This is a genomic window from Streptomyces sp. NPDC002870, assembly GCF_042888505.1.
In the GTDB taxonomy this organism is placed as follows: domain Bacteria; phylum Actinomycetota; class Actinomycetes; order Streptomycetales; family Streptomycetaceae; genus Streptomyces.
Genome location: NZ_JBIAPW010000047.1, coordinates 1 through 57,671 on the forward strand (window position 1 = coordinate 1; position 57,671 = coordinate 57,671).

General features: G+C 69.6%; 35 protein-coding genes (1 of these 35 running past the window's edge). 24 read left to right on the forward strand and 11 right to left on the reverse strand.

Annotated features, from left to right (window positions below):
• Positions 1-273: 273 nt before the first annotated feature.
• From ACFYWY_RS34965 to ACFYWY_RS34980, 4 genes are read left to right on the forward strand one after another with little or no spacing between them, the layout of a single operon-like run.
• Positions 274-2,817 carry an ATP-binding protein gene (locus tag ACFYWY_RS34965; protein WP_389194485.1) on the forward strand — a complete coding sequence of 848 codons (2,544 nt, stop codon included), beginning with the start codon at positions 274-276 and terminating at the stop codon, positions 2,815-2,817.
• A gap of 47 nt (positions 2,818-2,864) precedes the next feature.
• Positions 2,865-3,551: a response regulator gene (locus ACFYWY_RS34970; RefSeq protein ID WP_389194488.1), complete on the forward strand. Its 687-nt coding sequence runs from the start codon at positions 2,865-2,867 to the stop codon at positions 3,549-3,551.
• A gap of 55 nt (positions 3,552-3,606) precedes the next feature.
• A complete protein-coding gene (locus ACFYWY_RS34975) occupies positions 3,607-4,023 on the forward strand; it encodes an OB-fold nucleic acid binding domain-containing protein (RefSeq protein WP_389194491.1) in 417 nt (138 codons plus the stop codon).
• A 3-nt stretch (positions 4,024-4,026) separates the two neighbouring features.
• A complete protein-coding gene (locus ACFYWY_RS34980; protein ID WP_389194494.1) occupies positions 4,027-4,770 on the forward strand; it encodes a DUF3159 domain-containing protein in 744 nt (247 codons plus the stop codon).
• 100 nt (positions 4,771-4,870) lie between these two features.
• Here the strand turns inward: ACFYWY_RS34980 and ACFYWY_RS34985 are convergent, their stop codons facing one another.
• Entirely contained in the window at positions 4,871-5,548 is a 678-nt protein-coding gene (locus ACFYWY_RS34985) for a potassium channel family protein (RefSeq protein ID WP_389194497.1), read from the reverse strand.
• Positions 5,548-6,216 carry a TrkA family potassium uptake protein gene (locus tag ACFYWY_RS34990; RefSeq protein WP_064071475.1) on the reverse strand — a complete coding sequence of 223 codons (669 nt, stop codon included), beginning with the start codon at positions 6,214-6,216 and terminating at the stop codon, positions 5,548-5,550. The genes ACFYWY_RS34985 and ACFYWY_RS34990 overlap by 1 nt, the downstream gene beginning before the upstream one ends.
• Positions 6,217-6,388: 172 nt before the next feature.
• On the opposite strand from ACFYWY_RS34990, the gene ACFYWY_RS34995 reads away from it, so the two are divergent.
• The 9 genes from ACFYWY_RS34995 to ACFYWY_RS35035 all read left to right on the forward strand — a co-directional run bounded on the left by ACFYWY_RS34995 (position 6,389) and on the right by ACFYWY_RS35035 (position 32,903).
• Positions 6,389-8,437, forward strand: a complete 2,049-nt coding sequence (locus ACFYWY_RS34995; protein ID WP_389194500.1) for an APC family permease — start codon at positions 6,389-6,391, stop codon at positions 8,435-8,437.
• 102 nt (positions 8,438-8,539) lie between these two features.
• Positions 8,540-9,868, forward strand: coding sequence for a class I SAM-dependent RNA methyltransferase (locus tag ACFYWY_RS35000; RefSeq protein ID WP_389194503.1), 1,329 nt, complete (start codon positions 8,540-8,542; stop codon positions 9,866-9,868).
• Positions 9,869-10,438: 570 nt separating this feature from the next.
• A complete protein-coding gene (locus tag ACFYWY_RS35005) occupies positions 10,439-12,265 on the forward strand; it encodes a DUF262 domain-containing protein (RefSeq protein WP_389194505.1) in 1,827 nt (608 codons plus the stop codon).
• The gene (locus ACFYWY_RS35010) at positions 12,265-13,308 is read left to right on the forward strand and encodes a CBS domain-containing protein (protein ID WP_389194507.1); all 1,044 of its coding nucleotides are present in this window, start codon (positions 12,265-12,267) and stop codon (positions 13,306-13,308) included. The genes ACFYWY_RS35005 and ACFYWY_RS35010 overlap by 1 nt, the downstream gene beginning before the upstream one ends.
• A 164-nt stretch (positions 13,309-13,472) precedes the next feature.
• Entirely contained in the window at positions 13,473-14,720 is a 1,248-nt protein-coding gene (locus ACFYWY_RS35015; RefSeq protein ID WP_389194510.1) for a serine/threonine protein kinase, read from the forward strand.
• 105 nt (positions 14,721-14,825) lie between these two features.
• Positions 14,826-18,071 carry an SNF2-related protein gene (locus ACFYWY_RS35020; RefSeq protein ID WP_389194513.1) on the forward strand — a complete coding sequence of 1,082 codons (3,246 nt, stop codon included), beginning with the start codon at positions 14,826-14,828 and terminating at the stop codon, positions 18,069-18,071.
• Positions 18,071-23,716 carry a hypothetical protein gene (locus ACFYWY_RS35025; protein WP_389194516.1) on the forward strand — a complete coding sequence of 1,882 codons (5,646 nt, stop codon included), beginning with the start codon at positions 18,071-18,073 and terminating at the stop codon, positions 23,714-23,716. The genes ACFYWY_RS35020 and ACFYWY_RS35025 overlap by 1 nt, the downstream gene beginning before the upstream one ends.
• Positions 23,713-30,567, forward strand: coding sequence for a DEAD/DEAH box helicase (locus ACFYWY_RS35030; RefSeq protein ID WP_389194518.1), 6,855 nt, complete (start codon positions 23,713-23,715; stop codon positions 30,565-30,567). The genes ACFYWY_RS35025 and ACFYWY_RS35030 overlap by 4 nt, the downstream gene beginning before the upstream one ends.
• Positions 30,564-32,903: a UvrD-helicase domain-containing protein gene (locus ACFYWY_RS35035; protein WP_389194521.1), complete on the forward strand. Its 2,340-nt coding sequence runs from the start codon at positions 30,564-30,566 to the stop codon at positions 32,901-32,903. Before ACFYWY_RS35030 ends, ACFYWY_RS35035 begins: the two co-directional genes overlap by 4 nt.
• Positions 32,904-32,968: 65 nt before the next feature.
• On the opposite strand, the gene ACFYWY_RS35040 is transcribed toward ACFYWY_RS35035, so the two are convergent.
• Positions 32,969-33,184 carry a DUF397 domain-containing protein gene (locus ACFYWY_RS35040; protein WP_389194524.1) on the reverse strand — a complete coding sequence of 72 codons (216 nt, stop codon included), beginning with the start codon at positions 33,182-33,184 and terminating at the stop codon, positions 32,969-32,971.
• Positions 33,181-34,098, reverse strand: coding sequence for a helix-turn-helix domain-containing protein (locus ACFYWY_RS35045; protein ID WP_389194527.1), 918 nt, complete (start codon positions 34,096-34,098; stop codon positions 33,181-33,183). The genes ACFYWY_RS35040 and ACFYWY_RS35045 overlap by 4 nt, the downstream gene beginning before the upstream one ends.
• A 145-nt stretch (positions 34,099-34,243) precedes the next feature.
• On the opposite strand from ACFYWY_RS35045, the gene ACFYWY_RS35050 reads away from it, so the two are divergent.
• The 5 genes from ACFYWY_RS35050 to ACFYWY_RS35070 all read left to right on the forward strand — a co-directional run bounded on the left by ACFYWY_RS35050 (position 34,244) and on the right by ACFYWY_RS35070 (position 43,381).
• Entirely contained in the window at positions 34,244-34,753 is a 510-nt protein-coding gene (locus ACFYWY_RS35050) for an ATP-binding protein (RefSeq protein WP_389194530.1), read from the forward strand.
• Between the two features lie 117 nt (positions 34,754-34,870).
• Entirely contained in the window at positions 34,871-36,568 is a 1,698-nt protein-coding gene (locus ACFYWY_RS35055; RefSeq protein WP_389194533.1) for a TIGR02677 family protein, read from the forward strand.
• Positions 36,565-37,812, forward strand: a complete 1,248-nt coding sequence (locus ACFYWY_RS35060; RefSeq protein ID WP_389194536.1) for a TIGR02678 family protein — start codon at positions 36,565-36,567, stop codon at positions 37,810-37,812. Before ACFYWY_RS35055 ends, ACFYWY_RS35060 begins: the two co-directional genes overlap by 4 nt.
• Complete coding sequence (locus ACFYWY_RS35065) at positions 37,809-42,029, forward strand: TIGR02680 family protein (RefSeq protein ID WP_389194539.1); 4,221 nt, start codon at positions 37,809-37,811, stop codon at positions 42,027-42,029. Before ACFYWY_RS35060 ends, ACFYWY_RS35065 begins: the two co-directional genes overlap by 4 nt.
• A 92-nt stretch (positions 42,030-42,121) precedes the next feature.
• Entirely contained in the window at positions 42,122-43,381 is a 1,260-nt protein-coding gene (locus ACFYWY_RS35070) for a TIGR02679 family protein (protein WP_389194541.1), read from the forward strand.
• Between the two features lie 459 nt (positions 43,382-43,840).
• On the opposite strand, the gene ACFYWY_RS35075 is transcribed toward ACFYWY_RS35070, so the two are convergent.
• Both ACFYWY_RS35075 and ACFYWY_RS35080 read right to left on the reverse strand, forming a co-directional pair.
• A complete protein-coding gene (locus tag ACFYWY_RS35075) occupies positions 43,841-43,996 on the reverse strand; it encodes a hypothetical protein (protein ID WP_389194544.1) in 156 nt (51 codons plus the stop codon).
• A 640-nt stretch (positions 43,997-44,636) separates the two neighbouring features.
• On the reverse strand, positions 44,637-45,611 hold the full coding sequence (locus tag ACFYWY_RS35080; RefSeq protein ID WP_389194546.1) for a LysR substrate-binding domain-containing protein: 975 nt from the start codon (positions 45,609-45,611) through the stop codon (positions 44,637-44,639).
• A gap of 100 nt (positions 45,612-45,711) precedes the next feature.
• Between ACFYWY_RS35080 and ACFYWY_RS35085 the strand changes: the two genes are divergently transcribed.
• A complete protein-coding gene (locus tag ACFYWY_RS35085) occupies positions 45,712-46,914 on the forward strand; it encodes a M6 family metalloprotease domain-containing protein (RefSeq protein WP_389194548.1) in 1,203 nt (400 codons plus the stop codon).
• Positions 46,915-46,992: 78 nt separating this feature from the next.
• On the opposite strand, the gene ACFYWY_RS35090 is transcribed toward ACFYWY_RS35085, so the two are convergent.
• From ACFYWY_RS35090 to ACFYWY_RS35110, 5 genes are read right to left on the reverse strand one after another with little or no spacing between them, the layout of a single operon-like run.
• Positions 46,993-47,967 (reverse strand): ABC transporter ATP-binding protein, encoded by a 975-nt coding sequence (locus ACFYWY_RS35090; protein ID WP_389194551.1) that lies wholly within the window; start codon positions 47,965-47,967, stop codon positions 46,993-46,995.
• Positions 47,964-48,968, reverse strand: coding sequence for an ABC transporter ATP-binding protein (locus ACFYWY_RS35095; protein ID WP_389194553.1), 1,005 nt, complete (start codon positions 48,966-48,968; stop codon positions 47,964-47,966). Before ACFYWY_RS35095 ends, ACFYWY_RS35090 begins: the two co-directional genes overlap by 4 nt.
• Positions 48,968-49,954 carry an ABC transporter permease gene (locus ACFYWY_RS35100; protein ID WP_389194556.1) on the reverse strand — a complete coding sequence of 329 codons (987 nt, stop codon included), beginning with the start codon at positions 49,952-49,954 and terminating at the stop codon, positions 48,968-48,970. The genes ACFYWY_RS35095 and ACFYWY_RS35100 overlap by 1 nt, the downstream gene beginning before the upstream one ends.
• On the reverse strand, positions 49,951-50,874 hold the full coding sequence (locus tag ACFYWY_RS35105) for an ABC transporter permease (RefSeq protein ID WP_389194559.1): 924 nt from the start codon (positions 50,872-50,874) through the stop codon (positions 49,951-49,953). Before ACFYWY_RS35105 ends, ACFYWY_RS35100 begins: the two co-directional genes overlap by 4 nt.
• A gap of 14 nt (positions 50,875-50,888) precedes the next feature.
• A complete protein-coding gene (locus tag ACFYWY_RS35110) occupies positions 50,889-52,637 on the reverse strand; it encodes an ABC transporter substrate-binding protein (RefSeq protein ID WP_389194562.1) in 1,749 nt (582 codons plus the stop codon).
• A gap of 171 nt (positions 52,638-52,808) precedes the next feature.
• Between ACFYWY_RS35110 and ACFYWY_RS35115 the strand changes: the two genes are divergently transcribed.
• The 5 genes from ACFYWY_RS35115 to ACFYWY_RS35135 all read left to right on the forward strand — a co-directional run.
• Positions 52,809-53,984, forward strand: coding sequence for an NAD(P)/FAD-dependent oxidoreductase (locus ACFYWY_RS35115; protein WP_389194565.1), 1,176 nt, complete (start codon positions 52,809-52,811; stop codon positions 53,982-53,984).
• A 43-nt stretch (positions 53,985-54,027) separates the two neighbouring features.
• Positions 54,028-54,342 carry a (2Fe-2S)-binding protein gene (locus tag ACFYWY_RS35120; RefSeq protein ID WP_389194568.1) on the forward strand — a complete coding sequence of 105 codons (315 nt, stop codon included), beginning with the start codon at positions 54,028-54,030 and terminating at the stop codon, positions 54,340-54,342.
• Complete coding sequence (locus tag ACFYWY_RS35125; protein ID WP_389194571.1) at positions 54,323-55,798, forward strand: FAD-dependent oxidoreductase; 1,476 nt, start codon at positions 54,323-54,325, stop codon at positions 55,796-55,798. The genes ACFYWY_RS35120 and ACFYWY_RS35125 overlap by 20 nt, the downstream gene beginning before the upstream one ends.
• A gap of 72 nt (positions 55,799-55,870) precedes the next feature.
• The gene (locus tag ACFYWY_RS35130; RefSeq protein ID WP_389194574.1) at positions 55,871-56,776 is read left to right on the forward strand and encodes a dihydrodipicolinate synthase family protein; all 906 of its coding nucleotides are present in this window, start codon (positions 55,871-55,873) and stop codon (positions 56,774-56,776) included.
• Between the two features lie 46 nt (positions 56,777-56,822).
• Positions 56,823-57,671, forward strand: the 5' portion of a protein-coding gene (locus ACFYWY_RS35135; protein ID WP_389194577.1) for a proline racemase family protein. Its footprint extends 156 nt past the window's final position; only the first 849 of its 1,005 coding nucleotides appear in the window; its start codon is at positions 56,823-56,825; its stop codon lies beyond the right edge, outside the window.

Genomic DNA, 57,671 nt, shown 5'->3' on the forward strand with positions numbered 1-57,671 from the left:
GGCGGCCCCGGGCTCGGCGGGGGGGTGGGGCCCGGGCCCGCGCCCCCCCCCCCGCCGGGGGGGGGGCCGCCCGGGGGGCCCCCCCCCCCCCCGGGGGGGGGCCCCCCCCCCCGGGGGGGGGGGCCCCCCACCGGTCTGTCCGGCCTCGCCGGGAACAGGCTGCATCAGAATCGCGTCAATACGCAGCTGAGGCCGCCCCCATGCCCGGAATGTCGGAAACTTTGGCCGTAGGGTCGAGGCGGTGTGAACAGCTGTCTGAAAGACAATGAGGCCATGGGGCGCGGCAAGCTACGGATCTATGTCGGCTCGGCGCCGGGCGTCGGCAAGACATACGCCATGCTGTCCGAGGCGCATCGCCGTGTGGAGCGAGGCACCGACTGTGTGGTCGCCTTCGTCGAGCACCACGGGCGATCGCGCACCGAGGTGATGCTCCATGGCCTGGAGCAGATCCAGCGCCGTGAGATCGAGTACCGCGGCACGGTCTTCACCGAGATGGACGTCGACGCGGTCCTCGAGCGCCATCCGGCCGTCGCGCTCGTGGACGAACTGGCTCACACGAATGTGCCGGGCTCGCGCAACGCCAAGCGATGGCAGGACGTCGAGGAACTGCTCGCGGCCGGCATCGACGTCATATCGACGGTCAACATCCAGCACTTCGAGTCCTTGGGCGACGTCGTCGAGTCGATCACGGGCGTACGGCAGAGGGAGACCGTCCCGGACGAGGTCGTCCGCCGGGCGGACCAGCTCGAACTTGTCGATATGTCGCCACAGGCGCTACGCCGTCGCATGGCCCACGGCAACATCTACAAGTCGGACAAGGTCGACGCGGCCCTCTCCAACTACTTCCGTCCCGGAAACCTCACCGCGCTGCGGGAGCTTGCCCTGCTCTGGGTCGCGGACCGGGTCGACGAATACCTCCAGCAGTACCGCGGCGAGCACAACATCCGCTCCACCTGGCAGGCGCGTGAGCGCATCGTCGTCGGCCTCACCGGCGGCCCCGAGGGCCGCACCCTGATCCGGCGCGCCGCCCGGCTCGCGGAGAAAGGCGCCGGCGGCGAGGTGCTGGCCGTCTACATCGCCCGCAGCGACGGGCTGACCTCGGCCTCGCCCAAGGAACTGGCCGTCCAGCGGACCCTCGTCGAGGACCTCGGCGGCACCTTCCATCACGTCATCGGCGACGATGTGCCGTCCGCGCTCCTGGAGTTCGCCCGCGGAGTCAACGCCACCCAGATCGTGCTCGGCGCCAGCCGTCGCCCGGCCTGGCAGTACATGTTCGGGCCCGGCGTCAGCGCGACGGTCGCCCGCGAATCCGGTCCCGACCTCGACGTACACATCGTCACGCACGACGAGGCGGGCAAGGGCCGGGGACTGCCGGTGGCCCGCGGCGCCCGGCTCGGCCGGTCCCGGATCGTCGCGGGCTGGCTGGTCGGCGTCGTCGGCCCCGTACTGCTCTCGCTGATGCTGACCAGCCTCGACGACAGCCTGGGGCTCGCCAACGACGTCCTGCTCTTCCTCTTCCTGACCGTGGTGTCCGCGCTGCTCGGCGGACTGCTGCCGGCGCTCGCCTCGGCCGCCGCCGGCTCGCTGCTGCTGAACTACTACTTCACGCCGCCCACCCACACCCTGACCATCTCGGATCCGAGGAACATCGTCGCCATCGTGATCTTCTTCGCGGTGGCCGTCGCCGTGGCCTCCGTGGTGGACCTGGCGGCCCGCCGCACTCATCAGGCGGCCCGGCTGCGTGCCGAGTCCGAGATCCTGTCCTTCCTGGCCGGCAGCGTGCTGCGGGGAGAGACCACCCTGGACGCGCTGCTGGAGCGGGTCCGCGAGACCTTCGGCATGGAGTCCGTGGCGCTCCTGGAGCGGGTCAGCGAGGTCGAGCCGTGGACCTGCGCGGGCAGTGTCGGCCCCAGCTCCGTCCAGCGCCCCGAGGACGCGGACGTGGACATGCCGGTCGGCGACGATATGGCGCTCGCCCTCTCCGGCCGCGTCCTGCCCGCCGAGGACCGTCGGGTGCTCGCCGCCTTCGCCGCCCAGGCCGCCGTCGTACTGGACCGCCAGCGGCTGGTCGGCCAGGCGGAGGAGGCCCGCAGGCTGGCCGAGGGCAACCGGATTCGTACGGCTCTGCTCGCCGCCGTCAGCCACGATCTGCGCACCCCGCTGGCCGCCATCAAGGCCGCCGTCTCCTCGCTCAGGTCCGACGACGTCGCCTGGTCCGACGAGGACGAGGCGGAACTGCTCGAAGGGATCGAGGCCGGCGCCGACCGCCTCGACCATCTCGTCGGCAACCTCCTCGACATGTCGCGTCTCCAGACCGGCACTGTCACCCCGCTCATCCGGGTGACCGATCTCGACGAGGTCGTCCCGATGGCGCTCGTCGCGGTGCCCGCGGAGAGTGTCGAGCTCGACATCCCCGAGACCCTGCCCATGGTGGCCGTCGACCGGGGACTGCTGGAACGTTCCGTCGCCAACATCGTCGAGAACGCCGTCAAGTACAGCCCCGACGCCACACCCGTCACCGTCTCCGCGAGCGCCCTCGGCGACCGCGTCGAGGTACGGGTCACGGACCGCGGCCCCGGTGTCCCGGATGACGCGAAAGACCGGATTTTCGAGCCGTTCCAGCGCTACGGTGACGCTCCACGCGGTGCCGGTGTGGGCCTCGGTCTCGCGGTCGCCCGCGGCTTCGTCGAAGCCATGGGCGGCACCCTTACCGCGGAGGACACCCCGGGCGGTGGCATGACCATGGTCCTCACCCTCAGGGCAGCACCCGGAGCCGCTCCGGTCAGCCCCGAACTCCCCGCCCGGGTCACTTCATGACCGGGACGACAGTGACGTCAGCGCAGAGCAGAAAGGCAGGCCCGCAAATGACCCGGGTGCTCGTGGTCGACGACGAGCCGCAGATCGTACGCGCCCTCGTGATCAATCTGAAGGCGCGCAAGTACGAGGTGGACGCGGCCCCCGACGGCGCGACGGCGCTCCAGCTGGCCGCGGCCCGCCATCCCGACGCCGTAGTGCTCGACCTCGGGCTGCCCGACATGGACAGCGTGGAGGTGATCAAGGGCCTGCGCGGCTGGACCCGCGTCCCGATCCTGGTCCTCTCCGCCCGCCAGACCTCCGACGAGAAGGTCGAGGCGCTCGACGCCGGGGCCGACGACTACGTCACCAAGCCCTTCGGCATGGACGAGCTGCTCGCCCGGCTGCGCGCCGCGGTCCGCAGGGCGGAGCCCGTCGGCGGCGGGGACGACGACGCCGTGATCGTCGAGACGGAGGGCTTCACCGTCGATCTCGCGGCCAAGAAGGTGCACCGCGACGGGCGCGATGTGCGGCTGACCCCGACCGAGTGGCATCTGCTGGAGGTCCTCGTACGCAACACCGGCCGGCTGGTCAGCCAGAAGCAGCTGCTCCAGGAGGTCTGGGGCCCGTCCTACGGCACCGAGACCAACTATCTGCGGGTCTACATGGCGCAGCTGCGGCGCAAGCTGGAGGCCGACCCCTCGCACCCCAAGCACTTCATCACAGAGCCGGGTATGGGATACCGATTCGAGCGCTGATCCGGATCCGGATCCGGCCGGATCCGGTGGCGGTGGCGGCCGGTACGCTTTCTGTATGAGTGCCGTACCCCGTTCCGAGAAGGCCGAGAGGCCGGCGAAGCCCGTCGGCCGGTTCCGCCGCATGCTCGACCGGCTTTCCACGTCCCAGCAGGACCTCGAGTCCGAGGAACTGCAGGAGGACGCGGAGGCATCGGGGTGTACCCGCATCGCCGAGTGCAACGACCGCCAGATAGTCCGGGTGACTGGTACCTTGCGCACGGTCACCCTGCGTCCGCGGGCCGGGGTGCCCGCGCTGGAGGCGGAACTCTTCGACGGTACGGCCCCGCTGGACGTCGTCTGGCTCGGCCGCCGGTCCATCGTGGGCATCGAACCGGGCCGCAGGCTCATAGCCTCGGGCCGGATCTCGATGAGCCACGGCCGCCGAGTGCTCTTCAACCCCAAATACGAACTCCGACCGCTCGGACAGGAGTAGCCGGTGACGTCTCTCGACAAGCCGACCCCCACCCAGACAACACCGCACGACCACCAGCAGCAGGAGAGCGACGCCAAAGCAGTCACGGAGGCGGCGCTGTTCGAGGCCTTCGGCGGCGTGCGCGGAATGGTGGAGACGGTCCTTCCCGGACTGCTGTTCGTCACGATCTTCACCATCAACAAGGACCTGCACATCGCGGCCATCGCGGCCCTGGCGCTCTCGCTGCTGCTCGTCGCGGTCCGGCTGATCCGCAAGGACACCGTCAAGCACGCGTTCAGCGGGGTCTTCGGGGTGGCCTTCGGTGTCGTCTTCGCGATGATGACGGGCAATGCGAAGGACTTCTATCTGCCGGGCATGCTCTACACGCTCGGCCTGGCGGTGGCGTACATCGCAACGACGATCGCGGGCGTCCCGCTGATCGGCCTGATCCTGGGCCCGGTCTTCAAGGAGAACCTCTCCTGGCGGACGCGTAACCCGGGCCGGAAGAAGGCGTACGCGAAGGCGAGCTGGGCGTGGGGCCTGATCCTGCTCGCGAAGTGCGCGATCCTCTTCCCGCTCTACTGGTGGGCGGACACCGAGCAGCTCGGCTGGGTCCTGGTCACCCTGAAGATCCCGCCGTTCCTGCTCGCGGTCTACCTGACCTGGGTCTTCCTGGCGAAGGCGCCGCCGCCGATCGACGTCTTCGCCGAGATGGAGGCGGAGGAACGCGCCGAGAAGGAACGCAAGGCGGCGCAGCGCGAGGTGTAGCCGCCGTCCGGGCACACGCGAAGGGGCCCGGGGAACCGACGAGGTTCCCCGGGCCCCTTCGCGTACGGAGCGTGCCGGCTGGTATGGCCGACTGGTCGCGTCAGCTCGTCGCGTCCTCGCGGCGGACCGACAGCAGGTCCTCCAGCTGCTCCTCGCGGGCCTGCGCCGCCACGAACAGCAGCTCGTCGCCCGCCTCCAGCGTCTCCTCCGCGCTCGGCGTGAGTACGCGCGAGCCACGGATGATCGTGACCAACGAAGTGTCCTCCGGCCAGGCCACGTCGCCCACCTGCGTGCCGGCGACCGCCGACTCCGGCGGCAGCGTCAACTCGACCAGGTTCGCGTCGCCATGGCTGAAGCGGAGGAGCCGTACGAGATCGCCGACGCTCACCGCCTCCTCCACCAGCGCCGACATCAGGCGCGGCGTGGAGACCGCGACATCGACGCCCCAGGACTCGTTGAAGAGCCACTCGTTCTTCGGGTTGTTGACCCGGGCGACCACCCTCGGCACCCCGTACTCCGTCTTCGCGAGCAGCGAGACGACCAGATTGACCTTGTCGTCACCCGTTGCCGCGATCACGACGTTGCACCGCTGCAACGCCGCCTCGTCCAGCGACGTGATCTCGCACGCGTCCGCCAGCAGCCACTCGGCCTGCGGCACCCGTTCCACCGAGATCGCGGTAGGCGCCTTGTCTACCAGCAGTACCTCGTGCCCGTTCTCCAGCAGCTCGCCCGCGATGGAACGGCCCACCGCGCCGGCGCCCGCAATAGCGACCCGCATCAGTGACCGCCCTCCTCAGGGCCCTCGGCGAAGGCCGCCTCGACCTTCTCGATCTCGTCCGTACGCATCATCACGTGGACGAGGTCGCCCTCCTGCAGCACGGTCTGCGACGTCGGCAGAACCGCTTCCCCCAGCCGGGTGAGGAAGGCGACACGCACGCCCGTCTCCTCCTGCAGCCTGCTGACCTTGTGCCCTATCCAGGACGGCGAGGTGTGCACCTCTGCCAGCTGCACCCCGCCGCTCGGGTCCCGCCACAGCGGCTCAGCGCCGGACGGCAGCAGCCGCCGCAGCATCTGGTCGGCCGTCCAGCGGACCGTGGCGACTGTCGGGATACCAAGACGCTGGTACACCTCGGCGCGCCGCGGGTCGTAGATACGGGCCGCCACGTTCTCGATGCCGAACATCTCGCGAGCCACCCGCGCGGCGATGATGTTGGAGTTGTCGCCGCTGCTGACCGCGGCGAAGGCACCGGCTTCCTCGATCCCCGCCTCACGCAGAGTGTCCTGGTCGAAACCGACTCCGGTGACGCGGCGGCCGCCGAACCCGGAGCCCAGGCGGCGGAAGGCCGTGGGGTCCTGGTCGACCACGGCGACCGTGTGCCCCTGCTGCTCCAGGGTCTGCGCGAGAGCGGCTCCCACTCGCCCGCATCCCATGATGACGATGTGCACGACCGTCCTTCCGGCTGTCAATGGTCTGCTCAGGCTTAACAGTCTCAGACCGTGGCCCAAGCTACACACACGCGGTCCGTGCCGGGACCCCTTGTGCTGCGACAACGGAGATTACGGGGGAGAGGGGGTAGCGGGTGGGCGTCGTCCATACGGAACGCTTACGATCCTCTGCGTGTCCAAACTGACCGACGTGCCCAAACGGATCCTGATCGGCAGGGCGCTGCGCAGCGACAAGCTGGGGGAAACGCTTCTCCCGAAGCGCATCGCACTGCCCGTCTTCGCGTCCGACCCGCTGTCCTCGGTGGCGTACGCACCGGGCGAAGTCCTCCTGGTGCTCTCCATCGCGGGTGTGTCGGCCTACCACTTCAGCCCGTGGATCGCGGCCGCTGTCGTGGTGCTGATGTTCACGGTGGTCGCCTCCTACCGGCAGAACGTCCACGCCTACCCCAGCGGCGGCGGCGACTACGAGGTCGCCAACACCAACCTCGGCCCCAAGGCCGGTCTCACCGTCGCCAGCGCCCTGCTCGTCGACTACGTCCTCACCGTGGCCGTGTCGATCTCCTCCGGAGTGGAGAACCTCGGCTCCGCGATCCCCTTCGTGGTCGAGCACAAAGTCCTCTGTGCCATCGGGATAATCGTCCTGCTGACCCTGATGAATCTGCGCGGCGTCAGGGAGTCGGGCAAGCTCTTCGCCATCCCGACGTACGTCTTCGTCGCCGCCGTCTTCCTCATGATCGCGTGGGGCGCGTTCCGGGGCATCGTCCTCGACGACACCATGAAGGCCCCGACCGCCGACTTCGAGATCAAGGCCGAGCACCAGGGGCTGGCCGGTTTCGCGCTGGTCTTCCTGCTGCTGCGGGCCTTCTCCTCCGGCTGTGCCGCGCTCACCGGCGTCGAGGCGATCAGCAACGGCGTCCCCGCCTTCCGCAAGCCCAAGAGCAAGAACGCCGCGACCACCCTGCTGCTGATGGGCGGCCTGGCCGTCACCATGTTCTGCGGCATCATCGGCCTGGCCATGGCCACCGATGTGAAGATGGCAGAGACGCCCGCGCACGACCTGCTTCAAAACGGCGTCCCGGTCGGCGGCGACTACGTCCAGAACCCGGTGATCTCCCAGGTCGCGGCAGCCGTCTTCGGCGACGGCACGTTCTTCTTCGTACTGCTCGCCGCGGCCACCGCGCTGGTTCTGTTCCTGGCCGCCAACACCGCGTACAACGGCTTCCCGCTGCTCGGCTCGATCCTCGCGCAGGACCGCTATCTGCCGCGCCAGCTGCACACCCGCGGCGACCGGCTCGCCTTCTCCAACGGCATCGTGCTGCTGGCCGGCGCGGCCATCCTGCTGGTCTGGCTCTACGGAGCCGACTCGACCAAGCTGATCCAGCTCTACATCGTCGGCGTCTTCGTCTCCTTCACGCTCAGCCAGACCGGCATGGTGCGGCACTGGAACCGCCATCTGAAGACCGAGAAGGACCCGGCCAAGCGCCGCACCATGATCCGCTCCCGCGCGATCAACACCTTCGGAGCGTTCTTCACGGGCCTGGTGCTGGTCGTCGTGCTCGCCACCAAGTTCACGCACGGGGCGTGGGTCGCGCTGCTCGGCATGGTGATCTTCTACGGGACGATGTCCGCGATCCGGAGGCACTACGACCGGGTCTCGGAGGAGATCGCCGCCCCCGACGAGCCGAGCGACGACACCGTCCGACCGTCCCGGGTGCACGCCATCGTGCTGGTCTCCAAGGTCCACAAGCCCACACTGCGGGCCCTCGCGTACGCCAAGCTGATGCGCGTCGACAAGCTCGAAGCGCTCTCCATCAGCGTGGACACGGCCGAGACCAAGGCGCTGCGCGCGGAGTGGGAGCGGCGTGGCATCAATGTGCCGCTGAAGATCCTCGACTCCCCGTACCGGGAGATCACCCGGCCGATCATCGAGTACGTCAAGGGGCTGCGACGCGAGAGCCCGCGGGACGTGGTCAGCGTCGTCATCCCCGAGTACGTGGTGGGGCACTGGTACGAGCATCTGCTGCACAACCAGAGCGCCCTGCGCCTCAAGGGGCGGCTGCTGTTCACGCCCGGCGTGATGGTGACCTCGGTGCCGTACCAGCTGGTGTCCTCCGAGGTCGCGAAGAAGCGGGCCAGGAAGCGCCAGGAGTGGAACGCGCCGGGTTCGGTGCGCCGCGGGCCGGTGGACGAGCGCCCCAAGGAGCCCAGCGCCAAGAGCTGAGCCACCTGAGTGGCGGGCGGCCGGACGATGCGCACGTAGACTGGTGGGCTGGTCGTCCGGCCGTTTTCCGTTACACCCCTTGATCTCTGGAGTCACCCCGCCATGCAGAACGCATCCGAGTCTTCGCTGGTCGGGGAGGAGTACGAGGTAGAGGTCGGCCCCGTCGCGCATGGCGGTCACTGCATCGCCCGCACCGAGGAGGGGCAGGTGCTGTTCGTACGGCACACGCTGCCCGGCGAGAAGATCGTGGCCCGCGTCACCGAGGGCGAGGTGGACTCCCGCTTTCTGCGCGCCGACGCGGTACGGATCATCGAGGCGTCCAAGGACCGCGTCGAGGCTCCGTGCCCGTACTCCGGCCCGGGCAAGTGCGGTGGCTGCGACTGGCAGCACGCCAAGCCGGGCGCGCAGCGGCGGTTGAAGGGCGAGGTGATCGCCGAGCAGCTGCAGCGGCTCGCGGGTCTCACGCCCGAGGAGGCCGGCTGGGACGGCACCGTCATGCCGGCGCCGGGCGACAAGCTGCCGGCGGGCGAGGTGCCCGCGTGGCGCACGCGGGTGCAGTACGCCGTGGACGCCGACGGCCGGGCGGGGCTGCGCAAGCACCGTTCGCACGACGTCGAGCCCGTCGAGCACTGCATGATCGCAGCTCCGGGCGTGAGTGAACTGGGCATCGAGAAGCGCGAGTGGCCGCAGATGGCGTCGGTCGAGGCGATCGCGGCGACGGGTTCGAGCGACCGCCAGGTCATCCTCACCCCGCGCCCGGGCGGCCGGCTGCCGCTGGTCGAGCTCGACAAGCCGGTCTCGGTGCTGCGCGTGGACGAACGCGACGGCGGGGTGCACCGGGTGCACGGCCGGGCCTTCGTACGGGAGCGGGCCGACGAGCGTACGTACCGCGTCGGCATGGGCGGCTTCTGGCAGGTGCATCCGCAGGCCGCCGACATCCTGGTCAAGGCCGTGATGCAGGGCCTGATGCCGCGCAAGGGCGAGACGGCGCTCGATCTGTACTGCGGTGTGGGCCTGTTCGCGGGCGCGATCGCCGAACGGGTCGGCGAGAAGGGCGCGGTGCTCGGCATCGAGTCCTCCAAGCGCGCGGTCGAGGACGCCCGGCACAACCTGCAGGACCTGGAGCGCGTACGCATCGAACAGGGCAAGGTCGAACAGGTCCTGCCGCGCACCCGGATCACAGAGACGGACCTGATCGTGCTCGACCCGCCGCGCGCGGGGGCGGGCAAGCAGACGGTGAAGCACCTCGCGTCCCTGGGCGCACGGCGCATCGCGTACGTGGCCTGCGACCCGGCGGCGCTGGCGCGGGACCTGGCGTACTTCCGCGAGGGGGGCTACCGGCCGCGCACGCTGCGGGCGTTCGATCTCTTCCCGATGACGCATCACGTGGAGTGCGTGGCGATCCTTGAGCCTGCTGAAAGAGCCCGATGACCTGCGGTCTCGCCAGCCCCTATGCTCAGGTGACCTGTTTCCAAGTACGCAACAGGTGAAGCGGCGGTCCTGTCCCACAGAGGGGGTTCTGACAACCGGTTTCGTGGGGGCGCGATGAGCGCATCGACGATGCTGTAGGGGTGCCGCTCACAATTCCTGACGCTCACTTGACGCTGATGCTGCGCGTAGGGCTCTGCCGTCTCCCTTGCCGGATGCAGGTCGCCCCGTCCTTAGGTTCGGCCGAGGTACTTCCGCTTTCCAGCCGCCGCTGATGACGTGACGGGTGTTCCCACGCCGCCCTGGCGCAGAAGAAGCCGAAGAGCGCCGACGTGTCCGGGCCAGCTCAACTACGTCCGCTCCCAGCCGCTGCCAATGACGTGACGGGTGCTCCTGCGCGCCGGCGGACGACCTCTGGTCGGATCCTGCGGGTCTCTGTCCGGTTTCCGCCTCTCGACCTCAGGTCGTCTGCTCAAGGCCATGTGACGTGACGTCAATTGGCCGTTGACGGTGCAGATTTCCTTTGGTGCAATGCCTTGTTCACGACGAACGCGAGGGTGGGGTACGGGGCACGTGGCAGGGCTGGACAGCGCAAATCTCAAGACACTTCTCGGTGACATCGCCTCGGGAAGACTTCAGCTTCCGGACTTCCAGAGGGAATGGAAGTGGGACGACGACCGTATCCGAGCCATCATCGCGACGGTGACGCTCGACTACCCCCTGGGCGTCACGATGACGCTGGAGACCGGCGGTGCTTCCCGCTTCCGTACCAGGCCGCTCACGGGTGCGGAGCTTGGCGCCGAGCGTGATCCCAGCCTCTTGCTCCTGGACGGCCAGCAACGCCTGACATCGCTCTTTCAGGCGCTGTACGTCGCCGATGCGCCGGTCCTGACCGTGGACACACGCGGCAAGTCGGTTCGCCGCTGGTACTACGTCGACATAGCGAAGGCGACCGGTTCGCCGTCCGACCGCGACGAGTCGATCGTCTCGGTGCCGGAGGACCGGATCCTGCGCAGGGACTTCGGGCGCAAGGTCGTGCACGACCTCAGCGACACCGTGGGTGAATGCGGCGCGGGGCTGTTCCCCTTGCGGATTGTCTTCGACACGCAGAGGGTCAACGCGTGGCGTCGCGAGTACGAGAAGGCCGACGAGGAGCGGAACTTCGATCTGTGGGCGAAGTTCGAGGACCAAGTGCTGCACCCCGTCAGGTCGTTCCAGGTGCCGATGATCAACCTGCCCTCGGCGACCTCCATGGACGCCGTCTGCGCGGTCTTCGAACGCGTCAACACCGGAGGCGTCCCCCTCAACGTCTTCGAACTGCTGACCGCGACGTACGCCGGGGATCGCGCGTACACGAGCCGCACGGGCGACTACTACGACCTTCCATCCGCCTGGCGCTCGATCAAGGAGCACGTCGCGGAACGGTACCCGGTGCTCGGACGCCTTGAGGTGGACCTCGACGACGGTCTGAGCAACAGTGACTTCCTTCAGGCAGTAGCCCTGGTTCGGACCTGGAACCTCAAGCAGCTGGACCCCACGGTGGGTGTCTCCTGCAAGCGGCGCGACCTGCTGGAGCTCCCGCTGGACGACTTCGAGGAGCTCGCCCCGCGTCTGAAGGATGCCTTCGAATGGGTCGGCGGGTTCCTGTTCTCGCAGTGCATCGTCCACGCGGCGGACCTGCCGTACCGAACCCAGGTGGTTCCGCTGGCCGCGGTCCGGGCGATCCTCGGCGACGAGCTCGACAGTCCCGAGGCGACTCAAAAGATCACGCAGTGGTACTGGTGCGGTGTCCTCGGTGAGATGTACGGCGGCTCGACCGAGACCCGGTTCACCCGTGACGTTGAGCAACTGATCGCATGGGTCCGCGATGACGGCGAAGTCCCCGACACGATCACCGACTCCTTCTTCTTCCCGGAGCGTCTGCGCACCCTCAAGACCCGCAACAGCGCCGCGTACAAGGGCATCATCGCGCTCTTGATCAGACAGGGCGCCGTGGACTGGTATTACACCGACGGCCCGATGCCTCCCGGCCGACTGGTGGAGTACGGCGTCGACGTCCGCCAGGTCTTCCCGAGGAACTGGGTACGCCGGAACCTCGACGAGAGCTACCCGGCCGGTTCCATCATCAACAAGACCCCGCTCTCGCTCCGCGCGGCCCAGGCCCTCACCGGCGCTCCCGCCGCGTACCTGGAGCCCCTCGCAGCGGCGGCAGACATGCGCCCCGAGTGGTTCGACGACGTGATCTCGACCCATCTCATCGATGCGAAAGCACTGCGGGCCAACGACTACGTCGCGTTCTTCGAGGCGCGTGCCACCGCACTCGAAGACCTGGTGTACCAGGCCATGGGCAAGCGCACCACGGTCGTCCGCGGCACCCCGGACGAGGAGGGGGATCGCTGATGAAGAAACCGACGTCGGCGCAGCTGATCGCCCTGAAGGGGGCGGAGCTCGCGCTGTCCGAGCTGCTTGCCCTGTACGCGGTGCGAGTACGGCAGGCGGGCATCATCCGGGAGATAAGCGAGTCGCTGGCCGACGTCGGCCTGACGACGCTCCCTGACTTCTCGACCTGTCCCACCCTCGCTCGGGTACGACTTGTGCCGGTCGCGGCCACCCCTACGGTGGCGCCCGAGGAGGACCCGGCCGTCCCGGCCGATCCGCTGCCGCCGGGAGCGCTGCCTCAACGCCTGCTTCTGGGCGAGCTCCCCTCGGCCGTGGGCGGCCTGAAGTGCGTCTCCCGCGGCGCCGCGCTGAGCCAGGCCACCTACCTCATGCGGTACGAGGGTTACAACCAGATCCCCGTGGTCAGCAACATGACCGAACTCCATGGTGTGGTGACCTGGAAGTCGATCGCACTCATGTATGAGAACGGCTGGGACACGACTCTGGAGAACGCCATGCAGCAGGAGTCGCTGCCGGTGTTCGACAACCGGGAGGATTTGTTCAGCTGCTTGCCCATGCTCGTCGATCACGGGTACGTGCTGGTACGGGGGCAGGACGGCCGTATATCCGGCATTGTCACGTACCAAGAGATCGTCCGTCGGTTCCAGAACACCGCCCGGCCCTTCTTCCTCCTGGGAGAGATCGAGTCACTGTTGCGGCGCTGGCTGGGGGCTCGTCTGGACACCGAAGCCGTCACGGCCGTGCAGGCCACCAACCGCAAGCCGGAACACCGCACCGGCAAGGTGGAGGACCTGATGTTCGGCGACTACGTCCTGCTCCTCGACGGCACTCAGCAGAGGAAGCCCGCCCTGGCCCAGCGCGCGGACGCGAACTGGGCTGCCCTGGGCCGCCCGTCACTGGACCGAGGCCAGTTCCTCCATCATCTCCAGCGGGTGCAGGCCATCAGGAACCGGATCGCTCACTTCGACGATGATCCGCTGCCGCGGCAGGACATGCGGGAGCTGACGTCCTTCGCCCGGCAGCTGCGGGACTGCGTACGGTGAGCATCGGCCGGGAGCCGATCCTCCCGGCCGAGTCGAGCCCCCTGCATTCGCCCATGTCGGGGGGTGGAAGCCCTGACGGCACTCCGACCGCAGCGATAGGGTGAACCTCCGGTGAAAGTGTGACGTGCCCGGACAGGTGGGCACGAGAGGGTGACGCGTAATAGATGACTGAGGTGCCCACGCAGATCGGCCGGTACACGGTTGAGCGCGAGCTGGGCGCGGGGGGCATGGGACAGGTCTATCTGGCCTACTCACCCGGCGGCGACCCGGTCGCGGTGAAGGTGATCAGGAACGACAAGCTCGACCAGGCAACCAGAGCGCGCTTCGAGAAGGAGGCGCTGATCGCCCGGACGGTCGTCGGCACCAACCGGGTGGCCCGTTTCCTCGACGCCGACCCGTACGCCGACCAGCCGTGGATGGCCGTCGAGTACGTGCCCGGCCGGACCGTTCACGAGCAGGTGGAGAGCGCCGGAACCCTCCCGGTGCCGCTGGTCGCCAGCCTCGGCGCGCTGCTCGCCGAAGGCTTGGAGGCGGTGCACGCCGTCGACTTGCTGCACCGTGACCTCAAGCCGCAGAACGTGATGCTCGGCGAGTACGGCCCGATCCTGATCGACTTCGGGCTGGGCGCGTTCATGGATGCGGGAAAGGACACCCTCACTCAGGAAGGCATGATCGTCGGCACGGTGCGCTGCATGCCCCCGGAGCAGGCGCTCGGCCGATCCCGGGTGAGGACTCCGGCCGACGTGTACGGCCTGGGCACGGTACTGCTGTACGCGGCGACCGGCCGCTACCCGTACGACGGCAACGGCTGGCCGGCGATTGTCGCCAAGGTGACCGACGAGACCCAGCCGCCGGACTTTTCCGGGCTGCCCGGGGCGCTCGTCCCACTGGTCACCGCGATGCTCGCCCATGCTCCGGAGGACCGGCCCACTCTCACCGAGGTCACCGACCAGTGCGTGGCGCTGATGAAGGGGGCGGGGTTCACACCCGTCGAGGCACGGTACGCCCTGATCGACGTCTCGGCCCTTTCCGGCGGGAAGTCTGGGGCGCACGGCCCGACAGGGCCTTCGCCGGCGGTGTGGGATCGCATCGCCATTCAGTACGGCGATGCGCTCGACGTGCACACCCTGGTCGTGGACGAGGAAGGTCACGACAGCCCGCTGGACCGCCCTGTCCGCCCGGACCCAGTCGAGGACGAGGAGCAGCCGCCTTCTCCGGACTTGGAGGAGGCGGAAGGGACCGACACCGAGTCCACCGTCGCACCGCCGGACAAGCGTCAGGAGGATGCGCGGAGCTCCCGCCCCACGGATCGGACGCCGCCCGAGCCTCCCTGCAAGCCCGGCCGGAAGCCGGCCTCGCAGAAGGTGGCCGAGGAGCTGAGGGCCAGGTATGCGATGCAACCGGCCCTGTGAAGTGAGTGGGCAGGCAGGCCAGGACGGGCGGCCACGAGGTGACCGGCGCGGTGCGTCGAGGCCCGTGGCAGGCGAGAACTACGTGGCAGCAGGGGTGGGACCGGTATGCGGGACATCAGGGACGACGAAGGAACGGAGCGGTTCGTGAGCGGTGCGGAGGTGGTCGGTGGCGTGGCCACGGGGCAGGGAACCTTCGACTCGGTGGACCGTGAGCAGATCGCACCGGACGCCTCCGCCGATGCTCCGGCCGGTGCTGTGTCGCGTTCGCACCGCCCCAGGTTCGCCGCTGGCTCTCAGGTTCTGGTGCGTGACGAGCAGTGGTTGGTGAAGAAGGTCGCCGACACGACGTACGACGGCTGGATGGTCGAGGTCACCGGCGTCTCCTCCCTGGTCCGCGGCATGGACGCCGTCTTCTACGAGAAGCTTGACCAGATCGAGCCGCTCGACCCCAACAGGACGCGACTAGTTCCCGACTCCTCCCCGAACCACCGGAAGGCACGCCTCTACCTGGAGGCCGTCATCCGCAAGACAGCGCTGCCGCAGACCGAGCACGGGCTCGCACTCGTAGGTAACTTCCTCATGGACCAGCAGACGCACCAGCTCCGCCCCGCCCAGCTGGCCCTATCGATGGAGAACCCCCAGCCGCGCGTTCTCGTCGCCGACGTAGTGGGTCTCGGCAAGACCCTGGAGATCGGCGTCCTCCTTGCCGAGCTGATCCGCCGGGGCCGCGGCGAGCGCATCCTCGTGGTGACCCCGGCGCACGTCCTGGAGCAGTTCCAGCGTGAGCTGTGGACCCGCTTCTCCATTCCGCTCGTCCGCCTCGACTCCACCGGCATCCAGCGCATCCAGCAGGACATCCCGGCCGGCCGGAACCCGTTCGCCTACTTCAAGCGGGCGATCATCTCCGTGGACACCCTCAAGAGCGACGTCTACGCACATCACCTCGAGAACACCGAATGGGACGCCGTCGTCATCGACGAGTCCCACAACCTGGTCAACCGGAACACGAAGAACAACTCCCTGGCCCGCCTCCTCGCCCGCCGCAGCGACGCCTTCATCCTGGCTTCCGCCACCCCGCACAATGGCGACGGCGAGTCCTTCGCCGAGCTGATCGGCATGCTCGACGAGGCGGCGATCGCCGATCCCTCCTCGTACGACGTGAAGGACCTGGGGCACCTCTACATCCGACGCACCAAGACCGACCCCGAGGTACGCGACTCCCTCAAGGGTTCCTGGGCGGACCGCGGTCCGTCCCGGCCGGTGATCGCCAAGGTGACCGCGAAGGAGCAGGCGGTCCTGGAGGAGCTTGCCGCGCGCTGGATTCCGCGCGACCCGGCCGCCTCCTCCGTGTGTGTGGACTCGATGGTCGCCTACAACCTGCTGAAGGCGTTCCTCTCCTCCCACCGCGCGCTCCAGGTCTCGATCACCGCCCGGACCAAGACCCTCGACAAGCCCCTGAAGGGCCGCAAGGGCCAGGACCCGGCGAAGCTGGAGGCCGCGCGCCGGATCGAGCAGAAGGCGATCGTCGACCTGGCGCGCCTCGCGGACGATCTCGGCGACGACGACTCGTCCAAGCTCGATGCCCTGGTCCAGCAGCTGAAGGAGATCGGTGTCGGCCCCGGCTCGGACACCCGTGTCGTGGTCTTCTCCGAGCGCATCCCCACCCTGAAGTGGCTGGCCGAGACCGTTCCGGCCCGGCTGGGCTTCCGCGCGGCGACACCACTGGAGCCGGGCGAGAGGAAGTCCAAACCGTGGAAGGCGTACGGCGGTGTCGTCGAGGTCATGCACGGTGACGCCACCGGCGAGGACGAGCAGCAGCGCATCGTCGAGGGCTTCGGCCTGCGCACCGCACCCGTCCGGCTCCTGTTCACCGGTGATGTCGCCTCCGAAGGCGTCAACCTGCACCAGCAGTGCCACCAGTTGATCCACTACGACCTTCCCTGGTCGCTGATCCGCATCGAGCAGCGCAACGGCCGCATCGACCGCTACGGGCAGAAGGAGAGGCCTCAGTTCCGGGCCCTGGTGCTCACCAGCGATGTGGAGTGGCGCACCGACGACACGACCGGCGCACCCCTGCCGCTGGACGACCGCCTGGTCGGCGCCAAGCTCCTCGCCCGTGAGGAGGAGGCTCACCGTATCGAGGGCACCGCGGAGGCGGTCACCGGCATCTACCGGGCGAAGGAGGAGGAGGACCGGCTCACCCGGGACCTCATTGCCGGCCATACCGTCGAGGAGTCGATCAAGCAGTCCTCGGCGGCGGGCGGCGGTGTGAAAGCGATGCTCGCTCGGGCGATGGGCAATGTCGGGGCGAAGAAGCCGACGGACGACGTGCCACGTGCCACCGTGCCCAGCCTGTTCGGCACGGTCGGCGGTGCGGCCGCGACCTCCGACTACTTCGACGAGGCGCTCCGCCAGGTCTGCCACCCCATCAGCCCCGACATCGCCCTCAAGTTGCGGCGTGAGAAGGATGGCACCATCGCCTTCCGGCCGCCGTCGGATCTCCTCTACCGGCTGAAGGCGTTGCCCAAGTCCTATCTGATCGAGCAGGAGATCCTGCCCACGTCGCAGCGGGAGGGGCGCTTCCGTCTCTCCTTCGACAAGGGCCTCGCCGCCAAGCGTCTCGAAGTGGCCCGCGAGGACTCCGACAGCCAGTGGCCCAACGTCAGTTACGTCTCCGACGTGCACCCCGTCCTGGACTGGGTCACCGACAAGGCGCTCGCCGCGCTCCGCCACGACGAGGCGTTCGTGCTCGCCTTCGACCCGGACGCCGACAAGGCGGCCGACATCGATCCGGAGCTGCCCGCCGCGCTCGACGGCCCGGTTTACCTCCTCCAGGGCATCTACTCGAACAAAGCCGGACGTCCCACCGTCGTCGAGTGGATGGCCGTCACCGGACTGCCCGACGCTCCTCGCGTCCACCGGATGGACGACGCCTTCCTGGGCGCCTGCCGGGTCGGCCCCGCCATGCCCGGCCGTGCCGTCGCGGTGAACCGTGAACTCCTCCAGTCCTGGGTCCCGGCCGCGGTCGCCGAGGCGCGCAGGTTTCTGGAGGGCCGCGAGGCCGAGTACGCGCGGCAGATCGACACCGTCCTCGCGCCGTACGAGAAGCGTGTCACGGAGTGGAAGCAGGCCGCTCTGTTCACCCCGGCGGCTCGTCGCTCGCAGAAGGCGAAGAACGACGTGAGCCTCACGGCCGACCGGCGCCGGACGCTGATCCGCTCTCTGCGGACCTCCGGCGCCCCGCTGCTGCGGCTCCTCGCCGTCCTCGAACCGCTTACCGCCACCCCCGCACCGTCCACCGCCGTACCTGCCGCGACCGCCCTGCCCGACGCCGGAGAGACGACCGCCTGATGAGCACCGACTTCGACTCCTTCTCCAACCGCGGCGAGTACCTGTCCGCGCACTACTTCGCCGAGCAGCTCGCCGACGGCCTGAAGAAGGGCGTCTTCGCGGCCTGGGCGGACCGCGAGTCCGACGAGAATGATCAGCGCCTCACGCCGCGCGTCGCCCTGCGCGGCCTGCGGTCCGTCTACCTCGACGAGAAGTACCGCGGGTTCTTCGCCGAGCAGGCCAAGGCGGACGCGGAGGACGACGAGTACCCCGACAAGGAGGGCTTCGAGGAGCGCCTCAACACCTACCAGGACGAGGAGTGGTGCGAACGCGTCGCCGATTGGCACCGCAAGGTGCTGGCAGCCCTCGGCTACGCCGACGCCGACGCCGAGTCCGGTCCGCGCGAGCTGACCGTCCACCGTGCCGGACGCGACCACACCGTCCAGGTCGCCTGGCACGGCGACGGCATCGTCGCCGTCGACTGCGGTTGGTCCGCGAGCAACGACACCGCCCTCGACGCCGGCGCCTACGGCCGCCTGCTTCACCCGCTGCGGACGGTCGGCAGCGGCGAGACCTACGAGTCGGGCCACGCGCTCGCCACCTGGCTGTTCCAGAGCGAGTTGGGAGGAGAGGGCGGCAGCGCACCACGCTTCATCCTGCTGCTCTGCGGCGGCGTGATCGTCCTCGCCGACCGGCATGCCTGGGGCGAGGGCCGCTACCTTGCCGCCAACCTCGACGCCGCCCTGGAGCGCTACGACCGCAAGCAGTACGGCGAACTCGCCACGATCGCCGGTCTGTTCAGCCACGACGCGCTCGCCCCGGCCGAGGATGGCAAGGGCCCCGCCATCGACGCCCTGGTCAAAGCGTCCCGTGACAACGCGGTCGGTGTCTCCGGCGAGCTGCGCCAGGGCCTCCAGAAGTCCGTCGAGATCATCGCCAACGAGGTCCTGGCCCGCCTGGAGAAGACCGGCCTCGAACCGCGCGACCTCGAACAGCCCGGGGATCCCTTCGCCCGACAGCTCACCCGCGAGGCGTTGCGCTACCTCTATCGCGTCCTGTTCCTCCTGTACGCCGAGGCTCGCCCCGAACTGGGCATCCTCCCGGCCGACGACGGCACTTACGAGGCCGGCTACTCGGTGGCCCGCCTCCGTGAACTCGTCGAGCTGGATGCCCAGTTGACGGACGAGACCGCCCGCAACGGCTTCCACCTGCACGCTTCCCTCGACGTCCTTTTCAACAAGGTCAACTATGGCCACCGGGAGTACGGCACCGAACCGTGGGACGAGCGTCCCGGCGATGACGCGGAGACCCGCAAGAAGAAGGCCAAGCAGCGCAGCGAGGGGCGCGGCCTGCGCTTCGAACCCCTGCGCAGCGAACTCTTCGAGCCGGCGTCGGTGAAGCTCATCGGCCTCGGTATGCGCGACCCGCGCCGCGACGAGGACAGCCCCGACGGCCCCGCCTGGCTCGACCTGCGGCTGCGCAACAGCGCCTTGCACGAAGTGCTGCGCCTGTTGACCATGAAGAAGGCCAAGCGCAAGGGCGAGCGCGGCGGCTTCATCTCGTACCGCAACCTCGGCATCAACCAGCTAGGTGCGGTCTACGAGGGCCTGATGTCGTACACCGGCATCATCGCCGAGGAGGAGCTGTGCGAGGTTGCCAAGGGCGGTGACCCCGAGAAGGGCTCCTGGCTGGTCCCCTCGCCCCGGCTCAAGGAGTACCCGGAGAACACCTGGGTCGAGTACGACGAGCGGGACCGCGAGGAGAAGGGCCTGCGCGGGCCCAAGAAGTACCCGGCGGGGACGTTCGTCTACCGCCTCGCCGGCCGCGACCGGGAGACCTCCGCCTCGTACTACACCCCCGAGTCGCTGACCCAGGTCACCGTTGAACTGGCCCTGAAGCACCGTCTCGACCAGGAGAAGGACCCCGAGGGGAACGTAGTCAAGACCCGCGCCTCGGAGCTGCTGAAGTACCGCATCTGCGAGCCGGCGCTCGGTTCCGGAGCGTTCCTCAACGAGGCGATCAACCAGGTCGCCGAGGAGTACCTGCGGCGGCGGCAGGACGAGCTCGGGCATTCCATCCCGACCGCGCAGGCCCTGATAGAGAAGCAGAAGGTCAAGGCGTACATCGCCCTGCACAACGCGTACGGCGTGGACCTCAACTCGACGGGCGTCGAGCTCGCCGAGGTCTCGCTGTGGCTCAACACGATGCATCCGGGCATGCGGGCGCCGTGGTTCGGGCTCCACCTGCGACGGGGCAACTCGCTGATCGGCGGGCGGCGGGCGGTGTATGCGGCGGGCGATGTTGCGCCGTGGAAGGGCAAGGCGCTGTGGCTGAACGCGACGGGCACCCAGGCACCGACCCCCCTGCCGTTCCGAAACAACGAGGCGGGTGGGCACAAGCAGTCGCTGCCGGACGGGGCGGTGCACCAGTTCCTGTTGCCGACGCCGGGTTGGGCGGCGGTCACGGGGGCGAGCGGCGACGCGAAGAAGCTGCTTGGGCAGTTGGCCGGAGATGGCGTCGACCAGCTGAAGGCGTGGAAGAAGGGCATCCTTCAGAAGCCGAAGCGGCGGTTGAACGCCAAGACGGGCGAACCGATCCTCGTCGGGAAGACGGGACGTGAGGCCGCCTCCCAGTACACCAGGCTGCGGGAGGCGGCGCGGCGCGCGGAGTTCCTGTGGTCGCTCGTCGTTAGGCGTATGGAGCTGTCGGAGCAAGAGATCTCCCGGACCGTCGACGTGTGGGGAGCGGACCCGGCAAAGGACGAGGAGTTCAAGTTCCTTCGGCGGGCTGCGGGCCGCGTGGGGGAGGGCAGTGCCGCCCGACTGTCGAAGGAGAAGGTCTACGCCGAACTCTTCGATGCCGTCGGGTCGCCGTACTGGCGGCTGAAGCAGGTCATGGACGCCTGGTGCGCGCTGTGGTTCTGGCCGACGGGTGAGGCGGCGCTGCTTGATGGCAGTGCGGCGGAGTACGACCCGGAGGAGGCGGTGAACGCTGTCGAGGTCCTCGGAGAGATGTTCGGGGCCGGGACGGCGGTCGGCGACGAGCAGCCTGAGGCCGATCCGGTGGACGAGCCTGCGACCGTGGACGCCGTGCCGGAGGCTCGCTTCACCGAGCAGACTGCACTGTTCGCGACCGGCCCCGTCCAGGAGTCCCTGCTCTTCGCGGACCCCGGCGTTGACGGCGAACCGCTCATCGAACGTAAGGAGATCGGGAAAACCGCTCCGGCGAAGCCGAGGAAGGCGGCGGCGAAGCCTGCTCCGCGTGTCTGGCGTGACGCCATCCCTCTGGTGGACCTCGACGACTGGATCGACTTCCTGGAAGCCATGCTCGGCACCGTGGACATCGACCCTGACGACCTGCTTACCGAGTTCGCCAACCTCGGAGTGCTCAAGGACTTCGAGCTGGCGCTCCCGTACGTGCTGGGCATGGACCTCAAGCACCCGGAGGAGCGGTTTCCTTGGATGCGCGTTGTCACTGACATCGCGGAAGAACAGGGCTTTCTGCACTGGGAGTTGGACTTCGCTCTCGCCTTCGCGGAGGGTGGGGGGTTCGACCTGCAGGTGGGGAATCCGCCGTGGGTGCGGCCGGAGTGGAAGGAGAACCCGGTCCTCGCCGAGTTCGATCCGTGGTTCATGCTGACGGAGAAGCCCGAGGCGGCTAAAAAGCACCGGCGGCGAACGGCCGAGCTGGCGAGGCCGGAGGTGGAAACGTACGCGCTGCGGGAGGTGACGGCCACGGTCACGCTGGCCGACTACCTGGCAGCGCCGCAGGTGTATCCGCTGATCTCGGGCAGCCAGCCGGATCTGTACCGCGCCTTCATGTGCCAGGTGTGGGGCCACGCTTCGACTGTGGGAACGACAGGGTTCCTCCACTCGTACACGCACTTCACTGGAGAGAAGGAAGGGAAACTCCGGGAAGCGGCATATCGGAGGCTGCGGATCCATGGCGATTTTGTGAATTCCGGGCAGCGTTTCTTCCCGGAGCCAGTTGGGCACGCTACCCACTTCGGCGTCCACATCTATGGCAGCCCCAAGGAGATCGGATTCGACCACCTCTCCTGGCTGGTTTCGGCCGACGCCTTGCGCTTCTCTGCTGATCACGACGGGACAGGGGACGTTCCCGGCGTGCGCTACCGCAACGCGGACTTCGATGAACGTCCGCACCGAGCGCGTGTCGTCCGGGTGAACCCGGAGCGGCTCAAGGTGTGGCAGCGCCTACTCGATGATGAAGGTAAGCAGCCGATCGAGCAGGCTCGTCTGCTGTTCCCCGTCAGCACGGGGGAGGCGTCGGCGATCGTCGCGCTGGCCGACTACCCAGTGCGGCTGGGGTCCTTCGGTCCGCAGATCTCGCCTGGCTACCATGAGAGCGGCGCGAAGAAGGACAACCTCATCGATTACAACCGCGTCGATCCGGAGACTGGAAAGGCGTACCAGCCTGAGCAGTGGCGGCACGTCATTCTCAAGGGCCCCCAGCTGAGCGTGGCAACGCCGATCTTCAAACGGCACGATGCCAACAGCAACGACGCGTACGGCGCGGACTTGATGGAGCTCCCCGACGACTTCGTCCCTGATACCGCATATCTACGGGCTGAGGGACGGACAACGGAGTACCTCACGGCTCAGGACCGCTGGATCGATCACCGGGCTCTTGCGCGGCTTCGAGCAGACGAGCGAGCGGTCACGCGGGCCAAGGAATTGGTGGCGCAGGCGGATTTGGTGGCGCTGGACAAGGCTGATCCTGCGAAAGTTGACGCGGTGTTGGTCAGACGTGCGCGACGGCGCGCCACCGTTTTTCCCCGGCTGGCGTGGCGGCGAAGGATCTCCGCAAATAGCGAAAGAGCGCTTTACCCGGCTCTTGTTCCGCCAGGCGTAGCGCACATCCATGCAGTACATAGTCTTGCAATGCCAGAGACCCGCCATACAGCTTTGGTGGCCGGTTTCTGGACTTCACTGCCGTTGGATTACTTTGTGCGCGCCACTGGCCGAGACGACCTACAGGTTGCTGGGGCGAAATCCATGCCGGCCCCCGATCAGGAGCACCCACTGGCATCTCCTTTGCTGCTCCGCACTCTGCGTCTCAACTGCCTCACACATGCCTACGCCCCTCTCTGGGAAGAGCTGTACGACCCGACCTGGCTCGCATACGAACCCTGGGCGGTGCAGTGGCCGGGGCTTGAACCTCTGGAGTCCGTCGCCCCGATCTGGGAACGGTCGACTCCCCTCCGTTCCGAGCGAGCACGTCGCTCTGCCCTCGTTGAGATCGACGCCCTGGTGGCCGTCTGGCTGGGTATGGATGCCGACGCACTGATCGCGGCGTACCGAGGCCGTTTCCCTGTACTCCAGAAGTACGAGGCGGCGAGCTGGTTCGACGCCGAGGGCTGGAAACTAGCGAGCTATGCCCGCACGATCGGCCAGCGGCAGACAAAGGACACCTGGAAGCAATTCGAGGCGTACATGGCCGACCCCGCCTTCAAGCCCCACCAGGAAGACCCCACCACCAACCCCGCCCCCCAAACCCCCGCCCCCGACGGCTACACCGCCCCCTTCTACAAAGCCGACCGTGAGACCGAGATGCGGGAAGCGCACGCCTATTTCCAGAAGCGTCTCGACGCCGCCGTGGCCGCGGGGCAGTGGGACCCGGTCAAGCAGGAGGTGCCGAAGTCGTGAGGCCGACGCTCGAGGCGGAGGGGCTGAAGGAGAGCCTGCTTCAGTACCTGTCCACCACGTATGCGCTGACCGACGAAGGTGCGCGGAAGGCGCTGCACCGGTTCCTGGGGGACGACAACTCCGGCATGTTCCGGGGACCGTTTCTCCGGCTGCGCACGCCGTTCGTGCCGGCAGACCCGTCGTGGGAGAGGTACTTGGACTGGCGGCGTACGGACGGCTGGACGCCGTACGCGCACCAGGCCGTCGCATTCGAGCGGCTGTCGTCGGCGGGCGGGCGGACGCCCCGGCCGACGCTCGTCACCACCGGTACCGGCTCAGGCAAGACGGAGTCGTTCCTGTACCCGGTCCTGGACCACTGCGCGCGAGAGCGGGCGGCGGGTCGCGGCGGGGTGAAGGCCGTGTTCCTGTACCCGATGAACGCGCTCGCCACCGACCAGGCGCAGCGCATCAACGGGCTGCTCACCGACTACCCCGAACTCAGCAAGGTACGGGCGGGTCTGTACATCGGTGAACGTGCGGCCACCAGGTACGGGCGGGTCTTCACCGACCGGTCCGACATGCAGGTCACGCCGCCGGACATCCTGATCACCAACTACAAGATGCTGGACCTGCTGCTCCAGCGGGCCGCCGATGCCCCGATGTGGGCGGACGCCGACATCCGCTTTGTGGTGGTCGACGAGTTCCACACGTACGACGGAGCGCAGGGCACGGACGTCGCGATGCTGCTGCGCCGGCTCGCCTCCGCGGTCGGAGCCTCGGAGAAGGGGCGCCCACTCGGTCGTATCTGCCCTGTCGCCACCTCGGCGACCCTTGCCTCCGGGACCGACGCGGACGGGATACGGCAGCTGCTCGACGTGGCGACCCAGGTGTTCGGCACCGAGTTCCACCCCGACGCTATCGTTGGTGAACAGCGGCTGACCGTCGACGAGTTCGTGCCGCGAGACGGCTTCGACGCACTGGTGCCTGGGCCGACCCCGGACGAGCTGGCGGCGCTGCCCGACCCGACGCTCGGCGAGGAGGAGTTCGCCGAGCTCGCGGAGGCCGTCACCGGCAGTCGGGACACCGATCCGCACGCACTCGGCCGGATTCTGAAGCGGCATCCGCTGACCTCCGCCGTGCTGCACGCCCTGGACGGGCAGGTGCGTTCCGTGCCCGAGGTCCTCGACCTGATGTGGCGCAGCGGCGCACAGTCCTGGGGACGCACCATCACGCTGCGGCCCGAGGTGGCGGCGAAGGCCCTGGCCCGCTTTGTCGCGTTGCTCTCGGTGGCCCGCGACCCGGCGTCCACTCCCGAGCAGCCGCGCCCCTTCGTCCAGGTCGAAGTCCACCAGTGGGCCCGGTCGGTGTCCCGTCTCGTGCGCGGCGTCCTGCCATGGCCGAAGGCCGAGTTCCAGTGGGACGCGGCAGGTACCCCGGAGACTTCCGAAGGCGGGACGGCGCGCACAGCGCCGGTGACCACGGCCACCGCCGGGCAAGCGGCGAATCTGTTCCTGCCCGCGGTGTACTGCCGAGATTGTGGCCGCTCGGGCTGGGCGGTCTTCACCCCGGAGTCCGATGATCTGGACGTCGAGGTCGACACGCACAAGATCCGGCGGGCCTCGGTCAGCCAGGACAAGATGCGGGTGCGCAACCTGATCGCCGCCACCGAGGGTGAGGCGAAGGAGGGTTCCGGAACCGCGCCCATGGAAGGCGCGGGCCGCGCCGCCGGACGGGCCGACGCGAACGCGCTCAGCGTGGCCGGAGCCGGCCAGCTCCGCGTCTTGGACGGCCCGAAGCGCAGGTTGCGGCTGCCCGACCCGGTGGCCGACTACGACCCGGAGACCGGCAGCCCCCGGCTGGCCGGCTCCGACTCCGCGTTCGTCCTCGTGTACCTGGGGGAGACCGCGACCACCGCCGCCGAGGACGACTGGTGCCCTGCCTGCGGCTCGCGCAACACGATCCGCTTCCTCGGCACCGGCGCCGCGGCGCTCGCCGCTGCCTCCGTCACCCAGTTGTTCACCGGTGGGGAGCTCGACGAGGAGCAGGGCGAGACGAAGACCCTGATGTTCAACGACTCGGTGCAGGACGCCGCGCACCGGGCCGGATTCGTGGCGAGCCGCTCGTACACCTTCTCGCTGCGCGCCCTGTTCAAGAGCCACCTGTCGGAGGACGCTCCGACCGCGCTGAACGACCTGATCGCCGACGTGGTCGCCGCGACCACCGACCGTACGACCCTCGCCGCCGTCGTCCCCACCGACCTGCACGACATCAAGGGCGTGAAGCGGCTGCTGTCCGGCCAGGGCCGCGGCGGGGACCACAAGACCTGGTCACTGATCGGGGAGCGGTTCGCGTTCGAGGCGCTGATGGAGTTCGGGTTCCGGTCCCGCAACGGCCGTACTCTGGAACTCACCCGGACCGCCGCCGCCCAGGTGCGCATCGCCGACCCGGCGGCCGCCGTCGAGCTTGTCCGGATCGCGCACACCACCCCCTACGGGAAGGGCGGCCAACTGCCCGTCCCCGACGCGCTGGACGAGGAGCGGTACCTCGGCTTCCTGCGGATCTTCCTGGAACGGCTGCGGACCCGGGGCGCCATCGGCCACCGCTGGCTGGAGGGCTACCTGAAGGAGGCCGGTACCAGCCGCTACTTCATCTGGGGCAAGCGGCCTGTCGGTATGAAGGCTTTCCCCAAGGGCATAGCCGCTCCGGTGTTCCTGCTGAGTGCGCCGAAGACGAGAAGTGAGTTCGACTTCGCCACCGGACGGCTCTCCTGGTACGAGAGGTGGGCTCAGCGCAGTCTCGGGCTGCCGCGCGAGCAGGCCGCCGAGTTCTGGTCCCGGCTGCTGCCCGAACTCGTCACCGCGGGACTGCTCGCCGTACGCACTCCGGAGGACAGCAGTCTGCGGATCTACGGACTCAAGCCGGGCGCCGTCGACGTACAGCTCCTGAAGGACAGCGAGGTCAACGAGGCGTTCGTCCGCTGCCCCTCGTGTTTCTGGGAACAGACCGTCCACCCCGCCCTGCTCGGCCAGTGGGACGACCAGAAGTGCCCCGCGTACCGCTGCCGCACCGGCCGTCTCGTCGCCGGGGACCGGCCGGAAGGACTCGGTCGGCACCAGCGCGACCGCGACTACCGCGAGGACTACTACCGCAGGCTCTACCGCAAGGCCGGCACGTACCAGGTGATCACCGCCGAGCACACCGGCATGCTCACCCGGCCGGAACGCGAGCGGGTGGAAGCGGCGTTCCGGGACGGCAGCGGGTTCAAGGACCCCAACGTGCTCTCCTGCACCCCCACGCTGGAGATGGGCATCGACATCGGCGACCTCTCGGCCGTCGTGCTCGCCGCCCTGCCCCGCCGCGCCGCGAACTACACCCAGCAGGTCGGCCGCGCCGGGAGGCGTACCGGTAACGCCTTCCTCCTCACCATCCCCGACCGCAGCCGCCGCGACCTGTACTACCTCGACCAGCCCCGCGAGATGATCGCCGGGCAGATCGTGCCGCCGGGCAGCCACCTGTCGGCCATCGAGATCCTGCGCCGCCAGTACCTCGCCCATCTCCTCGACCTCGCCGCGCAAGGACGTCTGAAGCGCGCCGACGGGCGGCCGCTCGCCGCGATCCCGCACGACGCGCCCGCCCTGTTCGGCCCCTCCGGTTACCTCGAAGACCTCGTGGAGGCCGCCCTCAGCGGCGCCGCCGAACTCGTAGAGGCATTCCTCGGCCTCTTCCCCACCGGCGTCAGCCCCAAGGCCGCCGACGACCTGCGCGCCTACGCCGGGCGCGGGCTGCGCGGTGCCGTAGAGGAAGCCGGACGGCAGTGGAAGCGCGGCGAGGAAGAACTGCGGCGCAGGCTGAAGTTCATCGACGAGGCCGTCCGCGAACTCCAGGAGGACGAGGACGAACAGCGCATCCGGAAGGCCGAACTCGAAGCGGAACACCGAGCCGTCGGCAAACGCCTGATGAAACGTGGTCTCACCACCGCCCAGCAGGCCCTCTGCGACCTCGGCCTGTTGCCGAACTACGCCCTCATCGACGCCGTCACCACGCTCAGCGCCACCCTGTACTGGCCCGACGGCACCGACCCGAAGACCGGCCGCGAACGCTTCGACTCCAAGATGCGCCCCTACGACCGGCCCCGCCGCTACGCGCTGTCCGAACTCGCGCCCGGCAACACGTTCTACGTCAACGGCTACAAGCACCAGATCACCGGTATCGAGATCGGCAGCTCCACCCGGCCCGACTGGACACCCTGGCGCTTCTGCCGGGAGTGCGGCTACGTCCGCACCGAGAACGCCGCCGAGGACCGCACCGCGTGCCCGCGCTGCCACAGCACGAGCATCGCCGACGACGGGTCCTGCCTCCACCACGTGATCGAACCCACCGTCGTCACCTCACGCGACAAGCGCGACGACGCCCGTATCGGCGACGACAAGGACGACCGCGAGCAGCGCTTCTACACCGTCGTCGACGCGGTCGACATCCCGGTGGAGCACATCGAGGCCGGGGCGTCCTGGCGGCACACCCGCGAGACCTTCGGTGTCGACTACTCCCGCAAGGCCGTCATCCGGAAGATCAACGTCGGCCCGCTCCGGTTCGACGCACGCGCCGAGGACGAGTTGGCCGGACATGACGTCCGGATGGCGCCCTTCCACGTGTGTACCGCCTGCGGAGCGGCAACCGCCGACGGCAAACCCGTCTTCGACCACGACACCGATGCCCTCGACGCCTCCGCCGTACGCAACCCGGCCGTCAAGCACCACCAGCCCTGGTGTCCGCTGCGCCGGGGCAAGAAGGGGCCGAACGCGCCGAAACAGGAACCGGTGCTCCTCGCCCACCAGCTCACCACTGAGGCCCTGCGCATCCTGCTTCCGGCCGCGACCGTGCTCGTCGACGAGAAGATCCACTCCTTCCGGGCCGCGCTGCGTCTAGGCGTCGACCGGCACTTCGGCGGGGATCCCGCCCACCTGGACACCACCCTCGCCAAGATGCCCGACAAGGCCACCGGCGAGAAACGGCACTTCCTCGTCCTGTACGACCGCCTCCCCGGCGGCACCGGCTACCTCGACCGGCTCACCCGGCCCACCGCCTTCCGCGACACCCTCGCCGACGCGCGCGACGTGCTGATGTCCTGCCCCTGCAAGGAGGAGGGTCGCCGCGCCTGCCACCGCTGCCTCCACCGCTACGCCGAGGAGCGGCACCAGGACGAGGTCTCGCGCCACGAGGCCCTGGAGATCATCAACAGCCTCCTCGGCCCCGTCGACGAGAACGGCCGTCCGCTGACCGACGACGAGGGCAACGCCGTCGATCACTGGCAGGTCGAGGAAATCCCCACGACCGCAGCGATCGGCCTGGACAGGCAGGTCGAGTCCGACCTGGAGGCCCGCTTCCTCGCCGCTCTCCGTACCTGGAGCACCGGCCAGGACGACGCCTCCCTGGAGGAGAGCGGTGCGCACAGTGGCAACCTGCGCTTCGCCGGGGCCGCGGCATGGCGACTGACCGCCCAACGCGACGAGGAGTTCACCCGTACCGACTTCACCTTCGAGAGGACCGACGGAACACCCCAGAAGGCACACGTCTTCCTTGACGGCCACCGCTACCACGCCAGCCGCGGGCACAATCGCATCGCCGCCGACTGCAGGAAGCGGGACGAGCTGAGGGCCGGCGGAGCCCTCGTCTTCCAAATCACCTGGGACGACCTCGAACTCTTCGAGAAGGGCGAACGCGCCAAGGTCCATCCGGTGTGGCCGCCCTACCGGCGCACCGGACAGGACGCCGCCAAGGACTGGTACGAGGAGCTGGGCGGCGATCGCGCCGACCTAGCCGACGCCGTCTTCGCCAATCCCATCGACACCCTCCTCGGTTACCTCCGCGACCCCTCCCGCACCCGGTGGGGACGGCGGGCCGAGGCCCTGGTCGGCGGACTCCTCAGTGCGCCCGAACCACTGGCGCAGAACGTCGATCGCGCGCAGGCCCGTGAAACGCTGCGAGGCGCCCTCCGTTCCCTCGCGAAGGGCGAGAGCCCGGTGGCCGACGTCGAACCTGTCGCCGGGAACGCGGAGATCCTGGTCCTATTCGCCACCGACGAGCACGACCTGCCGCTGCTCTACACCGTCGACCCCACCGGCGGAGCGGACGGCACCGCCGGGGTCGGCTGGGGTGCCGTCGCCGTACTGGACGACCACGACAGCGACCAGCTCGGCACCGCCGCGCACAAACTCCGCTGGCGGTCCTGGCTCTACTGGTCCAACCTCCTCCAGTTCCTCGCCTTCACCGGCGGCGACGGCGTGCAACTCGCCAGCAGCCTGGCCGCCGACTTCGCTGTGGACATGCTCCGGGTTGGAGGCGGGGCCGGCGAACTGGAGACGCTCATCGCCCGCCTGCACCCCGAGACGGCTGCGACGGACACGGCGGAGGACGGCACAACGGCTCCGGCGGAGGTCACGGGGCAGACGGCAGCGCCCGACCGGCCTTCGACCGCCTCGCTCTCGGCTTCCTCCGCCGCCGAGCAGGCGCTCGAAGACCTGCTCCGGGACACGGCCTGGGACGAGGACATCCTCGAACTCCTCGAAGAGGACGAGCCCGACTCCGATCTGACCCGGCTTGCCAAGAAGCTGGCCGCGCGGGGAAAGGAGGCCCCGCTCTTCGGCTACGAACTGGGCGACCGTGGCTGGCAAGCCGACTTCGCCTGGCCCGGCTCCGGCATCAAAGTGGCGGTGTTCGTGGATTCCGACGGTCACGACAGCGAGGAACGGCGTAAGCGGGACGCCGCGTACGCCGGTGACGGCTGGACCGTACGTACGGCTGCAGACTGGCTCGACCACCTCGACACCCTGCTCACCCTGCTCCCAGACACGGAAGGCCCGACCCACCGATGACCGCACGGCTCAGCCTGTACGAGAAGGCCGAACAGGAGCTGTACAAGCTCGACCGCTCGGTCAAGGGCAGGTTCTACGACTTCTGCCACCGCTTCCGGCAGAACCCCGACCACCCGGGTCTCGACCTCAAGCCGCTCAAGGGCGACGGCCGCGTCTACCGCGCCAAGATCGACCAGTCCTACCGGGCGCTCCTCGCCAAGATCGGCATCGACGGTGCCGGCCATGAGAAGTGGCTGGTCGTCGCCGTACGACACCGCAAGCACGTCTACGAAGAACTCTCCGTCGCGATCAACCGCATCACCGGAGAGATCGAGTTCGTCGACCTCTCCGTGGTCGGTCAGAGCGTTCTCCAGCGGGCCGGAATGACGCTCACCCCGGCCGAGCGACCCGAAGTCGGAGACGAACCGGAGACTCCGGCCCCTGTACCGGACACAGCTGAACCGGCGACGACCACGCCTGCGGTCCCGGAAGCCGAACCGCTCCTGGCCGGTCTCGACGCGGGCGACCTTCGCGGGCTCGGCGTCGCCGAACAGCTCATCGACCTTGCCCTCGCGGTCACCGAGAGCGGTGAACTCGACGCCCTCGTCTCCGGCGCCCCCCTCCTCACCAAGGACATCCTGTACGGTCTCGCTGCCGGTCTGTCCATCAAGGAAGTCCGCAAGGAGATCACCGCTCCCGTCGACATCGAGCTCGATGAATCCCAGCGGCATGACTTGGACGCGGCGCTCTCCCGTACCACCGTCACCACGATTGACGACGCTCTCAAGGACATCCTCGAAGAGGGCGACTTCCGCGCCTGGAAGGTCTTCCTCCACCCCGCCCAGGCCAAGCTCGTCGACCGCCGCTACCGCGGTCCGTTCCGTGTCTCCGGGGGCCCCGGCACCGGTAAGACCATCGTCGCCCTGCACCGCGTCAAGCACCTAGCCGAGCAGCTGCCCCCCGGTCACAGCAAGCCGATCCTGCTCACCACTTTCACCAAGAACCTCACCACCGACCTGCGCGCCCGCCTGGCATCCCTCCTTGAGCCCGCGCAACTCGCCCGCGTCGACATCACGCACATCGACCAGCTCGCCGCCCGCGTCCTCAACGAGAACACCCTCTCCGGCGCCGGAAAGCAGCGAATCTACGACAGCGTCGCCCTGAACACCCTTCGCCAGATCCTCCTCGAACTCGACGAGAAGCGCTGGGACGCCGAATTCCTGTACGAGGAATGGGAGCAGGTGATCCTCGGCCAGTCCCTCGGTACCCGCAAGGCGTACTTCGACGCCCGCCGAGCAGGACGCGGCCGCTCCGTCAGCCGCCCCGACCGTGCCCAGATCTGGAAGATCCTGGAGCAGTTCACCACCCGCCTCGACAAGGACAACCGCGAGACCTGGGGCCAGGCCGCCGAACGCGCCGCCCGCTTCGAGATGCAGCGCGCTTCCAAGATCAAGGAGCGCCAGGAGTACAAGGACGACATCGGCGGCAAGGACCTCATCCACCGCGACGACAGCTCTGGCATGTACTACCTGGGCCACCGCTACCAGCATGTCGTTGTCGACGAGGCACAGGATCTCCGCCCCGCCCACTGGAAGATGCTCCGCGCCATGGTCGCCCCCGGCGACGACGACATGTTCATAGCCGGCGACACCCACCAGCGCATCTACGACCAGCAGGTCACCCTGGGCACCGTCGGTGTCCACATCCGCGGCCGCGCAGCCCGCCTCACCCTCAGCTACCGCACCACCCGCGAGATTCTGAACCGGGCCATGGAAGTGGTGAACCCCAAGAGCGTCCAGATCACCTTCGACGACCTCGACGACGGCACCGACAACCTCGACGGCTACCGCTCGGTCCTCCGCGGCCCGGCCCCCGAACTCGTCCCCTGCGACTCTTGGGACGACGAACTCGCCCAGCTCGCCACCTCACTCCAGAGCTGGCGCGAAGAACTCGCCACCGGCGGGGCCGACGGCAAACCCCGCGACCCCCGCGGCAACATTGCCGTCTGCGTCGCCGACCGCGAGGCCGTCAATCAGGTCATGTACTACTTGGCGACCGAGGCGGGCCTCACCGTCGCTGAGCTCACCAAGGACGGCGCCAAGGGCGACGGCGACATCCACGTCGGCACCATGCATCGCTTCAAGGGTCTCGAATACCAGAAGCTCGCCATTGTCGGTGCCCGCGACGGCGTCATCCCCCGAGCCTCCCTCATCCAGCGCTACCGCGACACCGACGCCCAGCGCCTCGCCCGCGAGGAACTCAAGGCCCGGTCCCTCCTCTTCGTCGCGGCCACTCGTGCCCGCGACACCCTGCGCATCAGCTGGCACGGTAAGCGGAGCCCGTATCTGCCGAGGTAGCAGTGGCAGCACGAGAGCCCTGCCGCCCGAAAAGGACCGGCAGGGCTCTCGTGTACGTACGACCGTCAGGCGTTCCGCTCCGACGAGGCCGACCCGACGAACCCCGCCCATGCCTCACGCGACACACGGACGACCGGCCCGGACACGGCCTTGGAGTCCCGGACGTGCACAACTCCCGTACCGGCCGCGATCTCCACGCAGTCGCCGCCCTCGGCTCCGCTGTAGCTGCTCTTGAACCAGGCGAGGTCGGACGTGACGGCCGTGGACTCAGCGTTGTTCATAGCTCTCCCAGCAACCTCTCGATGAACTCCAGGGACTCTCGCGGAGTGAGAGCCTGTGATCGGATGATCCCATAGCGGGCGGCGGCGAGAGCTGCCTGTTGCGGGTCGGTCTGCAGGGCGCTCGTTCCCTGCGCCTCGGTGTACACGAACTTCTTCCCGTCGTCGCGCGTGATGACCGTGAACGGTCCGTCCACGCCCGCGCTTTCCTCGTAGTCGAGCGGCATGACCTGAAGCTCGACGTTCCGCTTCTGGCCGATCAGGAGCAGCTGCTCCAACTGCCCTCGCAAGACGTCCTTTCCGCCGTACCGACGCCGCAACACCGATTCGTCCATCACGAAACTCAGCAGCGGCGCTGGCAACCGGTCGAAGATGTCCTGCCGAGTCAGCCGTGCGGCCACGCGCTGCTCGATCGTCTCCTGTGCCAGAGGAGGACGCCGCATGGCGAGCAGCGCCCTCATGTACTCCTCGGTCTGGAGCAGCCCCTTGACCACTAAGGTGTCGTACGAGAGCAGCTCGATGGCCTTCTTCTCCAAGGCGGCCATCCCCTGGAAGAACACCGGATACTGAGCCCGTTCCACCTGCTCCTTCCACAGCGTCAGCAGCCCGCCCGCCCCCAGCACCTCATCCGCCTGCTCGATGGTCCTCGGGGACGGAATCCTCCGCCCCTGCTCGAACGACGCGATGCTGGAGGCCGAATACCCCAGCCGCCTCCCGAACTCCTCACGCTCCAGGCCCGCCCGCACCCGCAGCGTCTTCATGCTCTGCCCGAACGCCGTGACCACGCCCTGCCCGGACTCGCCCTCAGGTCGCTGCCCAGCGCCGTCGTCGTCGTTCTCCCCACAATCCCCGAAACTCACCGACGCCCCGTCGACCGTCACAGCAGCCTCCGCGTCCGCGCCCGTACGCTCGTTCACCAGCACCGCCTCCTTGGCCCAACGCCCACCCCGGAGCGTCGTCACGCCGCGCGTCTCGTACTCGTACCGACACCGCGCGTACAACCGGCCTGCGTCGGTGCGTCACCACTGGTCACGCTACGCCACCAACGGGACCGTGGTCGGCATGATGAACAAGCCCGGCAGCCCCTGCCGCACCACCCAACCCGCCCGCCCCAGCGGCTACTTGATCACCCCTCACTTCCTGCTCGACCACACCTTCGAGATGCGCTTCACCTCCACACCCCGAGGCGCCCGCCTTGCCCGGAGACTCGCCGCGCACCGGCTCGACGCGTGGGGGATTCCGTACAACACCTATGCGCACGACGTGATCGTGCTGATCGTCGCCGAGCTGACTGTGAACGCCGTACGGCACGGTCATGTCCCCGGCCGGGACTTCCACCTGCGACTGAGGGTGACCGCGGAGTCGGGGACCGCTCTCGTCGAGGTCACCGACACCCGCGCCGAACGGGTGCCGCCCCGCCCGGACGCCCTCCGCCTCCCGGACGTCGACGACTCCGGTGGCCGGGGACTCCTTCTCGTCGCCGGGCTCGCCGCCCGCTGGGACTGGCACCTCCGGCCCGACGGCCCGGGCAAGACGGTGTGGGCCGAGTGCGCGCTCACGCTTCCCACGTGATCTTGGGGCGACGGTGCTGAACGGCCGCCGTTGCCCAAGAGCGCTGGTCAGTCCTAGCAGACGAAAATCGGACATCACACACAGGTGGGGCCAGAGGTCCGGAAGAATGGATCGACGATGACATCCCAGACCTTCGGGCCCGCCCAGACTTCCGAGCCCCCCGCCCCGACCCCCGTCGACTACGGCCCCTTCGCTCACCTGACCGTCCCCAACGCCCCCCTCTACCGGCAGATGATGCGCGCGTTCCTCGCCGCCAAAGAGCGGTTCGCGGTGCATCTGCGGCCGGAGGACGTGTACGCCGCGCTGGACGCGGGGAGTCGGCCGGCCGACGTGGAGTCGGTGGTGAAGGCGTTGGACAGCCTGGTCACTTGGGGGAATCTGCGGGCCGATCCGGACACCGCTCGGGTGACGGCGGTCGAGGACTTCTACCGCAAGCGGTTCATCTACCAGCTCACGCGGGCCGGTGAGGCGGCCGAGGCGGCGCTGGGGACGTACGACGAGGTGCTGGGACGGCGCGGCGAACTCCAGGCGGTCGCGCTGCACGACATCGTCACGCAGCTGCGGGCGCTGCTGGTGATCGCGTCGGAGGACGAGCCCGACCCGGCCAAGGCATACGTCGCCCTGTCCGTGCTGACGGCACGCTTCACCGATCTCGCGGACAACGCCCGTGCCTTCATGGGGTCGCTCCAGCGCACCATCGACCTGCACGACATCGAGGTCGAGGCGTTCCTCGCGTACAAGGACCGGCTGATCCAGTACCTGGAGCGGTTCATCCAGGACCTCATCACGCTCGGCGGCCGGATCGCCGTGCTGATCGGGGAGCTGGAGGAGCAGGGCCGGGTCGGGCCGCTGCTGCGTCTCGCCGCCGCCCGGGAGGCCGCCGACGCCGCTCCCGAGGACGCCGAGCACGCAGAGGCGGTCGCGTACGAGAAGTGGGCCGCCCGGTGGTCCGGGCTCGCCCAGTGGTTCGTGTCGGCGGAGGGGCGTGAGTCGCAGGCCAGGCTACTGCGCGGGCGGGCCCTTGGATCGATTCCACAACTCCTCGCCGCCGTACGGCAGTTGAACGAACGGCGGGCCGGTCGTTCCGACCGCTCGGCCGACTTCCGCGCGCTGGCGCGCTGGTTCGCCCGGACGCCCGACGACGCGGCGAGGCACCGGCTGTGGCGGGTGGCGTTCGGGCTGCACTCCTCCCGGCACCTCACCGTCGACGCCGACACCCTCGCCGAACGGACGGCCGCGCCGGAGCCGGCCTCGACCCCGTGGGGCGAGGCGCGACCGCTGCGGATCAGCCCCCAGCTGCGCCGTACCGGCAGCTACGAGCGGCGCGGCAAGCCGCGCAAGGTGGCCGAACGGGGTGAGGCGAAGCGCAGGCTCGCCGAGATCGCCGCCCGGCAGGCGGAGCAGGCCGGCGCGGCACGGGACCGCCTGGCAACGGGCGGTCCGGTCCGGCTGTCCCGTCTGGGGGAACTCGACCCACTCGCCTTCCAGTTGTTCCTGCGTCTGCTCGGCGATGCGCTCTCCACCTGGCGGTCGGGCATGACGACCACCGTGGCCACCAGCGGTGACGGCTCGATGGAGATCCGGCTGACCGCGCTCGACGACGGCTCGACGGCCGAAGTGCACACGACGGACGGGGTGTTCAGCGGCCCCGACCATCTGATCGACATCGTCGACCTCACGGCGGCTGGGGAGCGCGGCGGGCCGTTCTCTGCCCCGGCCCTGCCGAGTCCGCAGCCCGCGACCCTGTCCGTACCCCGGCAGGGCACCCCCCTCCGGCCCTCCCGGGCCACCCCACGCCTCACGGAGGACCCATGACCGGCCCCCTGACCGAGGTCCTGGACGGCCAGCGCGAGGCCGACCTCCAACGGGCCGCGCGAGCCCTGCTGAAGGAGCCGCTGCTCACCGCTGACGGGCCGTACGCCGACGAGTTCCGGCTGGTGCGCCGACACGCCGCCGAACTGCGGGAGTGGTTCGAGCGCAACGTCGGCTGGACGCTGCGCACGGACGCCGACGCCGCACGGCTGCGCAAGACGCCGGGCACCCTCACCGACGCCACGCACCCCGCACGCGAAGCCACCCGGACCGCCCTGCCCTTCACACGCCGCCGCTACGTCCTGCTCTGCCTGACGCTGGCCGCGCTGGAGCGGGGCGAGTCGCAGGTGGCACTCGGACGCCTCGCCGAACAGGTCGTCCTGGCCGCGGCCGATCCCGAACTCGTCGCCGCCGGGATCACGTTCACCCTCGAGCGGCGCGACGAGCGCCTCGACCTCGCAGCCGTTGTACGACTGCTGCTGCGGCTCGGTGTGCTACGGCGGGTGGCCGGTGACGAGGAGGCATACGTCAGCGGATCGGGGGACGTGCTGTACGACGTGCGGCGGCGCGTGCTGGCCGGGATGCCGGCGTCCCTGCGCGGCCCCTCCATGATCGAGGCCGAGGGCTTCGAGGAACGCCTGGTGGAGATGACGGCGCAGACCGCGCTCGACAGCGACGAGCTCAGGTTCCGCGCGATCCGCTGGAAGCTGACCCGCCGCCTCCTCGACGACCCGGTGCTCTACTACGACGACCTGACCGACGACGAACTGGCCTACCTCACCCGGCAGCGCGGCTTCATCACCGCCCGTATCAGTGAACTGACCGGACTGGTCGCGGAGGTCCGTGCCGAAGGCATCGCCATGGTCGACCCCCTGGACGACCTCACGGACGTACGCATGCCGGAGCAGGGCACGCACGGTCACATCACCCTGCTGCTGGCAGGACACCTGGCGCAGGCCGCCGGTCCTGTCGAACCGGCGGAGCTGGCGTCCCGCGTACGGGAACTGGCCGTGGAACACGGCGGTTTCTGGTCCAAGTCGGCGAGAGAGCCGGGGGCGGAGCCCGGACTCGTGGAGCAGGCGCTGACGAAGCTGGTGGCGCTGGGACTCGCCGAGCGCACGGAACGGGGCGTCGTGCCGCGCCCGGCCCTCGCGCGGTACGCGGTCGGCGAGCCCGTCGTCAGGGAACCAGGACCGGCCCACCACCCTGCCGAGCTGCCGCAAACGACCGCGAAGGACGAAAGGTGAACCGCGCTTTGACCGCGCTCCCCAGCCCCGCGCCCGGCCGGTGGCGGCCCCTGCGCATCGGGCTCGTCGACCTGTTCCACTATGACGTCGAGGAGTTCTGGTTCCGGGACGGCCGTCTGCTGCTGCGCGGCAACAACGGCACCGGCAAGTCGAAGGTGCTCGCCCTCACCCTGCCGTTCCTGCTGGACGGAGACCTCTCCGCCCGCCGCGTCGAGCCCGACGGCGACCCGGGCAAGCGGATGGAGTGGAACCTGCTCCTGGGTGGCGAACACCCGCATCCGGAACGGCTCGGCTACACCTGGATCGAGTTCGGACGGCTCGACGAGACCACGGGCGAGCCGCATTTCCGTACGCTGCTCTGCGGGCTGAAGGCGGTCGCCGGACGCGGCATCGCCCGCCACTGGTTCGCGCTGACGGACCAGCGGGTTGGCGCCGGCCTCGACTTGCTGGACGCGACCGGCACGGCTCTGTCCCGGGACCGGCTCGCGGAGGCCGTCGGCAGCCGCGGCATGGTGTACGACACCGCGAAGACGTACCGCAGAGCGGTCGACGAAGCTCTCTTCGGGCTGGGGGAGCGGCGCTACGGCGCGCTCGTAGACCTTCTGATCCAGCTGCGCCAGCCCCAGTTGTCCAAGCGCCCCAACGAAGCCGCCCTGTCCCGGGCGCTGACGGAGGCGCTGCCGCCGATGGACCAGGCGGTCATCGCCGACGCGGCGGAGGCGTTCAGGTCGCTGGACGAGGAGAAGGAGGAGCTGAGGGCGGCCCGCGAGGCCGAGCAGGCCTCGTCGGGGTTCCTCGACCACTACCGGCGCTACGCCCGTATCGCCTCCCGGCGCCGGGCCCGGCTGCCCCGCCGCGAACACGCCCGGTATGAGCACCTCCAGCGTGAACTCCTCAAGGCGCAGGGCGACCGCGACCGGGCTGTGGCGGATCGGACGGAGGCCCAGGCGAGGGGCGCCGCACTCGACGAGCGGGCCGCGCGGCTGAGCGCCCAGGACGCCGCACTGCGGTCCGGACCCGAGATGCGTGACGCCCGCGCACTCGATCAGGCGGCGGTCGACGCCTCCCGCACGGCAGGAGAACTGACGCGTGCCGAGGCGGACCGGCAGACGGCGGCCGAAGCACACACCCGGGCCCTGGGCCGGCTCGCCACCGCGAGTAATCGGCTCACCGCGGCTCAGGAGACCCTGGACGACATCCAGGGCCGCGTGGCGGAGAGTGCCGCGGCGGCCCGGCTCGACCTCCCCAGGACACAGGGAGCCCCCGATGCGGCCCTGCGCCGGGAAGCGGACGAGGCGACAGCGAGCAGGCGGCGCGCCGTCGAGCATGTGGAGGAACTCGCCACGCGGGGCGAGCGGACCGAGGAGACGCGCAGGGCCGCCCAGCTGCGCGCCGACGAGGCCGACGAGGAGGTCGTGCACAGCAGGGAGCGGCTGGCCGAGGCGGAGGAGAGCGTCGCCGAGGCAGGACGTGTGCTGATCACGGCGGTGAAGGAACATCTCTCCGGGTGCGTGGAACTGCGCGTACCCGGACTGCCGGGGGTCCTGGACGCGGTTCAGGACTGGGCGAGCAGTCTGGACGGCCCTCACCCGGCACGCGCGGCGGCGGCCGCACCCCATCGCACCGCCGCCTCTCAGCTGGCCGACCGGGCGGCCAGTCTGGCCCACCGCGAGGCGGCGAGGGCGGAACGCCGGCGGCTGGCGGCAGAAGAACTGACCGCCCTCGAATCGGGCGGGGAGCGCGGCCCGGCCGCTCCGTACACGCGCACGCCCGATGTCCGGGACCGGGGCCTCGGCGCCCCGCTGTGGCGGCTCGTCGACTTCCGTCCGCACGTCACCGAGGCCGAACGCGCGGGACTGGAAGCCGCGCTGGAGGCATCGGGGCTCCTCGACGCCTGGGTACGGCCGGACGGCTCCGCGGTGGCGGCGGACGGCCACGACGTGCTGCTCGACCCCATGGGCACGCGCAGAGGGGGCGGCCTCGACCGCGCGCTGTGCCCGGCGGTCAACCACGCGGACGTGCAGGCCGCCGCCGTGGGGGAAGGGACGGTCGAGCGCCTGCTCGCCTGGATCGGGCTGGCCGGAAAGAACGGCGACAGGTCCGAAGAGCCCTCCTGGGAGGCCGAAGGCAACGACACCTGGGTCTCCACGGACGGGCGTTTCCGCGTCGGCGCGCTGACCGGAAGCTGGGCCAAGGACAGTGCCCAGTACGTGGGAGAAGGGGCGCGGGAACAAGCGCGCCGCGCCCGGATCGGCGAACTGCGCACCGAACTGGAGGCGTTGGAAGCGGAGCGGGAGCAGCTGGCCGAGGAACTGGGCGCCGTGGCCGAGCGCCGTGGCGTGCTCGACGCCGAACTCGCCGCGGTACCGGGTGACGACGACCTGCGTCATGCCCACGCACGCGTCACAGCCGCGGCCGACGCGGCCCACCGGGCCCGTACCCGGCAGGACGAGCGGGCCGCAGAACTGGCCCTGGCGGCCGGGAACGCCGACCGTGCGGCGGCCGAGCTCACCGAGACCGCGGCCGCCCTGAACCTCCCCACCGACAGGACGGGACTGGGCTCCGTGCGCCAGGCGCTCGCCGACCACACCGCTTGCCTGGCGGCGCTGTGGCCGGCGCTGCGTGAACGCGCCGAGGCCGAGCACGCGGTCTCCGGTGAGCAGGCGGAGACCGGCCGGGCCGAACTCCGCGTGTCCGAACTCGCGGAGCGCACAACAGAAGCGGCCCGCCTCGCCGCGGCGGCGGACGAGCGCCTCACGACACTCCGCTCCACCGTCGGAGCAGCCGTCGCCGAACTGCAGCGGCGGCTGGAGGAGACAGAGGCGGCGGTACGCGTCTGCGAGAGCGAACAGCAGTGCGCCCAGGCGGACTTCGGCGACGCGGACCGGCGTGCCAGCCACGCCGAGGGGCGCATCGAGCGGCTCGCAGAGGACGTCACCGAGGCGACCGCCGCGCGTGAACGTGCCATCGTGGCTCTTCAGCGGTACGCCTCGACAGGACTGCTCGCCGTTGCCCTTCCCGACGTCGTCGTACCGGACGACGATGGAGGGACCTGGGCGGCGACCCCGGCTGTCAACCTCGCTCGCGCCATCGAGTCCCAGCTCTCCTCGGTCGACGACTCGGACGCGGCCTGGGCGCGCGTACAGAAACGGCTGAGCGAGGAGTACGGCAGGCTACAGGACGCGCTGTCCCGGCACGGCCACACCGCCACCGCCCGTCCGAGCGAGGACGGCATGCGGGTCGACATCGTCTACCAGGGCCGTGAACGGGCCGTTCCCGAACTCGCCGACGCCCTCGCCACCGAGGTCGCCGAGCTGACCCGCGTCCTGTCCGCGCACGAGCGCGAGATCCTTCAGACCCATCTGATCACCGAGGTCGCCGGCACGCTCCAGGAACTGATCGGTGCCGCCGAACGGCAGGTGCGCGCCATGAACAGGGAACTGGAGGAGCGCCCGACCTCGACCGGAATGAAGCTGCGGCTGGTGTGGCGGGCGTCGCGCCGGGCCCCGCAGGGACTGACACAGGCCCGTGAACGGCTGCGCCAGTCCGCCGACGCGTGGTCGCCACAGGACAGGGCTGCGGTCGGCGCGTTCCTCCAGGAACAGATCGCCCGCCGACAGGCCGACGACAGCGCCGGCAGCTGGCTGGAGGATCTCACCGCCGCCCTCGACTACCGGGCTTGGCACGAGTTCGGCGTCGAACGTCACCAGCACGGGAAATGGGTACCGGCCACCGGGCCCGCCTCGGGCGGCGAACGGGTCCTGGCGGCGTCCGTGCCTCTCTTCGCCGCGGCGTCCTCCCACTACGCGAGCGCGGGCGGCGCCCACGCCCCACGCCTGGTCACCCTGGACGAGGCGTTCGCCGGCGTGGACGACGACTCGCGCGCCAAGTGCCTCGGCCTGCTGCGCGCCTTCGACCTCGACGTCGTCATGACCAGCGAACGGGAATGGGCCTGCTACCCCCAGGTCCCCGGAATCGCCATAGCGCAACTTTCGCGCGTCGACGACATCGCCGCCGTGCTGGTGACCCGGTGGGAGTGGGACGGGAGCAATCGACGGCGTGGCACGGAGCCCGGCGGACAGACGAGCGCTTCCACAGGACCCTCTCATGCCGCCGTCTCGGACGGAGTGGCCGCTGGGGCGGACAGGCCGTCAGCCGGGCCGGGACGGACTGCCGTCCCCGACGGCACCGGAGAACAGGAGTCCCTGTGGACGTGAATGCTGCGGTGCCTGCGTCGTCACAGACCGGTCAGCTGCCCGGAACCAGCGGACGGGCGGGGCGGGAGAGGCCGGCGGACACCGTGGAAGCAGTGCCTTCCGCGACACCGCAGAACGGCGAACAGGTCGACGCCGAACGCCTCGGCCGGCTGCTCGGTGATCCCGGCCTGGCCTGGCTCGTGGACCGCGCCCGGCAGCGGATGGCACGCGGCCGACCACTCACCGGCCCCGTCACCCTGTCCCACCCCGATGAATCCCAACGTCGTGCTGCGGAGAGTTTGTTGGGACGCGTACCACGAGCCGGTCGTTCTCTGACCGTTCGCCTCGACACGGCGGACGCGATTCTGCGCCGCTCCGGTGTCAGCCCTGACGGCCTGGGGGTCGCCGTGGTGGCACTCACCGGCCCCGTCACCCTGCACGCGGCGACGCGGGACAAGGAGGAGCGGGCCTGGGAGGAGGCGTACGCCCCGCTCGGCACTCTCGACGCCGAGCTAACCGACTGGGCGGAGCGGATCCGCAGGGACGGTCTCGTACGGCGCCTCGCGCGCACACCGGAAGTCGCCGGGCCCCTGGTGGACGCTGCCGTGCGCGCGCTGCGTTCGCTGCCCGTGTCACCCCCGATGTCACGCGCCACGTTCGCGGCACGAAACTTCTCGGGCGCCCACGCCCTGGACGAGGGGACACCGCTCGCCGCTCTCGTCCTGTCGGGGCTCCGTTCTCTCATGGGCTTCCCGGACGGCGCCGGTGCCGAATGGCGACGGGAAGCATGGGCTTCGGCCGGCCTGCTCAGGGACGACGTGTCATCGACCGTCCTCTCCCTCAACCTGCGGGGCACCCCGTCCCTCGACTGGATGGCCGATACCGGTGAGCCCGCGGTCCTGACGCTGCGTTCCCTCACCCGTCACATGCCAGTCCCCGCCGTCACGACGACGGGAACCGTTTACGTCTGCGAGAACCCGGCCGTCCTGTCCGCCGCAGCCGACACCTTCGGCCGGGCTTGCCCGCCCATGGTGTGCCTCCAGGGACAGCCCTCAGCCGCCGCGCTCACTCTGCTGCGTGGCCTGTCCGCCCAGGGAGCCGGGCTTCTTTACCACGGCGACTTCGACTGGGGCGGCGTGCGCATCGCCGCCGCGCTGCGGCGAGGTGTCCCGTGGCGGCCGTGGCGCTACACGGCCGCCCACTATCGAGCAGCGGCGGCCAGGGTGGCCGAGGCCCCGGACCTGACGGGCGCGCCTGCCGCGACTCCGTGGGATCCCGCCCTGGCCGTCGCTCTCGCCGAACGCGGTGTTCGTGTCGAAGAGGAGGTGGTGCTCGACGATTTGCTTTCGGACCTGGAGAGGCAGGCTCGTTGAGACGCATCCCAGAGCGTGCGGCGCTCGCCCGTCGCCCTCGCCGCGCAGTACGATCCGGTAGGCGAAGCGCTCCTCGTCGGCGTGGCGGAACGCCTCCGATGTGGCGTTGTCAACGGCTGGCGCTTTTTCGCCGTGGACGTCATGACGCTCGTTTGACGCTCACCAGGTTGCTGACGCTTCCCAAGCCGCTGCGAAACCTTCTCTGACCTGCGACTCAGCACCACGTCCCGATGCCAGCCGCTTTCCGATGACGCATCACGTGGAGTGCGTGGCGATTCTTGAGCCTGGGGCAAAGGCCGTCTGACCTGGGGGAGAACGCGGGTGGTTGCCTCTGCCTGCTAGGAGTTGGGGGTCCTCCGTCCGGCGCTCCAGACGGCAGCGGACCGTGACAGCGCCGGACGGCGGTGACGGAGGCAGGGGTGGGAGCCCTCCCGTCGGACGGCTCCCACCCCCGGCGCGTCAACTGCGCAGCGGGCCCTCGCAGGTGTAGTCCGCCGTGCCGGTGCGGCCGTCGGGGGCGACGTCCACCTCGCCGAAGGCGCAGTTCATGTCGGTGAGGTTGTTCTCGCCGGTGGCCGCCCGGTCGAGGATGGCGGAGTCGACCGTCTCGCTCATGTCCTTGAACATCTGGTCGGCGTCGCCGGCGTTCGTCAGGTTCGCGGTGACCTGCCCGGTACACGCGAACCGCGGACGCTCCGGGGCGTTGGTGGAGCGGCAGTCGGGTGTCAGGCCCGTCGTGGCCGTGAAGGACGCGCGGACTGCGTCGACCGAGGCGTCGTCCAGTTTTCAGAGACAGATGAACCGGGACAGTTGAGAAGCCTGGTGTCCCGCGCACGAACGATGCGCGGGACACCAGGCTCTCCTGGCTCAGTTCTTGCCGGTGACCGAGGCCCCGGTCACCGGCCGCTCCGGACCGGCAGTTGGCCGCAGTCGCCGCCGGCGCACTTGCTCAGCCAGTCGGCGAAGTCGACGTCGTACTTGGTGCCGATGGTGTCGCGGAGCAGGCTGTGGGCCGTGTCGTACTCGCCTGCGCGGTAGTGGCCAAGCAGAGTGTGGGGGGTCTGCGCATGGCGATGGCCTCCAGGCCGGTCGGCAGCCGTGCGTGGGGCACGGCGGTGGGGGGTGCGGACCGTGATGGCAACGGAAGTTGAGCACTCCGGGAGCTGTCATGCCCGCGTAAAGTGTGACCGTACAATTTCACAGTTCACATGGCAGTGAAAGAGGGGGGGTTGCAAGCAACAGAAGAAACTGAAAGTCAGGGCGGCACCGCCACCGGCTGGACTGCAGCCGGGTGTCGCTCCCGCCAGCGCGCGTACGTCGGGCTGGCGGAGCAGGTGGACAGATATCCATCGACCACCCGGCGCAGGATGTCGCTGCCGCAGGCCGCGAGAGGGCCATCGCGGTGCCAGGCCAGAATGTGCCGGTACCACAAGGGGTTTTCGGCCAGAGGGCGGACCGCGACGCCGGGCACCTCGATGAACGTGGCCTGGCAGAGGCTGACGGCCAGGCCCGCCCTTATGATCTCGATCAGCTGCCGCCCCTCCGCTTCGTAAGGGGCGAACGGAGCGTGGTCCGTCAGAGCGCAGACGGAAGCCCAGTATTCGCGGGTCCGGTCGCCGTCGGGCCGGGGAACCGCCCAGTCCTCGTCCAGAAGCTCGGCCAGCGGGACCTCGTCCCGCGCGGCAAGCGGGTGGGTCGCCGGCAGGAGGACGAAGACGGGCTCCGTGACGATCGCGTGGAGTGTCACGCCCTCACGCTGCGGCAGCTCCTGGTCCGGGTGGTCACCGAGCACCGCCGCTTCCAGCCGGCCCGCGGCGAGGTCGTCGAGCAGGGCGACGGGCGAGTACTGACAGCGGGCGGTCAGGTGGGCTTCGGGCCGCAACGCCTTTACGGCCAGGAGAAGATGACCGAGCAGCGGAGCGCCGACCGAGCCGACGCGGATCCGGTCCGCGGCCGACATGCGGCGGGCGGCCCGGGCCGTGTCGGCGAGCAGCCCGTCGATGCCCGGCAGGACGGCGCGGGCCCGTCCGATGACGAGCTCGCCGAAGGGCGTGGGGGCGGTGCCCTCCTGTCGCCGGTCGAACAGGGTCCCGCCCAGCATGGCTTCGATACGGCGCAGTTGGGCGCTGAGTCCTGGCTGCGTCATGCGGAGTGCGGCGGCAGCGCGGGTGAGGCTCCCCGCCTCGGCGATCGCGCACACCACCCGCAGGTGCCGTATCTCCAGATCCATGGCGCGGATGTTATGGACCGACGACAGCTTTCGGGCAGGGTCGTGCGTCAGCAGTCTTATGTGAAATGTCACACGCCATTCATGGAAAGGTATTGATCATGTGAGACCCCCACATCTCTCGTCGACCACCCGGCCGGTTCTTCTGCCGCTGCTGCTCGCTGCCCTGCTCCCGCTCCTACTCCTCGCCACCCCTCCCGCCCGGGCTGCGACGGCCGCGGACAGCGTGTCGGCCTGTGCGCTGCGCGGCACCACCGGCTGGACGGACGAAGGGCAGAACACGGACTACTCCGTGTTCAAGCGCCCGTCGGGAACCATCAAGGTCGCCATGATCTTCGTGGACTTCCCGGATGCCCCCGCCACCGAGTCCCCTGCCGAGGACGCGGCACAGATCACACCCGGTGCGGACTGGCTGTGGAACGCCTCGTACGGAAAGGCCTGGCTCGCCATCACCCAGCACCAGCGCTGGGTGAGGATGCCGCACAACTCGACCGAATACGGATACGAGCGCGGCCTGTCGCACGACGAGCACGAGGCGTACGTCAAGGACGCGGTCACGGCGGCCGACCCGTACGTGGACTTCTCGCAGTACGACATGGTCTACGCCGTGGCGACGAGGAACGCGTCGGCGATCTCCTTCACCCCCACCTATGTGTACGACCCTGGAACGGCGGGTGTCGTAGCCGACGGCAGCCGGATCAAGTGGGCGGTGACCTTCGGCCAGGACATGTGGCACTGGGGCAGGAAGCTGGTGGCCCACGAGACCGGCCATACCTTCGGCCTGCCCGACCTGTACGCCTTCGCCGCGGGTACCGATGCCCACCGCTTCGTGGGCGGGTGGGATGTGATGGGCCTGATTGGCGGAGCGGGACCGCAGTACTTCGCCTGGCAGTCCTGGAAGCTCGGCTGGACCCAGGACAGTCAGGTCGTCTGCCGGGCCTCGGCAGGCAGCGACACCGTGTATCTCACCGCCGTCGAGTACGGATCCGGCACCAAGATGGCGGTCATACGCACCGGTCCCACGACCGCGTACGTCGTCGAGTCGAGGCGGAGCGTCCAGGCGGACACGGCCGTCTGCTCCACCGGTGCGCTGATCTACCGGATCGACACCTCCGTGCGGACCGGTGAAGGGCCGATCCGGGTCATGGACGCCAAACCGAGTGCCACGCCGGCCTCCGGCTGCCGCCCGCTGGACGACGCCCCGTACTGGGCCGGTGAGTCGTTCACCGACGCCGCGGCCGGTGTCCGGATCGACGTACTGAACGCCGACGGGTACGGAGAGACCGTGCGGATCACCAAGTCGTAGCGCAACGCGGACGGCTGTGCCCCGGCCCCTCGGCGGGAGCCGGGGCACAGCCGTGCTCAGCGCAGGTCGGGCACCGGCTCAGGCCGCTTCGGGGAAGTGGCAGGCCACCTGCCGCGCCCCGCCCGGCGCCGTGTTCCCCAGTGACGGTGCCTCGGTACGGCAGATCTCCCGGGCCTTGGGGCAGCGCGGATGGAAGGTGCAGCCGGGCGGGGGCGAGGCCGGGCTGGGCGGGTCCCCGAGCAGGGTGATCCGCTCTCGGGACCGTTCGGCGGCCGGGTCGGGCAGCGGTACGGCGGACAGCAGCGCGCGCGTGTACGGGTGGGCCGGGGCGGCGTAGACCTGGTCCTTCGGGCCGATCTCGACGATCCGGCCCAGGTACATCACGGCGACCCGGTCGCACACCCGCTTGACGACCGACAGGTCGTGGGCGATGAAGAGGTAGGCCAGGCCGAGTTCGCCCTGGAGCCGCTCCATCAGGTTGACGATCTGGGCCTGGACGGACACGTCGAGAGCCGAGACAGGCTCGTCTGCGACGACGAGCCGGGGGCCGGTGGCCAGTGCGCGGGCGATGCCGATGCGCTGGGCCTGACCGCCCGAGAACTCGTGCGGATAGCGATCGATGTGCTCGGGGATGAGCCCCACCAGCTCCATCAGCTCGGCGGCCCGCTTGCGGGCGTCCGCCGCCGGACTGCCCTGTACGAGTAGCGGGTCGGAGATGATCCGGGCCACCGTCTGGCGGGGGTTGAGGGAGGAGTGCGGGTCTTGGAAGACCATCTGCAGGTCCTTGCGGAGCGGCTTCAGTTCCCGCTGTGACAGGTGGCTGATGTCGCGTCCGTCGTAGGTGACGGAGCCGGTGGTGGGTTCCAGGAGCCGGACGATCATGCGGCCGGTGGTGGACTTGCCACAGCCGGACTCTCCGACCAGTCCCAGCGTCTCGCCCGCCGCCACGTGGAAGGTGATGCCGTCGACGGCCCGGACCGGGGCGGACCGACGCCGTCCGGGAAACGTCATGGTCAAGTTCTGTACAGACAACAGGGGTTCAGTGGGAGTCATGAGGCGACGCCTTCGTACGCGGGGAAGTGGCAGGCGGCCGGATGTGCGGCCGGACCCTCGAGGAGCGGCAGCACCGTTTCGCAGCGGGAGCGCTCCTCGGCGGAGGCGCGGGCGAGCCTGGGGCAGCGGGGCGCGAACGCGCAGCCGGGAGCCGGGGTGAGCAGGGACGGCGGGCTGCCGGGGATCGCTCTCAGCGGTTCGTCGTCGCTGTCGTCGAGGCGGGGAAGGGAGTCGAGCAGGCCGCGGGTGTAGGGGTGGTCCGGTGCCGTGAACAGGGTGTCCACGTCGGCCCTTTCGACAGCCCTGCCCCCGTACATCACCAGGACCTCGTGGGCGACGCGGGCGACCACGCCCAGATCGTGCGTGATCAAGATGACGGCCAGACCTCGATCCTGCTGGAGCCGTGCGATGAGCTCCAGGATCTGCGCCTGCACGGTGACGTCCAAGGCGGTGGTCGGCTCGTCCGCGATCAGCAGCTCGGGTTCGCAGGACAGGGCCATCGCGATCATCACGCGCTGGCGCATGCCGCCGGAGAACTGGTGCGGGTACTCCCGCGCCCGGCGTCTCGGCTCGGGGATGCCGACCTCGGCCAGCGCCTCCACGGCCCGCTCACGGGCGGCCCTTCTCCGGCTGCCGAAGTGCACGCGGTGGTGCTCGGCTATCTGTTCGCCCACGGTGTAGTACGGATGGAGGCTGGAGAGCGGGTCCTGGAAGATCATCGCCATCCTGCGGCCGCGCAACCGGTTCAGTTCGCGCTCCGGCAGACCGGTCAGCTCCCGGCCGCCCAGGGTGATGGAGCCGGTGACCGAGGCGCCGGTGTGCAGGCCCATCACCGCCAGGGAGGTGACGGACTTGCCGGAACCGGACTCGCCGACGATGCCGAGGGTCTCACCGTGCCGCACCTCGAAGCCGAGGCCGTCCACGGCGCGCACCGGACCGCCAGTGGCGGCGAAAGTGACCGTCAAGTCCCGTACCGAGAGCACGGGTTCGGGGGCGCCCATCAGTACCTCACTCGGGGGTCGACGACGGCGTAGAGCAGGTCGACGGCCAGGTTGGCGACGACGATGAAGGTGGCGGCGAGCAGCGTGACGCCGAGGATGACGGGCTGATCGCCGGTGGACAGCGCTCCGTAGAAGAGCCGCCCGATGCCTGGGATCCCGAAGATGGACTCGGTGATCACTGCGCCCGCGAGCAGTCCGCCCAGGTCCATCCCGAAGATGGTGAGAATGGGCGTCACGCCGGCCCGCAGCCCGTGCTTGACCACGACCGTCCGGCGCGGCAGACCCTTGGCGCGGGCGGTGCGGATGTACGGCTCCGCCATCGTCTCGATCATCGAGCTGCGGCTCTGGCGCGCGTACATGGCCGCGTACAGGATGGCCAGGGCCAGCCAGGGCAGCAGCAGGTTCGAGGCCCAGTGGAGGGGGTCGGAGGTGAACTCCACGTACTGCGGGTAGGGGAGGAGACCGGCCGTTCGAATCACCCCGTAGATGAGCATCACCGAGGTGAAGTAGACGGGCAGGGAGGCGGCGGCGACCGCGCCGACCATCAGGGCGCGGTCGGTGAGGGTGTCCTTGCGCAGCGCGGCGGTGACTCCCGCGGTCAGTCCGAGGAACAGCCAGATCACCGCGGCGCCCAGGGCGAGTGAGGCGGATACCGGGAGTCGGTCCATCAGCAGGTCCCACACGCCTTGGCTGTTCTCGTACGAGTAGCCCAGGCACGGGAAGTCGCAGTGCAGCGCGTACTGGCCGCTGCCCATGGTGCGGCCGGTGAAGATGCCGGTGACGAAGTCCGTGAACTGCCGCCACAGCGGCTGGTCCAGCCCCATGTGGGCGCGGATCGCCTCCAGGCGCTCGGTGCTGCACGACTTGCCGCAGGCCGCGGCGGCCGGGTCCGAGGGCAGGACGTAGAAGATGGTGAAGGTGACTGCGGCGACGGCGATCAGAACGCCGATGACGGCGACGATCCGGCGGCCGAGGTAGAGGATCACGTGCGGTTCCCTCTCGGGTCGAGGACGTCGCGCAGTGCGTCGCCGAGCAGGGTGAACGCGAGCACGGTGAGGAACAGACAGAGGCTGGGGATGACGAAGTACATCGGATCGGTGTCGTAGAAGGCGACGCTCTCGGCGATCATCTGCCCCCAGGAGGGGGTGGGCGGACGGACGCCGACGCCCAGGTAGCTCAGGGCTGCCTCGGTGGCGATCATCCCCGGGATGATCAGGGTGGTGTACGCGATCACGGGCCCGGCGACGCCCGGGAGGATGGACCGGCCGATGATCCGCCAGGGCCCCGATCCGGCGACGCGTGCTGCGTCCACGTACTCACGATGCCTCAGCGAGAGTGTCTGGCCGCGCACGACGCGGGCGATGCCCGGCCAGCCGAACAGGCCGATCACGGCGGTCATCAGGACGACCCGGTTGACGTCCTTGGCCACGGACATCATCGCGATCATGAAGATGAGGGACGGGAAAGACATGGTGAGGTCCATCAGGCGGGAGAGGACAGCGTCGGTGCGGCCGCCGAAGTAGCCGGCCGCGATCCCGGCCACCGTCCCCGCGATGACGACGATCGCGGTGGCGGCGAAGGCGATGAGCAGGGAGATCCGGGCGCCGTGCACGACACGGGCGAACAGGTCCCGGCCCGTGACGGGTTCGACGCCGAGCCAGTGCTCGGCCGAGACGCCACCGAGCGGACCGATGGGCTGTCCGCCCAGATAGGTGTCGACGGCGGACTTGTCGAACTCCTCTGGGGACCAGCCGCCCAGCGCGCTCAGCAGGGGGGCGGCCAGTGCCATGACCGCGAAGAGCGCGACCACGACGAGGGAGACCTTCACAGAGGGGCGACGGCGCAGTTCCGCGCGGGCGAGCTGCCAGGGGCTGCTGCCCACGGGAACCGAGGCGGTGGAAGCCATGAGGTGACGTACCTTCAATTGCTGCTCTTGGAGGGGTCCTTGAGGCCGACCGTGGCGTAGTCGATCTGGCCGCCGAAGGATGTGTGGCCGAACGCGCCCGCGACGTTGGTACCGAGCAGGAGGGGCATGCGCTCGATCACGGCGGGTGCCGCCGGGGCCTTGGCGAGGATCTGCCCGTCCAGCTCCTGCCATGCCTTGCCCGCCTGCCGGGCATCGGTCATGGCGGCGATCTCGTCCATCCGCTTCATGGTCGCCTCGTCGCGGAAGAGCGAGTGATTGCCGGAGTTGCCCTTCTCCTTGATGTAACGGCCGTCGAAGACGAAGGGCAGGAAGGTGGAGCCGGAGGGATAGTCCGGACACCAGCCGGTGTAGACCAGGTCGGTGCGGTTCTTGGTGTCGCCGATGGTGTCGTAGAAGGCGGACGGGTCCACGGTCTCGATGGTGACCTTGATCCCTGCCCGGCCGAGGGACTGCTGGATCGCCTCGCCGACGCCCTTGTCGCCGTTGGAGACGGTGACGCTGGTGGAGAAGCCGCCGGGCTTGCCCGCTTCCTTCAGCAGCTGCTTGGCCTTCTCCACGTCACCGGTCGCCGGGATCTTGAGGATGTCGGTCTGCTTGCCGCCGTCGAAGAGTGGACCCGGCATATGGGCGGTGGCCACGTCGTTGAGAGCGGGCCCGCCGGAGGCGGTCAGGATGCCCTCGCGATCCAGGGCGTACTGCACGGCCTGGCGCACCTTGACGTTGTCGAACGGCGCCCGGCCCGTGTGCATCTGCACCATCTCGGTGCAGTTGGTGGACTCGGCGAGAAGCCGCTTCTTGACGTCGGCCTTGGTCAGCACCTTGGGGGTGCTCTCGGGGCGCAGCTTGCCCCAGGGGACCGCGGAGGCGTCCGGGCCCTGGCCGGCGATGAGCCGGTCGTCGATCTGGTTGGCCTTGAGCCCCATCACCACGACCACCTTGTCCGGGTACGCCTTGCGCACGGTGTCCGTGCTCGCATCCCAGTGGGTGTTGCGGACCAGCACCAGCTGCTTGTCGCGGCCGTACGACTCGATCTTGTACGGGCCCGACGAGAAGGGGCGGTTGTCGTACTGGGGCCCCTTGTCCTTCGCCTTCGGCACTGGGGCGAAGGTGGGCAGGACCGTCGCGTAGGGGAACTCCGCGAAGGGCTTGCGCAGTTCGAAGACGATCGTGTGCTCGTCGGGCGTCTTGACGGAGTCGAGGTGTCTGCCCTGGGCCGGACCCCGGTAGCCCTCTGCGCCCGCGAGGTAGCGGGCCGCGTAGTCGGGGCCGCCGGGCAGGTCGGGGGAGAAGGACCGCTCCACGTTGTACTTGATGTCCTGGGCGGTGATCGGCGAGCCGTCCTCGTACTTCAGGCCCTTCTTGAGCTTGAAGGTCCACGTCCTGGCTCCGTTGGAGGAGACGCCGAGGTCCTCGGCGAGGTCGGGGATCAGCTCCCCGCCCTTGGCGCCCGGTTCCGCCTTGTAGGTGACGAGGGTGCGGTAGAGCAGCCGGGTTCCGAAGTCCATGTCGCCCATCACCCAGTTACGGGCCGGGTCGAGGTGGGTGAAGTCCTGGTTGGAGAGGACGGTGAGGGTGCCGCCCTTCTTCGGCGTCCCGCCGACCACTTGGCCGTTGTTGGTCGTTGCCGGGTTCTTGCCGTTGCGGGAGCTGCTCGCCTCCGGACCACCGGAGCAGCCGGCTATGCCGAGGGCGAGGGTCGCCACCAGCGCTGTGGCGAGAGCGGTACAGGTGCGCTTGTCCATGAGTGGTCACTCCGGAAGCAGTTGGACAGCCAAGGCGGCTGGAATGTGACCTGTAACATAGTAATGTGAAATTGCACTGACAAGGGGTCGGCTGCCTCGTTACCCACCCGTGTCCCAAGAGCTCGGCGTTGTGGTCTGGCGAGCGGAAGTGCAATGTGAAATATTACTGTCGTGCTCACGAGAAACTCTTCTGACGTCATCGTCGTCGGCGCCGGTGTGGTCGGCGCGGCCTGCGCCTACTACGCAGCCGGCGCCGGTCTCCGTGTCACCGTGATCGACCGCGGTTCCGTCGCGGGCGGCACCACAGGGGCCGGCGAGGGCAACCTTCTCGTCTCCGACAAAGAGCCGGGCCCGGAGCTGGAACTCGCCTTGCTGTCCGCGCGGTTGTGGACCGAACTGGCCGGGTTGCTGCCGCCGCAGATCGAGTACGAACCCAAAGGCGGTCTCGTCGTCGCCTCGGACGAGGCCGGGATGGCCGCACTGAGGCAGTTCGCGGCGCGGCAGCGGAAGGCGGGCGTCACGGCCGAGGAGATCTCCGGTGGCGGACTCCACGATCTGGAGCCGCACCTTGCCCCCGGTCTGACGGGCGGCTTCCACTACCCCACAGACGCCCAGGTCATGCCCGCACTCGCCGCCGCGCACCTGCTGCGCGCCTGTGGCGACCGGGTGCGTCTGAGGCCGGGGGAGGAGGTCGCCGGACTTCTTGTCGGCGCCGGTGGCGAGGTGTGCGGAGTCCGGACACCCAGGGGGGAGCTCCACGCCCCGCACGTGGTGAACGCCGCCGGTACCTGGGGCGGCGACTTTGCCCGCCTCGCGGGCGTTGACCTTCCCGTGCGGCCCCGTCGGGGATTCGTCCTCGTCACCGAGCCGCTTCCGCGCGTCGTGCGCCACAAGGTGTACGCGGCCGACTATGTGGCGGACGTGGCGAGCGGGTCCGCCGCGCTGCAGACCTCGGCGGTGGTCGAGGGCACTGCGGCAGGACCGGTCCTGATCGGCGCCAGCCGTGAGCGGGTCGGCTTCGACCGGACGCTGTCGGTGGAGGCGTTGCGGCGCCTGGCGGCCGGGGCCACGGCGCTCTTCCCGGTGCTGGCCGAGGTGCGGGCGATGCGTACGTACGCCGGTTTCCGCCCGTATCTCCCGGATCACCTGCCCGCGATCGGCCCCGACCCGCGCGTCCCCGGCCTGCTGCACGCGTGCGGCCATGAGGGGGCGGGAATCGGACTCGCGCCGGCGACGGGTCTGATCGTCGCCGGGTGCCTGGCCGGTGGGGAACCACCCCTTGACATCAGCCCCTTCAGGCCCGATCGGTTCACTCCGGCCGCGCCGAGTCCGCTTGCCGATGACTGAATCCGTCCGACCATTCCGCGCCCGTCGAGAAAGGAGGCCCGCAGTGGCCCGTACACCCGCCGAACTGGTCGGGGCGCAGCCCGATCCACCCTTCGAGATCACCTTCGACGGCCGACGCATCGACGCCCGGCCCGGGCAGTCTGTTGCCGCCGCACTGTGGGGCGCGGGCATTCTGGCCTGGCGTACCACACGAGGTGAAGGCCGCCCACGAGGCGTGTTCTGCGGCATCGGCCAGTGCTTCGACTGCCTGGCCACCATCAACGCGCAGCCCAATCGCAGGGCCTGCCTGGTGCCCGCGCGTCCCGGGGACGTGATCACCACACAGGAGGGACACGGCCATGACCGCCTCACAGTATGAGCCGTACGACCTGGCGGTCGTCGGAGCCGGTTCCGCCGGCCTCGCCGGCGCCGTCACGGCCGGTGAACTCGGCCTCTCCGTAGCCCTGCTGGATGCCTCCGCGCACACGGGCGGGCAGTTCTACCGGCATCCCGCCCCTGCCATGGGGGCCGTGCGGCCCGAAGCCCTGCACCATGACTGGTCCGCCTACGCCGACCTGCGCCGACGGCTGGCGCAAAGCGACGTCAGTCATCTTCCCGGACATCACGTGTGGAGCGTGACGAAGGACGACGAGGCCACCGGCATGTGGGCCGTGCACGCCGTCACCGGAGCCGACGGAGGTGATGACCGCCCCGTGCGCGTGCGGGCCCGTGCGGTGCTGCTCGCGACCGGGGCGTACGAACGCCACCTGCCGTTTCCCGGCTGGACCCTGCCGGGTGTCGTGGCCGCCGGTGGGGCGCAGGCCATGCTCAAGTCCGGCCTGGTGCTGCCCGGCCGGCGGATCGTCGTGGCGGGAAGCGGCCCCTTGCTGCTCGCGGTCGCCTCCTCGTTGGCAGCCGCCGGCGCGAGGGTGCCGGCCGTCGTCGAGGCGTCCGGCTATCTGCGGTACGCCCGGCATCCCCGGGCGCTCGTCACCAATCCGCACAAGGCGGTCGAGGCGCTGGTCCACGGCACCGCATTGCTGTGGCACCGGGCGCGGCTGCGGCTGCGCAGCGCGGTCACCGAGGTCCACGGCGCCGACCGGGTGGAGGCCGTCACCGTCGCCAGGCTCGACCGCGACTGGCGGCCCCTTCCGGGGACGGGACGCCGAATCGACTGTGACGCGCTGGCCGTCGGGCACGGCCTGGTCCCCCAGATCGAACTGGCCACGGCGCTCGGGTGCGCCACTCGCTCACTGCCCGACGGCACCAGCGCCCTGGCTCTGGGCGGCCTTCAGGAGACCACGGTGCGCGGTCTGTGGGCGGCAGGCGAGGCCGGGGGAGTCGGAGGGGCTCAACTTGCGCGTGCGGAAGGGGAGCTGGCGGGCGTCGCCGCTGCCGCCCGGGTGCTGGGACGCCCTGCCCATGGCGGCCGGGTGCGGGAGCTCCAGCGCCGCCGGGACCGGATGCGCTCCTTCGCCGATGTGATGGCCGCCGCCCACGCGCCCGGCCCGGGGTGGTCGCGCTGGCTGACCGGGGACACCGACGTATGCCGCTGCGAGGAGGTCACCGCCGGGCGGATCCGTGCGGCGGTCGAGGACCTGGGAGCGCGTGATGCACGCACCGTCAAGCTGTTCACCAGGGCCGGTATGGGCTGGTGCCAGGGGCGGATGTGCGGTCCGGCCGTGGCCTGCCTCGCGGCCCGCGACGGAGCTGCCGGCCTCCCGGCCGAACGCCGCCCGTTCGCCGTGCCCGTCCCGCTATCGGCGCTCGCCGCACTCGACGAACCCGCCGAACGCGAGCCCGAGCCCGATGCCGTCCCTGACGTCGACGGCTGACCGCGAGCCGCCCTTGTGGCTGTCGCACATCCATAAATAAAATGTCACATGACATAGAGGGGTTCTGTCGGTATGACTACCACCACCTGGAACACCGCCCGCCCCTGGCGCGGCATCATGGTCGCCACCGCCCTGCCGCTGCGCGACGACCTTTCCGTCGACTACGACGCCTACGCCGACCACGTCCGCCGGCTGCTCGACAACGGCTGCGACGGCGTCGTGCCCAACGGCTCGCTCGGCGAGTACCAGACCCTCACCGACGAGGAGCGGGCCCGCGTCGTGCGCACCGCGGTCGAAGTGGCGGGCGGCGCGCGGGTCATGCCCGGCGTCTCCGCCTACGGCAGCGCCGAAGCCCGGCGCTGGGCGGAGCAGGCTGCCGAGGAAGGCTGTGGCTCGGTGCTCCTGCTGCCCCCGAACGCCTACCGGGCCGACGAGTCGGCCGTGCGCGCCCACTACGCCGAGGTCGCCCGGGCCGGGGTGCCGGTCGTCGCGTACAACAACCCCACCGACACGAAGGTCGACCTCACCCCCGGCATGCTGGGCCGGCTGCACCAGGACGGCAGTGTCGTCGCCGTGAAGGAGTTCACCGGTGACGTCCGCAGGGCGTACGAGATCGCCGAACTCGCTCCGGAACTGGATCTGCTGATCGGCGCCGACGACGTCCTGCTCGAGCTCGCCGTCGCCGGTGCCGTCGGCTGGATCGCCGGATACCCCAACGCCTTCCCCGCCAGCTGCTCCACGCTGTACCACGCCGCCGTCGCAGGTGACCTGGCCACGGCACTCCCGCTCTACAAGTCCCTGCACTCCTTGCTGCGCTGGGACTCCAAGACGGAGTTCGTCCAGTCCATCAAGCTGTCCATGGACATCGTCGGGCGGCCCGGCGGGCCCACCCGCCCGCCGCGTTTCCCGCTCACCGGCGAGACGGAAGCGGGGGTACGGGCTGCCACCGAGAAGGCTGTCGCCGACGGCCACCGCTGACCACTCCGCCCGCTGACCACTCCGCCCGCTGACCGAAAGGAAGCCCGTGCGTACGCGCCATGTCTTCCACGCAGTCGACTCACACACCGAGGGGATGCCCACGCGCGTCATCACCGGCGGCGTCGGTACGATCCCCGGCGCCACCATGGCCGAGCGGCGGCTCCACTTCATCGAGCACATGGATCATCTCCGTACGCTCCTGATGTACGAGCCGCGTGGCCACGCCGCCATGAGCGGCGCCATCCTCCAGCCGCCCACCCGCCCCGACGCCGATTTCGGAGTCCTCTACATCGAGGTCTCAGGGCTGCTCCCGATGTGCGGACACGGCACCATCGGAGTCGCCACCGTCCTGGTCGAGACGGGCATGGTGCCGGTTACCGAACCGGTCACCACGGTCCGGCTCGACACCCCGGCGGGGCTCGTGACCGCCGAGGTCCAGGTGACGGACGGGGCGGCAAGGGCGGTCACGCTCACCAATGTGCCGGCCTTCTGTGCCGCTCTGGACAGCCGGGTTTCCGTGCCCGGCCATGGCACGGTCACCTACGACCTAGCGTTCGGCGGGAACTTCTACGCCTTCGTCGAACTCGACGCGCTGGGGCTGCCGTTCGACCGGGCACGCAAGGACGACCTGCTGGCCGCCGGGCTCGCCATCATGGAGGCGATCAACGCCTCGCCGCAGCGGCCCGTGCACCCCGAGCGCCCGGAGATCGCCGGAGTCAAGCACGTGTACCTGGCAGCTCCCGGCTCCGACGCCCGCCATTCCCGGCACGCGATGGCCATCCATCCCGGCTGGTTCGACCGCTCCCCGTGCGGCACGGGCACCTCGGCCCGGATGGCCCAGCTGTACGCGCGCAGGCAGCTGCCCCTGGGCCGCGACTTCGTCAACGAGTCCTTC

What these genes read in the sequence shown, in the direction of transcription:
- ACFYWY_RS34965 (WP_389194485.1), top strand. Translation starts at nt 274, where the DNA reads ATGGGGCGCGGCAAGCTACGGATCTATGTCGGCTCGGCGCCGGGCGTC.
- ACFYWY_RS34970 (WP_389194488.1), top strand. Translation starts at nt 2,865, where the DNA reads ATGACCCGGGTGCTCGTGGTCGACGACGAGCCGCAGATCGTACGCGCC.
- ACFYWY_RS34975 (WP_389194491.1), top strand. Translation starts at nt 3,607, where the DNA reads ATGAGTGCCGTACCCCGTTCCGAGAAGGCCGAGAGGCCGGCGAAGCCC.
- ACFYWY_RS34985 (WP_389194497.1), bottom strand. Translation starts at nt 5,548, where the DNA reads ATGCGGGTCGCTATTGCGGGCGCCGGCGCGGTGGGCCGTTCCATCGCG.
- ACFYWY_RS35000 (WP_389194503.1), top strand. Translation starts at nt 8,540, where the DNA reads ATGCAGAACGCATCCGAGTCTTCGCTGGTCGGGGAGGAGTACGAGGTA.
- ACFYWY_RS35010 (WP_389194507.1), top strand. Translation starts at nt 12,265, where the DNA reads ATGAAGAAACCGACGTCGGCGCAGCTGATCGCCCTGAAGGGGGCGGAG.
- ACFYWY_RS35015 (WP_389194510.1), top strand. Translation starts at nt 13,473, where the DNA reads ATGACTGAGGTGCCCACGCAGATCGGCCGGTACACGGTTGAGCGCGAG.
- ACFYWY_RS35020 (WP_389194513.1), top strand. Translation starts at nt 14,826, where the DNA reads ATGCGGGACATCAGGGACGACGAAGGAACGGAGCGGTTCGTGAGCGGT.
- ACFYWY_RS35025 (WP_389194516.1), top strand. Translation starts at nt 18,071, where the DNA reads ATGAGCACCGACTTCGACTCCTTCTCCAACCGCGGCGAGTACCTGTCC.
- ACFYWY_RS35035 (WP_389194521.1), top strand. Translation starts at nt 30,564, where the DNA reads ATGACCGCACGGCTCAGCCTGTACGAGAAGGCCGAACAGGAGCTGTAC.
- ACFYWY_RS35040 (WP_389194524.1), bottom strand. Translation starts at nt 33,184, where the DNA reads ATGAACAACGCTGAGTCCACGGCCGTCACGTCCGACCTCGCCTGGTTC.
- ACFYWY_RS35050 (WP_389194530.1), top strand. Translation starts at nt 34,244, where the DNA reads ATGATGAACAAGCCCGGCAGCCCCTGCCGCACCACCCAACCCGCCCGC.
- ACFYWY_RS35055 (WP_389194533.1), top strand. Translation starts at nt 34,871, where the DNA reads ATGACATCCCAGACCTTCGGGCCCGCCCAGACTTCCGAGCCCCCCGCC.
- ACFYWY_RS35060 (WP_389194536.1), top strand. Translation starts at nt 36,565, where the DNA reads ATGACCGGCCCCCTGACCGAGGTCCTGGACGGCCAGCGCGAGGCCGAC.
- ACFYWY_RS35075 (WP_389194544.1), bottom strand. Translation starts at nt 43,996, where the DNA reads ATGAGCGAGACGGTCGACTCCGCCATCCTCGACCGGGCGGCCACCGGC.
- ACFYWY_RS35080 (WP_389194546.1), bottom strand. Translation starts at nt 45,611, where the DNA reads ATGGATCTGGAGATACGGCACCTGCGGGTGGTGTGCGCGATCGCCGAG.
- ACFYWY_RS35090 (WP_389194551.1), bottom strand. Translation starts at nt 47,967, where the DNA reads ATGACTCCCACTGAACCCCTGTTGTCTGTACAGAACTTGACCATGACG.
- ACFYWY_RS35095 (WP_389194553.1), bottom strand. Translation starts at nt 48,968, where the DNA reads ATGGGCGCCCCCGAACCCGTGCTCTCGGTACGGGACTTGACGGTCACT.
- ACFYWY_RS35105 (WP_389194559.1), bottom strand. Translation starts at nt 50,874, where the DNA reads ATGGCTTCCACCGCCTCGGTTCCCGTGGGCAGCAGCCCCTGGCAGCTC.
- ACFYWY_RS35110 (WP_389194562.1), bottom strand. Translation starts at nt 52,637, where the DNA reads ATGGACAAGCGCACCTGTACCGCTCTCGCCACAGCGCTGGTGGCGACC.
- ACFYWY_RS35125 (WP_389194571.1), top strand. Translation starts at nt 54,323, where the DNA reads ATGACCGCCTCACAGTATGAGCCGTACGACCTGGCGGTCGTCGGAGCC.
- ACFYWY_RS35130 (WP_389194574.1), top strand. Translation starts at nt 55,871, where the DNA reads ATGACTACCACCACCTGGAACACCGCCCGCCCCTGGCGCGGCATCATG.